This window comes from Streptomyces atratus (assembly GCF_014648655.1).
GTDB lineage: Bacteria > Actinomycetota > Actinomycetes > Streptomycetales > Streptomycetaceae > Streptomyces > Streptomyces atratus.
Genome location: NZ_BMRN01000033.1, coordinates 1 through 57671, shown reverse-complemented (window position 1 = coordinate 57671; position 57671 = coordinate 1). Strand labels below are relative to the sequence as shown.

52 protein-coding genes and 2 pseudogenes (1 of these 54 running past the window's edge) are annotated in these 57671 nt (G+C 68.6%); 31 read left to right on the top strand and 23 right to left on the bottom strand.

Going from position 1 to position 57671, the window contains the following annotated elements; translation table 11 throughout:
• A protein-coding gene (locus IEZ15_RS32930) for a type I polyketide synthase (protein ID WP_268250456.1) crosses the window boundary here: on the top strand, positions 1-5029 show its 3' portion. It extends 1334 nt beyond the left edge of the window; the window shows 5029 of its 6363 coding nt (coding positions 1335-6363); its start codon lies beyond the left edge, outside the window; its stop codon occupies positions 5027-5029.
• Between the two features lie 459 nt (positions 5030-5488).
• On the opposite strand, the gene IEZ15_RS32925 is transcribed toward IEZ15_RS32930, so the two are convergent.
• Genes IEZ15_RS32925 through IEZ15_RS32910 form a run of 4 tightly spaced genes read right to left on the bottom strand, consistent with a single transcriptional unit; the run spans position 5489 to position 7761 of the window.
• Entirely contained in the window at positions 5489-5839 is a 351-nt protein-coding gene (locus IEZ15_RS32925; protein WP_189280630.1) for a VOC family protein, read from the bottom strand.
• A gap of 43 nt (positions 5840-5882) precedes the next feature.
• A complete protein-coding gene (locus tag IEZ15_RS32920) occupies positions 5883-6152 on the bottom strand; it encodes a hypothetical protein (RefSeq protein ID WP_189280629.1) in 270 nt (89 codons plus the stop codon).
• Between the two features lie 29 nt (positions 6153-6181).
• Complete coding sequence (locus IEZ15_RS32915; protein ID WP_189280628.1) at positions 6182-7393, bottom strand: RNA polymerase sigma factor; 1212 nt, start codon at positions 7391-7393, stop codon at positions 6182-6184.
• Entirely contained in the window at positions 7390-7761 is a 372-nt protein-coding gene (locus IEZ15_RS32910) for a YciI family protein (RefSeq protein WP_189280627.1), read from the bottom strand. Before IEZ15_RS32910 ends, IEZ15_RS32915 begins: the two co-directional genes overlap by 4 nt.
• Positions 7762-8016: 255 nt before the next feature.
• Between IEZ15_RS32910 and IEZ15_RS32905 the strand changes: the two genes are divergently transcribed.
• From IEZ15_RS32905 to IEZ15_RS32900, 3 genes and pseudogenes are all read left to right on the top strand, one after another.
• Positions 8017-9510, top strand: a complete 1494-nt coding sequence (locus IEZ15_RS32905; protein ID WP_189280626.1) for an MFS transporter — start codon at positions 8017-8019, stop codon at positions 9508-9510.
• Positions 9511-9835: 325 nt separating this feature from the next.
• Positions 9836-9958, top strand: a pseudogene (locus tag IEZ15_RS45360) (IS5/IS1182 family transposase); the annotation flags it as partial.
• Positions 9959-10044: 86 nt separating this feature from the next.
• On the top strand, positions 10045-10563 hold the full coding sequence (locus tag IEZ15_RS32900) for a DUF1203 domain-containing protein (protein WP_114248674.1): 519 nt from the start codon (positions 10045-10047) through the stop codon (positions 10561-10563).
• Positions 10564-10663: 100 nt separating this feature from the next.
• Here IEZ15_RS32900 and IEZ15_RS46520 read toward each other — a convergent pair whose 3' ends face one another.
• A complete protein-coding gene (locus IEZ15_RS46520; protein WP_268250458.1) occupies positions 10664-10798 on the bottom strand; it encodes a hypothetical protein in 135 nt (44 codons plus the stop codon).
• A 571-nt stretch (positions 10799-11369) separates the two neighbouring features.
• On the opposite strand from IEZ15_RS46520, the gene IEZ15_RS32895 reads away from it, so the two are divergent.
• Positions 11370-11522: a hypothetical protein gene (locus IEZ15_RS32895; RefSeq protein ID WP_229846253.1), complete on the top strand. Its 153-nt coding sequence runs from the start codon at positions 11370-11372 to the stop codon at positions 11520-11522.
• Between the two features lie 200 nt (positions 11523-11722).
• Here the strand turns inward: IEZ15_RS32895 and IEZ15_RS32890 are convergent, their stop codons facing one another.
• Positions 11723-12274 (bottom strand): GNAT family N-acetyltransferase, encoded by a 552-nt coding sequence (locus tag IEZ15_RS32890; RefSeq protein WP_189280625.1) that lies wholly within the window; start codon positions 12272-12274, stop codon positions 11723-11725.
• 75 nt (positions 12275-12349) lie between these two features.
• Here IEZ15_RS32890 and IEZ15_RS32885 point away from each other — a divergent pair, with 75 nt between their 5' ends.
• Positions 12350-12976 carry a TetR/AcrR family transcriptional regulator gene (locus IEZ15_RS32885; protein WP_189280624.1) on the top strand — a complete coding sequence of 209 codons (627 nt, stop codon included), beginning with the start codon at positions 12350-12352 and terminating at the stop codon, positions 12974-12976.
• Between the two features lie 194 nt (positions 12977-13170).
• On the opposite strand, the gene IEZ15_RS32880 is transcribed toward IEZ15_RS32885, so the two are convergent.
• Together IEZ15_RS32880 and IEZ15_RS32875 are read right to left on the bottom strand one after the other, a co-directional pair.
• Positions 13171-13974: a class I SAM-dependent methyltransferase gene (locus IEZ15_RS32880; RefSeq protein WP_189280623.1), complete on the bottom strand. Its 804-nt coding sequence runs from the start codon at positions 13972-13974 to the stop codon at positions 13171-13173.
• A gap of 390 nt (positions 13975-14364) precedes the next feature.
• Positions 14365-15066: a GNAT family N-acetyltransferase gene (locus IEZ15_RS32875; RefSeq protein WP_308427466.1), complete on the bottom strand. Its 702-nt coding sequence runs from the start codon at positions 15064-15066 to the stop codon at positions 14365-14367.
• Positions 15067-15410: 344 nt separating this feature from the next.
• Between IEZ15_RS32875 and IEZ15_RS32870 the strand changes: the two genes are divergently transcribed.
• Positions 15411-15743, top strand: coding sequence for a metalloregulator ArsR/SmtB family transcription factor (locus tag IEZ15_RS32870; protein ID WP_189280621.1), 333 nt, complete (start codon positions 15411-15413; stop codon positions 15741-15743).
• Positions 15740-16486, top strand: a complete 747-nt coding sequence (locus tag IEZ15_RS32865; protein WP_189280620.1) for a DUF2071 domain-containing protein — start codon at positions 15740-15742, stop codon at positions 16484-16486. Before IEZ15_RS32870 ends, IEZ15_RS32865 begins: the two co-directional genes overlap by 4 nt.
• Here IEZ15_RS32865 and IEZ15_RS47300 read toward each other — a convergent pair.
• Complete coding sequence (locus tag IEZ15_RS47300; protein WP_373302669.1) at positions 16428-16685, bottom strand: DUF6225 family protein; 258 nt, start codon at positions 16683-16685, stop codon at positions 16428-16430. The genes IEZ15_RS32865 and IEZ15_RS47300 overlap by 59 nt on opposite strands.
• Before the next feature lie 227 nt (positions 16686-16912).
• Positions 16913-17062: a hypothetical protein gene (locus IEZ15_RS32860; RefSeq protein WP_373302668.1), complete on the bottom strand. Its 150-nt coding sequence runs from the start codon at positions 17060-17062 to the stop codon at positions 16913-16915.
• A gap of 230 nt (positions 17063-17292) precedes the next feature.
• Here IEZ15_RS32860 and IEZ15_RS46815 point away from each other — a divergent pair.
• The 16 genes and pseudogenes from IEZ15_RS46815 to IEZ15_RS32785 all read left to right on the top strand — a co-directional run.
• Positions 17293-17595 (top strand): annotated as a pseudogene (locus IEZ15_RS46815) (transposase); the annotation flags it as partial.
• Between the two features lie 455 nt (positions 17596-18050).
• Positions 18051-18497, top strand: coding sequence for an SRPBCC family protein (locus tag IEZ15_RS32855; RefSeq protein WP_189280649.1), 447 nt, complete (start codon positions 18051-18053; stop codon positions 18495-18497).
• A gap of 592 nt (positions 18498-19089) precedes the next feature.
• The gene (locus IEZ15_RS32850; RefSeq protein WP_189280619.1) at positions 19090-19881 is read left to right on the top strand and encodes a hypothetical protein; all 792 of its coding nucleotides are present in this window, start codon (positions 19090-19092) and stop codon (positions 19879-19881) included.
• Positions 19882-20647: 766 nt separating this feature from the next.
• Entirely contained in the window at positions 20648-21217 is a 570-nt protein-coding gene (locus IEZ15_RS32845) for a TIGR03086 family metal-binding protein (protein ID WP_189280618.1), read from the top strand.
• Between the two features lie 723 nt (positions 21218-21940).
• Complete coding sequence (locus IEZ15_RS32840; protein ID WP_229846252.1) at positions 21941-22984, top strand: magnesium transporter CorA family protein; 1044 nt, start codon at positions 21941-21943, stop codon at positions 22982-22984.
• Between the two features lie 726 nt (positions 22985-23710).
• Positions 23711-23905 (top strand): hypothetical protein, encoded by a 195-nt coding sequence (locus IEZ15_RS32835; RefSeq protein ID WP_189280617.1) that lies wholly within the window; start codon positions 23711-23713, stop codon positions 23903-23905.
• 212 nt (positions 23906-24117) lie between these two features.
• Positions 24118-24882: a CoA transferase subunit A gene (locus tag IEZ15_RS32830; protein ID WP_189280616.1), complete on the top strand. Its 765-nt coding sequence runs from the start codon at positions 24118-24120 to the stop codon at positions 24880-24882.
• Positions 24882-25535 carry a CoA transferase subunit B gene (locus IEZ15_RS32825; protein WP_114248659.1) on the top strand — a complete coding sequence of 218 codons (654 nt, stop codon included), beginning with the start codon at positions 24882-24884 and terminating at the stop codon, positions 25533-25535. The genes IEZ15_RS32830 and IEZ15_RS32825 overlap by 1 nt, the downstream gene beginning before the upstream one ends.
• Entirely contained in the window at positions 25535-26725 is a 1191-nt protein-coding gene (locus tag IEZ15_RS32820) for a thiolase family protein (protein ID WP_189280615.1), read from the top strand. The genes IEZ15_RS32825 and IEZ15_RS32820 overlap by 1 nt, the downstream gene beginning before the upstream one ends.
• An 11-nt stretch (positions 26726-26736) precedes the next feature.
• Positions 26737-27507 carry a protocatechuate 3,4-dioxygenase subunit beta gene (gene pcaH / locus IEZ15_RS32815; protein WP_189280614.1) on the top strand — a complete coding sequence of 257 codons (771 nt, stop codon included), beginning with the start codon at positions 26737-26739 and terminating at the stop codon, positions 27505-27507.
• A complete protein-coding gene (pcaG, locus tag IEZ15_RS32810) occupies positions 27507-28073 on the top strand; it encodes a protocatechuate 3,4-dioxygenase subunit alpha (protein WP_189280613.1) in 567 nt (188 codons plus the stop codon). Before pcaH ends, pcaG begins: the two co-directional genes overlap by 1 nt.
• A complete protein-coding gene (pcaB, locus tag IEZ15_RS32805) occupies positions 28060-29544 on the top strand; it encodes a 3-carboxy-cis,cis-muconate cycloisomerase (protein WP_189280612.1) in 1485 nt (494 codons plus the stop codon). The genes pcaG and pcaB overlap by 14 nt, the downstream gene beginning before the upstream one ends.
• Before the next feature lie 58 nt (positions 29545-29602).
• Positions 29603-30775 (top strand): bifunctional 3-oxoadipate enol-lactonase/4-carboxymuconolactone decarboxylase PcaDC, encoded by a 1173-nt coding sequence (gene pcaDC, locus IEZ15_RS32800; RefSeq protein WP_189280611.1) that lies wholly within the window; start codon positions 29603-29605, stop codon positions 30773-30775.
• A 5-nt stretch (positions 30776-30780) separates the two neighbouring features.
• A complete protein-coding gene (locus IEZ15_RS32795; RefSeq protein WP_189280610.1) occupies positions 30781-31959 on the top strand; it encodes a 4-hydroxybenzoate 3-monooxygenase in 1179 nt (392 codons plus the stop codon).
• 190 nt (positions 31960-32149) lie between these two features.
• Positions 32150-33844 carry an IclR family transcriptional regulator domain-containing protein gene (locus IEZ15_RS32790; RefSeq protein WP_189280609.1) on the top strand — a complete coding sequence of 565 codons (1695 nt, stop codon included), beginning with the start codon at positions 32150-32152 and terminating at the stop codon, positions 33842-33844.
• A 116-nt stretch (positions 33845-33960) separates the two neighbouring features.
• Positions 33961-34266 carry a transposase gene (locus IEZ15_RS32785; RefSeq protein WP_189280608.1) on the top strand — a complete coding sequence of 102 codons (306 nt, stop codon included), beginning with the start codon at positions 33961-33963 and terminating at the stop codon, positions 34264-34266.
• A gap of 34 nt (positions 34267-34300) precedes the next feature.
• Here the strand turns inward: IEZ15_RS32785 and IEZ15_RS32780 are convergent, their stop codons facing one another.
• A complete protein-coding gene (locus IEZ15_RS32780; RefSeq protein WP_189280607.1) occupies positions 34301-34522 on the bottom strand; it encodes an IS3 family transposase in 222 nt (73 codons plus the stop codon).
• A gap of 182 nt (positions 34523-34704) precedes the next feature.
• On the opposite strand from IEZ15_RS32780, the gene IEZ15_RS32775 reads away from it, so the two are divergent.
• Positions 34705-35433: a DUF6333 family protein gene (locus tag IEZ15_RS32775; RefSeq protein WP_114248651.1), complete on the top strand. Its 729-nt coding sequence runs from the start codon at positions 34705-34707 to the stop codon at positions 35431-35433.
• A 156-nt stretch (positions 35434-35589) separates the two neighbouring features.
• Positions 35590-37938 (top strand): hypothetical protein, encoded by a 2349-nt coding sequence (locus IEZ15_RS32770; protein ID WP_189280606.1) that lies wholly within the window; start codon positions 35590-35592, stop codon positions 37936-37938.
• 909 nt (positions 37939-38847) lie between these two features.
• Here the strand turns inward: IEZ15_RS32770 and IEZ15_RS32765 are convergent.
• The 4 genes from IEZ15_RS32765 to IEZ15_RS45345 form a co-directional block, all read right to left on the bottom strand.
• Positions 38848-39579, bottom strand: a complete 732-nt coding sequence (locus IEZ15_RS32765; RefSeq protein ID WP_189280605.1) for an SDR family oxidoreductase — start codon at positions 39577-39579, stop codon at positions 38848-38850.
• A gap of 92 nt (positions 39580-39671) precedes the next feature.
• Positions 39672-40550, bottom strand: coding sequence for an ABC transporter substrate-binding protein (locus tag IEZ15_RS32760; protein WP_189280604.1), 879 nt, complete (start codon positions 40548-40550; stop codon positions 39672-39674).
• A gap of 157 nt (positions 40551-40707) precedes the next feature.
• Positions 40708-41463, bottom strand: coding sequence for an SDR family NAD(P)-dependent oxidoreductase (locus IEZ15_RS32755; RefSeq protein WP_189280603.1), 756 nt, complete (start codon positions 41461-41463; stop codon positions 40708-40710).
• Positions 41460-41867 (bottom strand): recombinase family protein, encoded by a 408-nt coding sequence (locus IEZ15_RS45345; protein WP_229846251.1) that lies wholly within the window; start codon positions 41865-41867, stop codon positions 41460-41462. Before IEZ15_RS45345 ends, IEZ15_RS32755 begins: the two co-directional genes overlap by 4 nt.
• Before the next feature lie 417 nt (positions 41868-42284).
• Between IEZ15_RS45345 and IEZ15_RS32745 the strand changes: the two genes are divergently transcribed.
• From IEZ15_RS32745 to IEZ15_RS32735, 3 genes are all read left to right on the top strand, one after another.
• Positions 42285-42614, top strand: a complete 330-nt coding sequence (locus IEZ15_RS32745) for a hypothetical protein (RefSeq protein WP_189280602.1) — start codon at positions 42285-42287, stop codon at positions 42612-42614.
• 72 nt (positions 42615-42686) lie between these two features.
• A complete protein-coding gene (locus IEZ15_RS32740; RefSeq protein ID WP_114248645.1) occupies positions 42687-43292 on the top strand; it encodes an acyl-CoA-like ligand-binding transcription factor in 606 nt (201 codons plus the stop codon).
• 119 nt (positions 43293-43411) lie between these two features.
• Positions 43412-44956, top strand: a complete 1545-nt coding sequence (locus IEZ15_RS32735) for an MDR family MFS transporter (protein WP_476726698.1) — start codon at positions 43412-43414, stop codon at positions 44954-44956.
• 320 nt (positions 44957-45276) lie between these two features.
• On the opposite strand, the gene IEZ15_RS32730 is transcribed toward IEZ15_RS32735, so the two are convergent.
• Positions 45277-45789 carry an NUDIX domain-containing protein gene (locus IEZ15_RS32730; protein ID WP_189280601.1) on the bottom strand — a complete coding sequence of 171 codons (513 nt, stop codon included), beginning with the start codon at positions 45787-45789 and terminating at the stop codon, positions 45277-45279.
• A gap of 289 nt (positions 45790-46078) precedes the next feature.
• Here IEZ15_RS32730 and IEZ15_RS32725 point away from each other — a divergent pair, with 289 nt between their 5' ends.
• On the top strand, positions 46079-46645 hold the full coding sequence (locus tag IEZ15_RS32725) for a hypothetical protein (protein ID WP_189280600.1): 567 nt from the start codon (positions 46079-46081) through the stop codon (positions 46643-46645).
• 342 nt (positions 46646-46987) lie between these two features.
• Here IEZ15_RS32725 and IEZ15_RS32720 read toward each other — a convergent pair whose 3' ends face one another.
• A complete protein-coding gene (locus IEZ15_RS32720) occupies positions 46988-47590 on the bottom strand; it encodes a sigma-70 family RNA polymerase sigma factor (RefSeq protein ID WP_189280599.1) in 603 nt (200 codons plus the stop codon).
• 78 nt (positions 47591-47668) lie between these two features.
• On the opposite strand from IEZ15_RS32720, the gene IEZ15_RS32715 reads away from it, so the two are divergent.
• Complete coding sequence (locus tag IEZ15_RS32715; RefSeq protein WP_189280598.1) at positions 47669-48496, top strand: alpha/beta fold hydrolase; 828 nt, start codon at positions 47669-47671, stop codon at positions 48494-48496.
• 601 nt (positions 48497-49097) lie between these two features.
• Here IEZ15_RS32715 and IEZ15_RS32710 read toward each other — a convergent pair.
• From IEZ15_RS32710 to IEZ15_RS32685, 6 genes are all read right to left on the bottom strand, one after another.
• Positions 49098-49322: a hypothetical protein gene (locus IEZ15_RS32710; protein ID WP_189280597.1), complete on the bottom strand. Its 225-nt coding sequence runs from the start codon at positions 49320-49322 to the stop codon at positions 49098-49100.
• 661 nt (positions 49323-49983) lie between these two features.
• Positions 49984-50757 carry an RNA ligase family protein gene (locus tag IEZ15_RS32705; protein WP_189280596.1) on the bottom strand — a complete coding sequence of 258 codons (774 nt, stop codon included), beginning with the start codon at positions 50755-50757 and terminating at the stop codon, positions 49984-49986.
• A gap of 1327 nt (positions 50758-52084) precedes the next feature.
• Positions 52085-52726 (bottom strand): HAD family hydrolase, encoded by a 642-nt coding sequence (locus tag IEZ15_RS32700; RefSeq protein WP_189280595.1) that lies wholly within the window; start codon positions 52724-52726, stop codon positions 52085-52087.
• A 369-nt stretch (positions 52727-53095) separates the two neighbouring features.
• Positions 53096-54031 (bottom strand): hydroxymethylbilane synthase, encoded by a 936-nt coding sequence (gene hemC / locus IEZ15_RS32695; RefSeq protein ID WP_189280647.1) that lies wholly within the window; start codon positions 54029-54031, stop codon positions 53096-53098.
• Positions 54032-54853: 822 nt separating this feature from the next.
• A complete protein-coding gene (locus IEZ15_RS32690) occupies positions 54854-55411 on the bottom strand; it encodes a DUF4232 domain-containing protein (protein ID WP_189280594.1) in 558 nt (185 codons plus the stop codon).
• A 1270-nt stretch (positions 55412-56681) separates the two neighbouring features.
• Positions 56682-57182 (bottom strand): hypothetical protein, encoded by a 501-nt coding sequence (locus IEZ15_RS32685; RefSeq protein WP_189280593.1) that lies wholly within the window; start codon positions 57180-57182, stop codon positions 56682-56684.
• Positions 57183-57671 lie beyond the last annotated feature (489 nt).

The window sequence follows — 57671 nt, the reverse complement described above, 5'->3', positions numbered from 1 at the left end:
ACGGCAGACGTCTCAAGCCGCACCCGAAGTGGTCCTGGTTCCGGCCGGGTCACCCGCCGTACTGCCGACTGCGGCACTGCGGCTGGCCGACTGGCTGGAGGGCGACGGCGCGAAGGTACCGTTGCGCGACGTCGCACACACCTTGGCCCTGCGACGCAGCGCAGGGCGGGGACGTCTCGGAGTCGTGGCCCGTTCGACGCGCGACGCGGTCGGCGCACTGAGGTCTTTCGCGGCGGGCCGGGTCCACCCGGCCGTGGTGTCGGGGCCGACGAGTGTCACCGTCTCCCGGCAGCCGGTATGGGTATTCTCCGGGCAGGGCTCGCAGTGGCCGGGCATGGGACGCGGACTGCTGCAGCAGGAACCGGCCTTCGCAGCGGCCCTGGCCGAAGTCGACGCTCACATCTCCGCCGAGGCCGCGTTCTCCGTACTGGACGTGGTACGCGCGGGTGAACCGGTGACGGAATGTTCCAGAGTGCAGCCCGTGCTGTTCGCCCTGCAGATCGCGCTGGCCGCCACCTGGCGCGCCCACGGAGTCGAGCCGGCCGGTGTCATCGGCCACTCCATGGGAGAAGTCGCGGCCGCTGTCGTAGCCGGGGCACTGTCGCTGAAGGACGGCGCCAGGGTGATCTGCCGACGCTCCGCGCTGCTCACCCGGATCGCGGGAGCCGGTGCCATGGCAACCGTAGGACTGGACCGCGCCGCGGTGGAGGCCGAGCTCGCCGCCCACGGCGCCGAGTCCGTCTCCGTAGCGGTCCTTGCCGCGCCGAACTCCACCGTCGTGGCGGGCGACACCACTCAGGTGGCAAGGATCGTCGCCGACTGGAAGGACCGTGGTATCCCGGCAATGACCGTTGCGGTGGATGTCGCCTCCCACAGCCCGCAAGTGGACCCGCTGCTCGCCGAACTTCTCACCACCCTCTGTGACCTGACTCCTCAGCGCCCCAAGATCCCCTTCTACTCCACCGTGCTGAAGGACCCGCACGAGGTGCCGGCCTTCGACGCCGACTACTGGTGCGCCAACCTGCGCAACCCGGTCCGCTTCTCCCCGGCGGTGGCCGCGGCCGCCGCGGACCGCAACCTGGTGTACGTCGAGGTCTCCCCGCACCCAGTGGTCACACACGCCGTCGCGGAGAGCCTGGAAGACCTGGCCGGCGAACCGGTCGTGCTGCCCACGCTGCGCCGCGGAGAGGACGAGCCCACTACGTTCCGCACCCAGCTCGCAGCTTTGCACTGCGCGGGTGTGAACGTCGACTGGTTGCCGATGTACGCGCAGGCCGACCTCGCGGACGTCCCCACCATCGCCTTCGACCGCAAGCGCCACTGGGTGGATGCCGCCCGGCCGGCCGGCCCTGCGGAGCGGAGCGCCGCGCGCTCGGCCGTCGCCCTGCCGGGCAGTCACACCGAGGTACCCGGCGAACGGGTACGCCACTGCTGGCAGGGGGACGCCGGAACCACGGCGCTGCCCTGGCTGACCGACCACCGAGTGCACGGCACCCCCGTAATGCCCGGCGCCGCCCACTATGCCATCGCACTGACCACTGCCTGCGAGGTGTTCGGCTCCGCCCCCGCAGACGTAGAAGTCACCGACGTCTCATTCCGGGAGATGCTGCGCCTGGCCGAGCACACCGATCTCAGTACGACCGTCACGATGACCGCCCCGGATCACGCCACGTGCGAGATCTTCGGACGCGGTGATGACGGCCGGTGGGTGACGTACGCCTCCGCCGTGCTGCGCCGTCTCTCCCTGCCCTCGCGCACCCGCACCGTGTCCGTCGCCACCTTGGCCCGGAGGCACTCGGTAACCAGCGATCCCGCGGCTCTCTACGCAGGACTTCGTTCCCGGGGACTGGAACACGGTCCGGCGTTCGCCGGAATCACGGATCTGCACGCCTCCCGCAGCCGAGAGAGCTTCTGGGCCCGGGTGGAGGTCCCGGAGCCCGCACGGACTGGAGAGCACTCCTTGCGGGTTCACCCTGTCCTTGTTGACCTCTGCCTGCAACTCCTGGTCGCAGGGCCCGTCGAGGACACCGGCCAGGGGCTGATTCTCCCCGTCCACATGCAGGCGGTACGGATTCTGGGGGATCCCGCGACCGCTGTGTACTGCCACGCGCGGATCGTCGAGACCACGGCCGACAGCGCCATGGGGCATGCCCGTCTGCTGAACGAAGCAGGCAAACCGGTTATGGCCGTCGACGGAGTGAAGTTTGCACGTCGAAGCCCGCGGAAGGCCGACCATGCCGACCAGTGGTTTCTGGAGGCCGGTTGGCATCCGGTCCCACGTCCACAGGTCACGTCGCAGCTCCCGCCCGGAAACTGGCTCGTCATCGGGGAGGGCCAGGGAGACGCCGAGGCTCTGGCCGCCATCCTGCGCGAGGCCGGGGCTCAGGCAGAGGTGTGGGACACCCCGCTGGGAGATGAGCGGCTCGGACCGTTCGGTGAATCCGTCAGCACACACCTGGAGGCCATCCCGACCCCCGCGCGCGCCGTGGTGATGCTGTGCGGCACATCGCCCGCCACCACGGACGATCCCACCGTGGGCGCCCAGCGTCGTGCCCGACGAATCCTCGGCACTGCCCAGGCAGTCGCCCGCAATTCCACCCCTCCTCGCCTGTACGCGGTCACCCGGGCCGCCCGTGCGGTAGCGGCCGACGAGAGCGTGGATCTCGAGCAAAGCGCCCTGCGCGGCGTGATCCGCGTCCTGGCGTTCGAGCACCCGCACATGCGCGCCACCCTGGTGGACACGGACCATGGCGGCCCAGGTCTTCGGAGCCTGGCCGAGGAACTGCTCGCCGACAGCCACGAGGACGAGATCGCCCTACGAGGTGCCACCCGGTACATCGCCCGGCTCGACCGCGCCCCACTTGCCGCCTCCGAACAGGTCACGGCCGCCACCCGCACCATGCGCTACGGGGTGGACGGATTCCGGCTCCGGGCGGGGCGGCTCGGGGACCTCGGCAGTCTGGAACTCGCCGCGACCGGGCGGCGGACCCCAGGACCGGGCGAGGTGGAGCTGTGCGTCCGGGCAGCCGGCCTCAACTTCCGCGACGTACTCACAGCCATGGGGCTCCTGCCCGGCGAGCAGGACATCCGATACCGGATCGGCTTCGAGTGCGCAGGTGTGGTGACCGAAGTCGGGCCCGGCGTCGAGCACCTGAGTGTCGGCGACCCGGTGCTCGCCGTTCACCTCGAAGGCGGCGCCTTCGCCTCGTTCGTCACTGTGCCGGCGACCGTGGTCGCACCGATTCCGGCCGGGCTCGATCCTGTCTCCGCGGCGGGAGTTCCCACGGCCTTCCTCACCGCCTGGTACGCCTTGCGCCACGTCGGCCGGCTGCGGGCGGGGGAACGCGTCCTGATCCATTCGGCCAGTGGCGGCACCGGCTTGGCGGCGGTCGCCGTCGCCAAGCTGCTCGGCGCCGAGGTGCTGGCCACAGCCGGCAACGAAGAGAAGCGACGATACCTGCGGGGCAGCGGGATCAGCCGGGTGATGGACTCCCGGTCCCTGGACTTCGCCGAGCAGACCCGCAACGCCACCCACGGCCTGGGTGTGGATGTCGTCCTCAACTCGCTCTCCGGAGCGGCAGTCCGCGCAGGGCTGGAGACGCTTCGGCCCTTCGGCCGCTTCGTCGAACTGGGAGTGCGTGACATCCTGGCGGACGCCCCTGTTGGGCTGGCCCCGTTCCGGCACAACATCACCTTGAGCACCGTTGATCTCATCGAACTCCAGCGGAGCCGTCCGGACATGTTCACGACGGTGCTGCGTGAGGTACTCACCGAGTTCGCCGAAGGTCGTCTGAAGCCGCTGCTCTGCACCACGTATCCGCTCGCCGAAGCCACCGACGCCTTCCGTCTGATGGCCGGCGCCGGCCACATCGGCAAGCTGGTCCTGACCATCCCGAACCGAGGGGAGACCACTGCGGTGCTTCCCGAGGGGCCGCCTGTCGTTCACGCCGACGGCGCTTACATCGTCACCGGCGGCCTGCGCGGCCTCGGCCTGGCAACCGCGCACTGGCTGGCCGAGCAGGGCGCGAGTCACATCGTTCTCAACGGCCGCACACCTCCCTCCCTCGCCGCCGCGCGCACGATCAGGGAGTTGTCCGCCGACGGCACCCGGATCACTGTCGTACTGAGCGACATCGCCAAACCGGGAACCGCAGAACGCCTGGTGTCCACCGCCACCGAAGACGGGACACCCCTGCGCGGCGTCATGCACTGCGCCATGGTCCTCGAGGACGCCGCGATCACCAATATCCGAGACCCCCAGCTGAAGCACGTATGGAACCCCAAGGTCACCGGCGCGTGGCAACTGCACAACGCGACATCAGCCCACACACTGGACTGGTTCGTCGTCTTCTCCTCCATGGCCTCGTTGCTGGGCAACCCCGGGCAGGGTGTGTACGCCGCCGCCAACTCCTGGCTCGACGCCTTCGCCGCCTGGCGCTCGCGCACAGGCATGCCCACGCTCGCCGTCAACTGGGGACCGTGGGGCGAGACCGGTGTCGCAACCGACTTCAGCAGCCGGGGCTACGAGACGATCCCGACCGACAAGGGATTGCTGGCGCTCCACTCGCTCCTGGCACACGGACGCGTCCAGACCGGGGTGATCCCCGGGGAGCCGAGCACCTGGATCCCCTTCGCCGGACGGCAGTCCTCGTTCTTCAGCCTTCTCGCGCCGGGCAACGAACACCTGGCAGACAAGCCGGAGGACTCCCGCGACATCCGGGGCCGTCTTGAGGGCCTTGCGCCAGGCATCGCCCGGCGCGAGGCCCTCGAGACCTACTTGGCCGATCACATTCGCGGAGTTCTCCGGCTGGGCAGCACCACCCTTGACCCGCAGGTCCCTCTGAAGGCGCTGGGGTTCGATTCACTGCTGTCCATGGAATTACGGGTCCGTCTGGAATCCGGCCTCGGGGTAGAGCTCGCCAGCAACTTTGTCTGGCAGCATCCGACGCTGTCGGCACTGGCCGCAGGCCTTGCCGAGTGCATGGGTCTGAAACTGCAGAGCACCGATCAGCAGACCTCGAGCAGGTGATGGCGCAACCGGATCTCAAGAGGCGTGGGGCCACCCGGGAACATGGCCCCCGTGTCTTGTCTGGTGCCCGGCACCGGCTCCGGCGGTGAGGCTTTCCTCCAGGCGGCCCACGGCCGTCGGCGGGTGACATCAATGACGCATCTTCCGGCACCACGAGCGTGTCCGGGCCCGCATCCGACCAGATCGGCAACCGCAAACGCGTTGGCAGTGAGGGAGGCCGCCCGCCCTCGACCGGGAGGGCCACAAGGCTCGGCACGCGGCCGAGTGCGGCGTCGACCCAGCGGCGATCAGGAGAGAGGCGACCTTGCCCGACATCACGCAGCCCGCTGCCCCGTGTCACGTTCCGGCCGATGTTGATCGAATTCCCGGTGCAGGACACTAGCTGCTCAGATGGTTGGCCCGGGAACTGATCCGCCGTCGGTGACCCGGCCACCCGGGAACCCCCGGAGCCGGGATGCCTCACAGGTCGATAGCCCGCTCATGGCGGGGCTCGTACAAGCCCACCTCGCCGCCACCCGGCAGACGGAACCTGGTGAGCCGTCCCCAGCGCGCATCGGTCACTGGCTGCGTGAACTCGACCCCCTTGGCATTCAGGTTCTTCACCGTTGCTTCGACGTCGTCACACATCAGATAGAAGTCCTGCATCTCCGGGCCGTCCGTGGGATGCACGGCGACCTCGGTCGGCGGAAGCTTGAAAACCAGCCAGCCGCCCCCCACGTCGACGTGTGGGTACTCGAGCACATCCCTGAAGAAGGCCCGGTCCGCTTCCGCATCACGGCTGTAGATGATGACGTGCCCACCGTTGATCACGCGGCCAGGACAGGTCCTGACAGGACAACGCGGTGCTGCGACGTCATACGGGGTGTTGCGGATCAATCACCGGTCGGCCATTCGCGCAGAACCGCCGGCCGACGGCGAATGGACTGACAGTCAAGTCCTTGCGCTCTCCTGGCGGCTGCTTGCTCAGGAGCTGTTCAGATGCCTCAATCACTTCTTCCTTCAGCGCCTCAACGGCGACACCCCAGTTCTCGTCCCAGTCGTCCAGGTTGAGCACGCGAGGAGAACTGATCGTGATCTGCCCTCCATGGCGTGGATCGCGAACCTCGCAGCGTTGAAGCTGCATGTGACCCAGTGGAGGGATTGGGGCAGATTCTATGTTCTCACTCGACCGGCCCGGGCCTCCAGATAGCGCTGCTCGGCGATGCTGGCGGTGGATTTCGCGGCGCGCCGGTAGTGCTCGTACGCCCCGGCCGTGTCGCCGGTCTTCTCCAGCAGATGCGCCCGTACGGACAGCAGCCGGTGATGCCCGGCCACTCGCTCGTCACTGTCCAATGCGGACAACAGGGCCAGCCCAGCCTCCGGGCCCTCGGTTTCGGCGAGCGCGATCGCCCGGTTGAGGGTGATCATCGGGTTGGGCGCGATCCGTTCCAGGATCAGGTAAAGGGCGTGTACCTGCGGCCAGTTGGTCTCCTCGGCCGTGGCCGCGTCGGCGTGCGTGGCGGCGATGGCGGCCTGCAGCTGGTAAGGCCCCAGCGCCGGGCCGGCCAGCGACGCCTTGACCAGCTCGATGCCCTCGTCGATCAGCCCGCGGTCCCACTTCGTACGGTCCTGCTCGTCCAGCGGCACCAGGTCGCCGATCGCCGTCGTACGTTCCTCCCGGCGGGCGTGGGTCAGCAGCATCAGCGCGAGCAGCCCGGTCACCTCGCCGTCCTCGGGCAGCTGCGCATGCACCATCCTGGCCAGCCGGATCGCCTCGTGCGCGAGGTCGGCGCGGTACAACTCGCTGCCCGAGGAGGCGGTGTAGCCCTCGTTGAAGATCAGGTAGAGCACGTGCAGGACGACCCGTAGCCGCTCCTCGCGCTCCGCGCCGTCCGGCAGGCTGAACGAGCTGCCGGCAGCCTTGATGCGCTGCTTGGCCCGGCTGATCCTGGCCGCCATCGTGGCCTCCGGCACCAGGAACGCGCGGGCGATCTCGGCGGTGGTCAGGCCGCCGACCGCCCGAAGCGTCAGGGCTGTCTGGGAGGCCGCGGTCAGCGTCGGATGGCAGCACAGGAACAGCAGGACGAGCGTGTCGTCGGTGTCCGGTACGTCCTCGGGCGCCACCTCGGTGGCCGTCGCCGACTCCCGCTCACGGCGCGCGTGGTCACTGCGCATCTGGTCGATGAGCCGCCGGGACGCGACAGTCACCAGCCAGCCGCGCGGGTTGTTCGGCACTCCCTCGGCCGGCCACTGCACGGTGGCGGCGAGGACGGCCTCCTGTACGGCGTCCTCACACCCTTCGAACTGGCCGTGCCGACGTACCAGCGCGCCGAGGACCTGCGGCGTGAACTCACGCAGCAGGTCCTCGGTGGCTGATGCTGTCATGCCTCCAATTGTCCCTCAGCGAACATCACCTGTCGCACCTCGACCCCCAGACCCTCGATCGCGGTGTCCGGGATCTGCAATGCCAGTTCGATCGCCCGCTCCTTGTTCTCGCAGTCGATCAGGTAGAAGCCGCCCAGATACTCCTTGGACTCCAGGAAAGGTCCGTCGGTCACCACCGGCTGGCCGTTGCGCACAGACACCACAGCTGCCTGTGACGGGTCGACCAGCGCCTGCGTGATGATCAGCTCGCCGGACTTCTTCAGCGCCTCGATGAACGTGCCGTGGCCGGCGCCGATCGCCGCCTTCTCCTCGTCGCTCAGCGTGTCCATCGCGGCCGGGTTGATATGCAGGCTGATCAGGAACTTCATCTCGTACTCCTTGTGGTTCGCGAAGCCCCGGCGGGGCCCTTCGACCGATTGGTCGGAGCCGTCGCCGTCGTCTTGACATCCCCCGCCAGAACGTTCGCATGAGTTTCGCCGTCACATGGCCCGACCGCGAAGTCGTCGTTTCTGGTGACGCCCCCGTGGCAGAGGCGGAGATCTTTTCGTCCGTACCGATGTCAAGAAGCTCCCGACCACTCCGACCAACCTGCGAAACGTCAAGAGAAACAGGGAGTTTCGGATATGCGAGTCAACCGGGCATGGCTGGGACTGGTCGTCCTCATGCTGCCGACATTGCTCGTTGCGATGGACATGACAGCGTTGCTCCTCGCCCTTCCACGGCTCAGCGCCGACCTGGGTGCCACCAACATCCAGCAGCTGTGGATCAGTGACAGCTACGGACTCATGGTGGCCGGCCTGGTCATCACGATGGGTACGCTCGGCGACCGGCTCGGCCGTCGACGGCTGCTGATGATCGGCGGAGCGGCGTTCGCGGTGCTGTCGGTCGTGGCCGCCTTCGCGGCCGACCCGCTGACACTGATCGTCGCGCGTGCGCTGCTGGGTGTCGCCGGCGCGACCCTGGCGCCGTCCACACTTGCCTTGATCACCAATATGTTCCGCGACGAACGGCAGCGCGGGCAGGCCATCGCGATCTGGGCGACCTGCCAGTTCACCGGCGGCGCGCTCGGACCCGTACTCGCCGGATTCCTGCTCCAGCACTTCTGGTGGGGATCGGTGTTCCTGGTCGCTGTGCCGGCGATGGCGTTGTTGCTGCTCGCCGGGCCGGTCCTGCTGCCGGAGTACCGCAGCGACCGGGCCGGCCGGCTGGACCTGGCCAGCGTCGGTCTTTCGCTCGTGGCAGTACTTTTGATGGTCTACGGCATCAAGCAGTTGACCGTCGAGAGCGAGCCGGCCGGTTCGGCGGTGGCCCTCGTCGTCGGCGCAGCCGTTGGATTCCTGTTCGTACGCCGACAACTGCGGCTGGAGACGCCGCTGCTAGACCTGCGACTGCTCCGCAACCGCCCGTTCACGGCCGTACTCGTCGCACTGGTCTTCGCCGGCGTCGCCATGGCCGGTACGGGCCTGCTGGTGACCCAGTACCTGCAGAGCGTCCTGGGCTACTCGCCGTTCGCGTCTGCGGTGCTGTTCGCACCCATGGGCCTGGGCGTGGCGGTCGGCACCATGGCCGCGCCGGCGCTGGCCCGGCGGATGAAGCAGACCACCGCGATCGCCGGCGGGCTGGTGGGGTCGGCGCTGGGCGGCCTGCTGCTGGTCGGCGCCGAAGGTGCGAACACCCTGCCACTGGTGATGATCGGCATCGCCGTACTGGCCCTGGGCACCGGCCCGCTGTTCGCGCTGGGCACCGGGCTGGTCGTCGGGTCCGTACCGCCGGAGCGCGCCGGCTCGGCGGCGTCGATGTCGGAGACCGGCAACTACTTCGGCGGTTCTCTCGGCTTCGCGCTGCTCGGTGTGGTGGCCGCGGTGGTCTACCGCAGCCGGATGGACGGCACATCCGACTCGCTGGCCGGCGCGGTCGCCGCCAGCGAGCGCCTGCCCGCCGGCCAGGGCGCGGAACTGCTGCATACCGCGCGGGAGGCGTTCACCGCCGGCCTGCACGTCACGGGCGTCATCGCCGCGGTCATCTTCGCCGGGCTGGCCGTACTGATCCTGACCATGCGCCCGGCACCCCGGACCACTGCGGCCGCACTCCCCGACTACGAGGCGACTCGCTCATAGAACCCTGCCGGGGCCGACGTTGTGGTTGTCATGTCCGAACGCGGCACTCCATCGTCACCTCCACGCATGACGAGCATGGCCGGCGCCTGACTGATCCTGTGGCGAGCAGCGGCCACGAGGCGAACCTGAGCGCGGAGGGCAGACTGCGGAGGCACTGGAGCGAGCCTCCGGGCAGGTCGTCACGCGCTCGCGCGGAAGATCTTCCACGGCCGGACGGGGCAGCTCTGTCAGCGCTTCCAGGACGGCGTGGAGGACCAGGTCGGCGCCCGGCGCCCTCGGCCTGGTCCTCCACGCCCTTGTCCCGTTCATCACCCGGTACATCTGAATCGAGCGCATCATCCATAAACTCAAGGGCTTCCGTGCCGTGGCCACGAGGTCCGACAAGTGCTCCTACCTCTTCCGCGGCACCGTCACCGTCGCAGCCATCCGGCGCTGGCGCCGTTCGTGACCCGCCGAATACACCGCAGCAATGTCGCAGACCTTCGCGTCTGAATCCCGCCAGCGCGCCAAGGGCCAGCCGCCGACACTGGCCCCATGACCGCATACATTCCTCTCCCCATCCCTCCCGCCGCACTCAAGGAACTCCGCGAGATCGATGACGCCGGGCGGCCACTGCGGCCGTACACCGCGCGCGAGGACGGCGTTCCCCTCGATTGCGTGGGCAGCCCGCTGCGCTGCTGCCTGCGGGCCATCGAGCCCGGCGAGCGGGTCGCCCTCGTCTCATACGCGCCGCTGCGCCGCTGGGCGACGGCAACTGGGGCCGACCCCGGAGCCTACGACGAAGCGGGGCCGGTATTCATCCACGCCGACGAATGCGGAGAGCCACGGGGAGCCCAGGGCTACCCCTTCGCGCGACCGGGGGCACTGCGCACCATCCGCCGCTACAACACCGAGGGACACATCGTCGGGGGTTTCTTCTTCGAGATCCCGGACAACGCCGAGGCCGGGTTCGACCGGGTCCTCGGGGAAGCGTTTGCCGAGCCGGAGGTGGCACTGGTGCACGTGCGGGCCCTGGAGTACGGATGCTTCCAGTTCGAGGTAAGGCGACCGTAGGCGATGCCCAGCGGATGGCCCGCCCGCGGGGGCTCACGGCCGTCGCCAATTCCGCCAGCACCAACCCATTGCCGGGGCAGCGGCCGAAAGCGGAAACCCGTCAGGTCAGCGCACGTGCGGCTACATGCTTGTTGAAGGGGTCCACGGCGAGCAGGACCGTGCGGCCACAGTTGAACTGTTCCGTGCGGCCGCCGAGGGCGGCGACATGTATGCGGCCTTCAACCTCGCCCAACACGCCGATGACGCACCTGGACCCAGGCATGGCCGACGGCAACCCAGTCCCTGAGGTTCCCCCGGCGTGCGGGAGGTGCTGATCAGCTGGCCAGGACGGGTTGACGGGGTTTCAGGTTCGTTCGTTCGTTCGACCGTTGCCTGGTCGGCGTAGTGCTTCTCCTCGAACTCGATCGGACTGAGGTAGCCGAGCCGTTTCTGGAAGCGGACACCCGCATTCAGCAGGAAGGAGAGCATTCGCCAAGCCGCGTTGTCCCGGGGCGGGGGCGCGGCGACAGCCGATCCCCCGTGGATCAGCGACTCCGTGCAGCGCGGGCAGATCTGCTTCTTCCTGTCGTGGGGCACCTTGTACGGGGCCCCACAGGGCAGGCAGACGTACGAGGTCTTCCGCATTGGCCATGCAGCCAGGTTAGGCATCCCCGCGACGAACTCGACGAGATTTCGGAGCTGGAAGGAGCGTTTTCACAGTTCAGCGTATGTGACCAACCGTCATGTTCAACTGGCCGACTGAGCTGCTCAGTCACAATCGACGGTTCGGGCCTCACTGCCGTCCGGGGACCTACGGGTCGAAATCGATGTGCTCCACGTCGCCGATCGCCAAGGGCGCCGTCCGCCCGGAGCTGGACCATTGCCCGGAAGTCCTGGTCCGCATGCCCGGCACCTTCCCGGGCTCCACCGCTGTCGAGGCTCGCTCCGCAGGCAGGTTCACCGCGGTCCATGACGCCTGAAGGGACCAGGCCCGCAAGGTCCACGGCGAGCGGAACAACACCCGGGCCCTGATCGAGGTGCTTCAACCGGCTGCCGCGTGCTCCCCCGCAAGACGCCGAGCTCGACGTGAACCGCCAGGGTCCGGGCCCCACGGGCGGCGCGGGGCGACGTGACTACCGCGGGTGAGGGTCACCGGGCATCCGAGCGGCCCGGGAAGCACTCATGCCCGGTCGGCGGGGTCTCTCTGGTTGCCCGCCGGGGTGGTGGGCAGATCGAGGACCCAGTTCTGGCCGACGAGGTCGTGGCCGAAACTGTGGTGGGGTTCCTCGTCGGCGAGGGTGAAGCCGAGACCCTGGTAGATCTTGCGCGCGGACACCAGTACATCGTTCGTCCACAGTGTCATCTGCCGGTAGCCGGCCTCGCACGCAAAAACCAGGCATTCCTCGACAAGGCGGGTGCCGAGGCCGAGGCCCCTGGCCTTCGGGGTGACGAGCAGGATGCGCAGCTTGGCCACCCCTGGTTCGTCGCCGGCGACGAGGAAGATGCAGCCCGCGCGCTCGCCGTCGACCTCGGCGATCCAGGCGGCCTCCTTGGCCGGGTCGTGGTCGGCAGCGTAGTTGGCGACGATCTTGGCGACCAAGGCTTCGAAGTCGGTGTTCCAGCCGAACTGCCGGTCGTAGATCTCACCGTGGGCCATCACCACCCAGCCCAGGTCACCGGGACGGTTGGCGCGGCGCACGAGGACGTGCGGCTGGTGTTGCTGCTGCGGCATGGGCTGCTCTCCTGGCCCCTCGACTGCATTCGATTGCGACTGACACGACTGTTTCAGTAGCGCTAGGCTAGTCCCATGTCCAAGGAAGCGACAATCCCGTCCGCCAGGCAGGTCGAGCTGCTGGAGGCCGCCTATCAATACGCGCTCGCGCACGGCCTGGCAGACCTGTCCCTGCGCCCGCTGGCGTCGGCCATCGGCTCCAGCCCGCGCGTTCTGATGTTCCTGTTCGGAAACAAGGACGGCCTGGTCAAGGCGCTGCTGGCGCGCGCTCGCACCGACGAGCTGACGGTCCTGGACCACCTTGCGCAAGCCGGCCAGCCCATCGGCCTGGCCCCCGCGGTTGAGCAAATCTGGGCCTGGCTCGCCACCGAAGAGCATCGCCCGCTGCTACGGCTGTGGGCCGAGGCGTACACCCGATCCCTCGTCGAGCCCGACGGCGCCTGGGCCGGCTTCGCCCGCGCCACCGTGAACGACTGGCTCGACGTCCTGGCCACCTGCCAGCCACAGCCCGAGAGAGACAGCGAGGACGGCGCGACCCGCCGCACCCTGGCCCTGGCCGTGCTCCGGGGCGCCCTGCTCGACCTTCTCGCCACCGACGACGAGCGCCGGGCCAGCGCTGCTGTCCACCACCAACTCGCCCTGCTGCGCGTTGTTCTCACCGATAGTCGGCGCAATGCCGACCGGCCGGCACGGCAGCCGTAGTTTGTGATCGATAGCATGTCGGTGCTGGTCAGCGGTCGGGCGGGCTGACTTCAGACATGGGGGCGGCGGCACGGACGCAGTCGTGAACACTGATCACCGGGCCACGGCGTGGTAGCGCCGAGGCGCGGTACGACTGGGTACGCCGGGGGGGGTGCCGACCGCCCGATGCCTTCTGATGGGCAGTCGGGGAGGGGTTACGGGCGGCGTCCCCACGCGGAGATCATCGGGGCGGTGGCCAGGTCGAGCCGCCCGGTGGCGACGTTTGCCAAGTGCCGGTCGATCTCCTCGTCGGTGGCGAGCCCTTCCCCCACCAGACGGTGGCGGATCTGCCGCACCGTCGCGTCCTCGAGCACGGCACACGCCGGCGAGGTGATCGGGAAGTACGCATCGGCCTGCACATCGCCCAGACCGGCTTCGCGTAGCGCTCTGGGCAGGGTCCGCCCGTACGCGAGGTCCGCGCCGCGCGCCGCCATCAGGGTGCGGAAGCCGGATCGCAGCCGGTTGGCGAGCCTCTGTTCGGGACCGGACTCGTCCGGACACAGCAGCGGCTGCAACCCTGGGTCGGCATCCTCCAGGAGCAGCCAGCCGCCGGGCCTCAGCGCCTGGACCATCCGGCGCAGGGCCTCATCGCGGTCGGTGACATGCACCAGGACCAGCCGGGCGTGTACAAGATCGAAGCCACCGGGCGGTGGCGGGTCCGCCGCCACGTCGTGGGACAGCACCTCGATCACACCGCCTGCGATGTCCCGGGTCCAGGACACGTCGATGTCGGTGGCGATCACCGTACCGTTCGGGACGACTCGCTCGGCCAGCCCCAGGGGTACGGAGGGTCCGCCGGCGCCGACCTCCCAGCACCGCATGCCGGCACCGACCCCGAGCCGGTCGACGTGCCGGAACGTCACCGGGTCAAACAGCTCGGCGAGGGCGCCGAAGCGGATACCCGCCTCCGACTGTCTGTTGTCCAGCAGGTAGCCGCGGTCGGTTTCGTGCTCAGTCACGCGTCGATTCTGGCAGACGGGCGCAGGGCGGCCTCGCCCCAGCCACCGTCCCGGTGATCTCCGCGTGGGCACGCCACCCCAGCCGTACCGTGCCCCGGCACTCCCACACCATGGCCCGGTGATCAGCGTTCACGACAGCGCCCTTGCCGCCGTCACAGCCACCACCACGGCGGACCGCTCACACACGGCACCCAGCACCGACACGCTACCGATCAGGAACTACAACTGCCGTGGCTGAGCAACATGTGTCCTGTCGCTGCGTAATCGGCAGGTGCCAGGATGCCGACCTGCGCTGTTGCCATGTCGTTTGAGAACCTCGGGCTCGCTGATCCCAGACGACATGGCTTTCACGGAAGAGGCGGAAGTGGTGGAAGAGTGGAAGCTTCGTCCTCAGCAGCCCCGGTCGACAGGGGCGTCGCCGAGACGAACGCTGAGCTGGACACCCAGTTCCTGGAAACCCAGAGCTACAGCCACACGTCGTGATGGGTAGGCACGTGCTCTCCACTGCGGCAGCAAGCCGGCATCGAAGGCATGGGCCACTGCTGCGGACGCCACTACCCGCGCCAGGTGGTTGCCCCGAAAATGCGGGGTAACCAGCACGCTCAGATGGGCCACCGACCGCGGCCAGGACCGGTACCCGGCTGCGGCCACCACCTCGTCGCCCCGGCGAAGACAGAATGCGGGAGAGGAGATGTCCTCCAGACCGCTCTCGCCCACCTCCTCCTCCCCGGCCAGGGCCAGCAGCGTAGCCAGGCCGCCGTCACCGATCCGCAGCTGCTCGACCGCGGTACCTTCATGCGCAGGACGAAAACCGTCCCGGTCGATATAGAAGAGCGAAGCCGGCCCGAGGACATCGAGGACAGGCAGCACCGCGCGCAGACGGGCGGCGTCGACGAGCTCTTCGTGGGCCATCTTCCGCACTGCGGTGTCCACGATCCCGGCGGCCCGCACACTCGGCGCAGTGATGATGGCGTCATCACCGATCCGCACGACCCCCACCCACGTTGGTGGACACATCCGCGAACCGGGCGCGACCACGACGTTCGTCCCTCCCAACGGACAGAACTCAACCGGTGCGTCCGCCAGCTCCACCCACAACTCCCGGGCGCGAAGGAGCAGGAGATCGTTAGCCATAGCCGCATCCTGTCAACTCTGTCGCCGGAGCGCGACTGGGTTCTTCCCAGACGGACAGCCAGTACCGCATAGCTCGGCCCAGCCTTGATCCATTGAGAATCCGCCACATCACGTGAGATGCCGTGAGAATCCGCCGGCTTGCATGGGACGGGACACCCGTCGGCGAGCAGGGACGTCACGCTCGGCAGTCTTGGTGAAGGAGTTGGCGGGCTGAGCGAGCGACTGGCGAGCAGTCGCCGACTTCGCCGACACAGGTCGCGGATCCCTTGTTAGATATTTAGCCAATGTGCTAAATATCTAACGTGACAGAAGCTCAGGACGAGACAGGAGTCTTCAAGGCCCTCGCCGACCCGACGAGGCGTCAGATCCTTGAGGACCTCAGAGGCGGCGAGCTCGCTGCTGGCGAGATCGCGGGTAAGTTCCCGATCAGCGCGCCCTCCATCTCACGGCATCTCGGCGTGCTCAAGGGAGCCGGCCTGGTCACCGAGCGCCGGGACGGCAACCGGATCCTTTACACACTGGCCGAGGATCGCCTGGCGACCTGCATCGGTCGGTTCCTCAGCGCCGTCTGCCCCGAGCAGATCGTGCTGCGCCACACGAAATGGCGCCCCGGGGCGCAGAGGGAGGGATCATGAGGCAGCCGCGACTGTCCAGCACCGTTGAACGACGGCTTCTGGTGAACTACCGGGTCGCTCCGGACGCCGCGGCACGCCTGCTCCCCGAGCCGCTGCGCCCGCAAGTGGTGCACGGTTACGCGGTCGCGGGCATCTGCCTCCTGCGCCTGGGAAATGTTCGGCCAGCCTGGGCACCCAAGGCATTCGGACTGCGGAGCGAGAACGCGGCGCATCGGATCGCCGTCGAATGGGACGGACCGAACGGGGTCGAGACCGGCGTTTACATCCCACGCCGCGACACCTCTTCGCGGCTCAACGCCTGGGCCGGAGGCCGTGTCTTCCCCGGTGAACACGGACGCGCCGATTTCGAGGTGCACGAGGCCCCCCGCCAGGTGCGTGTCGCATTGGCGACCTGGAATGGAGACACTCGAGTGGATGTCACCGTTGAGCTGTCCGACGAGCTGCGAGGCAGCAAGCTCTTCGTGGATCTTGCAGAGGCTTCTCGTTTCTTCCGAGACGGGGCACAGGGCTTCTCGGCCACCAGGTCGGGCCATCACCTGGACGGCATGGAACTTCAAACCAACGCCTGGCACGTGGAAGCCGGCCGGGTTCGCTCTGCCGCGTCGTCCTTCTTCGACGACCCGGACCGCTTCCCGCCGGGAAGCGCGACCCTGGACTGCGCTCTGGTCATGCGGAATGTCCCCGTCAGATGGAGGCCACTCCCGACCATGGCCACGAACGGAGACGCTCAACTCGCCAACTGAGTGGTTGTGGCCGCTCTTTCGTGATGACTGCGGCTGGAGGAGGATGTGGGCTCTGAGCAGGGTGATCGAGGATCGGCCGTGCATCTGGCGCTTGATCGGTACCCGTCGGAACAACCGGGGTCTTCGGCGACACGATGTGGATGGGTGTGTCATCGGGCAGATCTTTGATCGCTTCGCGGAGCTGTGCGGCGTTCCACACCTACGGGGCATGGTCAAAGGTGTCGGCCAAGGGCACAGGGACGCTGGACCGGCCGGGCAGTCCAGGCGAGGACACGGCTGTACCCCGGGCCAGAGCTGCGGTGCGTACCGGCCGCGGCCACCGACCAGTGGCACTTCCATCCTGGCCACTTCCCCGACGGCCCCGGCGCGGCCGACGGCACTGTTGTCCGGAGCAAGCTTCGCCGAGTGCCGGTGCTCGTACAGGTCTCAACCGGCGCCTGGCCCGTGTACGACGGTGTATTCGTCCAGTAGTACGCGGGCCAGGTCGTAGGACAGCTGGGCGTGCCCGGTGTCGGGGCAGACGTCACGGGCGCTGAGGACCTTGCCCGGCCCCGGCCGGCGGTGGGTGACGAACACCGGTTCGCGCGTCGAGCACGTAGTCCTCGCGGACCCGACTTCGGCGGCGGGCCTTGGTCGCCGCGCTGCTCCCCCGTCGGGGCCTTCGGCGAGGTCCGTAGGCCTGGTCGGCCCGGGGCTCGCCGCGGCACGGCCCGCCCCGACCTCGCTTTTGTCCCCCGGCATCCGCGGACCGGTGAACCGTGGCGGCCGTCCGGCGCCGGGGCGACGGTGCCGCTGGCCACGGAAGTCTGGGCGCGATCCTGTACGTAGACCGGACCGGGATTCCCTGGCGCTGCTTCCCCCCACGACTTCGCCCCGTGGGAAGCCGTTGCACCGTCTACGAATACTTTGCGGCCTGGCAGAAGGACGGCATTCGTCCAGCTCAACGGCCTGCTCCGGCGGTTGGTACGGGAGACCGAAGGCCGGGCCCCGAGCCGAGCGCATGCGGGATGGACGCCCAGAGCGCCAAAGCCTCCGCCGACGTGCCCACGGCCGGCCAGGGGATCCACGCGGTCAAGCAGATCGCAGCCCCGTATGGACCTGTCGGATTGTGCAGGGGTTGCGGTCGGCATGAGGCTGGAGGCCAAGCCCGTGGGCGGCCGGACCAGGAATCCGGTGCGGCCGCGCCAGCCGTCGAGCCGAGGATGACCGCGGCTGACCGACGTGAGAAGCCAGGGGCCATCGTTGTCGGAGTCGACGGCTCGGACTCATCGAAGCAGCCATTCGCTGGGCCGTGCGAAGGGCGGAGTGCATCCATGGTGTGGCGAAAGCGGTAACCGTTGAGGATTTCCCGCCGTTTCCCGGCGCGCTCGACTGGTTGCCCCACACGAGCGGCGATGAAGCGGCCCGCCAGGCGATGCGTGCTCACCGGCGGACCAATCGCCAGGTTCTCGCGTCGGGCTTCACGGCTACCCAGCGCCTGCTGTGCCGGACCGCCTCGTCCCGGAGGAGCCATGACCGGCAGCATCTCCCATGTCCCTCATCCTCCAGAAGGAACGTGATCAGTGTGGCCCGGAATTGCCGTCTGATCCTGAGCTCGCCGTCCGAGGTCTGGGGCCTGCTGTCCGACGGCCACCGCTACGGGGAGTGGGTCACAGGAACCCAGCAGGTCCTCGCCGCGGACCCGCACTGGCCAGAAGTAGGCTCCCGCCTGAAAGTCCGAGTCGGTGCCGGCCCCCTGACCCTCGACGACACTTGTGTCGTCCGCATCTGCGAACCGCAACACCGCCTCGAACTGGAAGCAAAGGCAGATCCTTTCGGCGCAGCCCGCATTGCCATGAACTTGATCCCGTGGGGCGAGAACACCCTCTTCGTTCTCGACTGGCACCCCCTCCGGGGCCCCGGCACCCGGATGCACGGACTCCCCGTGGATTACATCGTCGCGGTCCGCAACGGCATGATGCTGACGAAGCTGGCCCGGATCGCGACGCGCGAGCACGGCGGAAGCGCTTGAGGCACGTTGCTGAACACCTGAGGCGGATCAGCTCTCGTCCACGCTCATTTCAGGCGTCCTACCTGCGTTGTTCCCTGTCTCGCCGACCGTTGGCTGATCTCAATGCACTCCGACCGCTCCCGCCACTGATCACTGCAGTGCCTTGTGGTCGGCCTCTGTGACCCAGCGGCCCAGCTATCCGGCTCCCTGTCTGAGGGCACTGAACAGATCAGATTCGAACGACACATGGCCTCGTCGCTCCGGAGCGATCGTAGGGGCCCGAGGCGACCAGGTTGAAGGCGAGGATCTCTACGGTCGCCCGGACACCGACTCGGTGATGGCTTTCACGGCCGAGCGCGGCAAGGTAGTCGGCGGCCGCACCCGCGATGCCGTTCTCCGCCTCGGTCCGGTCAGGGCCTGACGTACGGCGCTGCACCCACAGGTGCGGCGCCACTTTCACCTGCACTCCAGGTCGCGTGCGCGAACACGAGCAGCAGGCGTCTTGCACCCCAAGCAGGCCATTTGGCGAGCACGTGGCAGGCCCGAGCACCGAGGCCTTGCCACACTGTCCGGAGGATTGTCGTACGCACCGCGCGGATGCCACGATTCGCCTATGGTGGACGAGGTAGACGGGCCGGTGCGTGAGAACAAGGACCGCTTACTGTCAGAACGGTGGATGGAGCCGGTACCGGAGGCAGTTCTGCGGGACCGGCCGATCGAGTGGCTGCAAAGCATCAGGTTCTGGGGCAGCATCATGATCGGTGCGGTCGTCAAAGCGCCGCTCGTTCTCAACGACCGGGTGCGGTTATCGCTGTGGGCCGTGGACGGTGTGCTCCGGCTTCTGCTGGCCCCCGTTGCACTCGCGGTCACGGCCTCGGTCATCGTGGCGGTGTACCTGACGGCGGTCCGCCGCCAGCTCGGCGGTCGGCTGGCAGTGCGGTTGCGTGGCCCGCTCACCGCACTCGGTGCCTTCCTCGGGCACATCCTGCTGATCGCCGCCATCTGGGGTGCGGCGGCCTGGTTCTACTTCGGGCCCATCGGCCGCAGCCCGGCGTCGTCAGTCGCCGCCGGCGTAGCCATGCTGGCCCTCGCGCTGGGACTCGTCTACGCAACGGCGCGCGGTGTCGGATTCCTCCTCCATGCGATACCGGCGATCTCTCGGTACATGTTCCGCACGATGGAGATCCATCAGGCACTCCCGGCATTGATCACCATCGCCTTCGCGTGGGAGCTGGCTCTGCAGGACATTTTCTTCTCACTGGCCCAGTGGCCGCAGATCCCGCCCATACTGCCGCTCGGCGGCGCGACGGCGACTTCGCTCATCGCTCTTCTCGAAATTCACCGGCTGCGCACCCGCCACGGCATCCGCCTCCGCGTCCTCCCGCGCCTGACGCTCGCCACGTAACACGCAGCGTCACAGCGGCGCGGCCGGTGCAACGGGATGGACGGCCTCCACCGCAAGTTGCCCGACCGGTTACGGTCGCGCCCGCCGAACGTCTGCCGGACCGCCCTGCAGGTGAGACGTTGTTCACCATCGTCGATCTGTCCGCCCGGGTGAAGCATCTGCGGGCCCGGGCCGGGGTCGGCCGGTTCGGGGCGGTGGGCCACTCCCAGGGGCGGCGGAGGTCCAGTACAGCAGCTCGTCACTGAGCGCCTGGACATGCTCGTTGGGTTCGGGGGCACCCGTGGCATCGATCGTTCCAGGAAATTCGGCCTGCCGAGGACCGTCCCAGTCCGGGTCACGAACGACCGTGACCCGGCTACCCGGTGCCAATGCACCCGTCGGCCATGTCTGACTCGAAGGACGACCGAGGATGTTCTCTATCGCCTGGCGGTCACCTACGTCCGCAGGAACAGAGCCGGAACTGTCTGTCATGCCGCACATCCTGCCCGCATCACTTCAGAAGCGCCAGAAGAAACAAACTGAGTGCGTGCTCGTGATGAGGCCACATCAGCAACGGATTTGATCACCATTGACGTGGCCTCATGTCTGGCTTCAGGAGATGACGGTGATGCCATGGGTGGCACCACGTGGACGAACTTGCCGGCCTTCGGGCTCACGGACCGGGACGGACAGCAGGCAGGGAGGGCCTCGATGAACGCACACGGTTGTCTCCGGACCGCCGCAAAACCATCGGGTCACCTGACGGGGGCCGACGTAGCCTTGCCTGATGACGACCGCTTCTGTTGAAGATCTCACACGCGCGTGCGAAGCCGTCGGCGACTTGATCGCCGAGATCCGCCCGGAGCAGTGGAAGGCGTCGACGCCGTGCACGGAATGGAACGTGCGCGATGTGGTCAACCACCTGGTAGGCATGGACCTGGTGTTCGCAGCCTTGATCGAGGGTGGCCCGATGCCCGAGCGCGGAGCAGACCACCTCGGTGACGAGCCGGTCGAAGCCTGCCGGGCCTCCGGCGCTTCGCTGCAGGCGGCTTTCTCCCGTCCGGGGGTTCTCGAGCGGAGCTATCGCGGCCCCTTGGGGAGTGCCACGGGCGCCGAGCGCTTGCAGATCCGCCTGTACGATCTGCTTGCTCACGGATGGGACCTCGCCCGAGCCACCGGCATCCCTGCCCGGCTGCCCGAAGACCTTGCCGAGCAGGCCCTGGCGTTCGTTCAGGTCCAACTCTCCCCCCAGCCCCGCACGGGACGATTCGCCGAACCGCAACCCGTCGAGGAGACCGCTCCGGCCATCGATCGGCTTGCCGCGTTTCTCGGACGGCCGGTCCCACCGCAGCTGTGAGACCGATCGCGGGCAACTATCCGCCCCGGAACCAAGCCCGCTGGTGATCTACGGACGGAGGTGAAAAACAGGCCCGGTGTTCACATTGGATGCCCTCGACACTGGTGCGGATCCCGGTGAGGTTCCAGCCGGTGCCCCCGATCCACGCGGCGACAGTTGTCACGATGTCGAGTTGCTCTCCCCCGCGCGAGGTCGGCGAGCAGATCGACATGTCCGTCCCCGGATCGACCGGATCGCCAAGGTGAAGCAACGCAGCGACAGGTGGGGCAGCCGGGCCGACGGCGGGCTCTGGTGCTGACGAGTGGGAGAAGATGTCGGCCCGGGGCTGCGCCTGGCGGGCAGGCTTGCGGGTGAGCCGACGAGTCATCAAGGTGGTCGCGGTTTTCGGCCTCGGTCACCGCCACCGCCACCAGGGTTGACACCCCGGCCGTTCCCTTGGACCGACGTGTCGAAGCCCCGGGATGGCCGCGGACCGGTCAGCCCAGGTCCGGTGGCGTCCAGTCGGCATGCCGCAGGATGTTGGGCGGCGAACTGCATGGCACACACTGCCTGCGAGCGATCTCCGGATCGCCGGCGAGCCGGTCGATGGCGGCCGCCACCGGCACAGTGCGACTCGCACTCGTTCGAGGCCCCCGGCGGGGCGAATGAGTCCATCCGTGTGCGTGGGCTACAGGGTCTGCGCACGCTGGAGGTGACTCAGCCCCTGCCCCACAGGGAGGAACGATGATCGTATTGGTGGTGTCGATGCCGGAAGGGGGCGTCGCCGAGACACACGTGTCGGAGGCTCGTGAGCGTCTCACAGCATCGGATTTCCTGCTCGTGGACATCGAACTGCCCCAGGAAGTGTCGCCCGACGAAATGCCGGTCGCCGACCAGCTCGGTCTGGCCGAGGGCTTGACGTGGCTTGGCCGGAAGGGCGAATCCGTGCGGGCCGAATACCTCGGTGACAGGGCCGGGTTCGTCGTGCCCGTGGTCGAGGCGGACCAGGTCACTCATCTCCATGCGTTCGTGACCGAGCGGTACCTGGTCACGGTTCACCGTGGACCGCTCGCGCTGATCAAGACCCTCACCGCCCGACTTCCTCACGAGAGACCCTCCGACATCGTGGCCACGCTGTTCCTGCTGCTGCAGGAGGCCCTGGAGTCCTTTCGCCGGTCCGCCGTGGAAGCTCTCCTGGCGGCGGAGGACCTCGAGGACGAGATGTTCGAGCGACGGCACCCCGAGCAGGTCTATCAATTGGCGCGTCTGCGACGGCACGCCGCCCTCCTGCACCACTCGCTCCTGCCCTACCTCCAGGTGATGGACGAAACCTTGACGCGGAGGATGATGAACCCCAACTTTCCCGAGGAACGGCAGAGGCTTGTTCGCTCCTACCAACAGCACGCCAGGCTGGTGCTCACGAACATCGAATCTCTCCAGGAAGCCACCAGGCGCGTCTTCGGCAGCTACTCCTCCCTCGTGTCCGGAGAACAGAACGGAGTGATCAATCGGTTGACCATCGTGTCGACGATCTTCCTGCCGCTCTCGTTCCTGACTGGGTTCTTCGGCATGAACTTCACGTACATGACCAACGAGCTGGAGAGCAAGGTCGTCTTCTGGCTGCTAGCCGTGGGGTTGCAGGCGATCGTCCTGTTCATCGCTCTCTACATGCTGCACCGCACCCGCCTCTGGCGGAAGCTGCGCGAAGCAGACGACGCCGATGACCGGGGAGCCCGCGCGCGGCCGACATCCCGCATCGGCAGGCGCAGCTCCAACCCTGGCTGGTGATGCGTCGGCGTGAGCAGCACTCCGGGCACGGACACCGGGCTTCGCGGGACGTCGGCCTCCGGGGTTCTCCCCTGTTCCCGAATATGCGGGCAGGCTTCCTCGCGGTAGCGGAGGCGGCACGGCCCCCGGTGCAGGTGCGGGGTATCTCGGCGTGCCCGGCACACCCGGCGACGCTAAAGGCGCGGACGCTTCGATGGGCGTCGAACCGAGATCGGCGACAACCGGGGACATGGACGTTGAGCGCGCAAGTCATGACGTGGGCGTGGACTGGCGGCCGTGGCCAGGCTGCTGGTCGACGGGACCCGGTCCGCCTCCTGCCTGGCGCTGCTCGACGGCCGGGCGTGGACGGCGACGAGCTCGCGCGCCACGCCGGGGTCACGCCCTCGACCGCGACGTCGCATCTGAACCTGCTCGTGAGCGGCGGGCTCCTCGTCGAGGAGCGGCACGGACGCCACCGTTACCTGCGGGTGGCCGACCGCAGAGTGGTCGAGCTGATCGAGAGCCTCGCCTCACTGGCCCCACAGCAAGCCGCCCGACCCCGTTCGCTGTCGGCCTCCGGCCGTCAGCAGGCACTCGCCCGTGCGCGGCTGTGTTACGACCACCTGGCAGGAGCCGTCGCGCCGGCGATCAACGACGCGATGGTCGGGCGCGGCCTTCTGGAGTGGGGACCCGAGCCGGGTCTGGCCGATGGCGGTGCGGGCTGGCTGGCCAAGGTCGGCATCACCCGTGCCGAGCGGCTCGCGCAGGCAGCGGCTCGGCGGCGCCGTCATCGAGGGCGGCAACGCCGGCCTCGGATTCACCACCTTCGCCACCGCCGCCGTGCTGGGCGCGGCCGCGATCTGCCTGGTGCCACTGGCTCTCCGCGCCCGGCGCGGGGCGGCCACGCAGCAGACCTCGGCACTGGCCGGTGCGACCGACTGACGCCCCGCCCCGCCTCACGAGTGACGTGATCGGACGCGCCCGCGGAACCCCGGCCGACGCCAGGCGTTCCGCAGGCGCGTCCGTTCGATGCGGCGGGTGCGCCTGGAAACCCCGACGTCCAAAACCGTTGACGAACCGGGCGCCACGGGATCAGAATGAAGCAACAATATGAACTTAAGTTCATCTGGCGAACATCAGAAAAAGGCGGGCGGATGGACAAGGTGGTCGCCTCGGCCGCAGAGGCCGTGGCAGATGTCCACGACGAAGCGTCGTTCGCGGTCGGTGGCTTCGGGCTCAGCGGCGTACCGAACACGCTGATCCAGGCGGTGTTCGACACCGGAGTCGGCGGACTGGGCGTGGTCTCCAACAACTGCGGCGCGATGGACTCCGGCCTTGCGGTCCTGCTCTCGGCGGGCCGGATCGCCCGGGTCACGGGCAGCTACATCGGCGCGAACAAGGAATTCGCCCGGCAGTACCTCGCAGGTGAGCTGGAGGTCGAGCTCATCCCTCAGGGCACCCTGGCCGAGCGGCTGCGCGCCGGCGGTTGCGGCATCCCCGCCTTCTACACGCCGGCCGGCGTCGGCACACAGGTCGCCGACGGCGGACTGCCCTGGCGCTATGACGGCGCGGGCGGGGTCTCGGTGTCATCACCGCGCAAGGAGACCCGCGCGTTCGACGGTGTCGAGTACGTGCTGGAGCGGGGCATCACCACCGACTTCGCACTGGTCCGGGCAGCCAGGGGGGACCGGCACGGCAACCTGGTCTTCAATAAGTCGTCCCGCAACTTCAACCCGCCGGCAGCCATGGCGGGCCGAATCACGATCGCCGAGGTCGAGGAGCTGGTCGAGCCGGGCGAGATCGACCCGGACCAGGTCCATCTGCCGGGCATCTTCGTCCAGCGAGTGGTGGCGCTCACCCCCGAACAGGCCGTGGACAAGAAGATCGAGAAGCGCACGACCCGGGAGGTGTCGGCCTGATGGCCTGGACGCGAGACGAGATGGCCGCCCGCGCGGCCCGCGAGCTGGGCGACGGCGAGTACGTCAACCTCGGCATCGGGCTGCCCACGCTGATCCCCAACCATCTCCCCGCCGGTGTCCAGGTCGTCCTGGAGTCGGAGAACGGCATCCTCGGCACCGGCCCGTTCCCCTCCGAGGACGAGGTCGACCCGGACCTGATCAACGCCGGCAAGGAGACCGTCACCGTCCTGCCCGGCGCCTCCTTCTTCGACTCGGCGCTCTCCTTCGGGATGATCCGCGGCGGCCACATCGACACCGCCGTGCTGGGCGCCATGCAGGTGTCCGCCCGCGGCGACCTCGCCAACTGGGCCGTTCCCGGGAAATTGGTCACCGGCATCGGCGGGGCCATGGACCTCGTACACGGGGCCCGGCGGGTCATCGTGACGATGACCCACACCGCCAAGGACGGCAGCCCGAAGATCGTCGAGGAGTGCACGCTGCCGCTCACCGGCCGGACCTGCGTCGACCGCGTCATCACCGACCTCGGTGTCCTGGACGTCACCGACGACGGCCTCGTTCTGATGGAGAGCGCCCCGGGCGTCACCGCCAAGGAGATCCAGCGCCTCACCGCCGCCCCGGTCCGGATCGCCGCGGCCACCGAAGGGAGCGGGTGATGACCCGTCAGCTGCGCGACGTCTACATCGTCGACGCCGTACGCACCCCGGTCGGCAAGTACGGGGGCGCCCTGTCAGGCGTGCGCCCCGACGACCTCGCCGCAGGAGTGCTGCGGTCCCTGCTGGCGCGTACGCCGGACCTGGACCCGGCCCGGATCGACGACGTCTTCTTCGGCAATGCCAACGGCGCCGGCGAGGAGAACCGCAATGTCGCCCGGATGGCCGTGCTGCTCGCCGGGGTGCCCGTCACCGTCCCGGGCAGCACCGTCAACCGGCTGTGCGCATCCGGCCTCGAAGCCGTGATCCAGGCCGCCCGCGCCATCGCGGTCGGCGACGCCTCGGTCGCCGTCGCGGGCGGCGTGGAGTCGATGAGCCGCGCCCCCTGGGTGCTGCCCAAGCCCTCGCGCGCCTTCCCGGCCGGCAACCAGGAGCTGTTCTCCACCACGATCGGCTGGCGCATGGTCAACAAGCGCATGGAACCGCAGTGGACCGTCCCGCTCGGCGAGGGCGCCGAACTGATCGCCGACCGGTACGGCATCACCCGCGAGCAGCAGGACGCCTTCGCCGTGGCGAGCCACGAGAAGGCCGCCCGCGCCTGGAAGAACGGCCTGTACGACGGCGAGGTCGTGCCCGTCGAGGGCGTCGGCCTCACCCGCGACGAGACCATTCGGGACAACACGTCGCCGCAGTCGCTGTCCGGGCTGAAGCCCGTCTTCCGCCCGGACGGCACGGTCACCGCCGGCAACGCCTCGCCGCTCAACGACGGCGCCGCCGCGCTGCTGCTCGTGGACGAGGAAGGTCTGAGGGCCACCGGCCGTGAGCCGCTGGCCCGCGTCCGGGCCTCGGCCGTCACCGCCGTCGAGCCGCAGCACTTCGGCCTCGGCCCCGTCGAGGCCGTCGGGAAGGCCCTGACCAGGGCCGGACGCGGCTTCGACGACCTGACCACGTTCGAACTCAACGAAGCCTTCGCCGCCCAGTCCCTGGGCTGCCTCGCCGAATGGCCCGGCCTCGACCCCGCAGTCGTCAACCCGCGCGGCGGAGCCATCGCCATCGGTCACCCGCTCGGCGCCTCCGGTGCCCGTATCGCCGGAGCCGTCGCCCACCAGCTCGCCGCCGCAGGCTCCGGAACCGGCCTCGCCGCCCTGTGCATCGGCGTCGGACAGGGCCTCGCCCTGGTCCTGGAAAGGTAGGAAACCCCCGTATGACCACCCCTCTGACCCAAGGTCGCATCTCCGAGGAAATAGCCGAGCGGCGCGAGGCCTACACCAAGGCCGTGACCGTCGGCGCGCCCGAACGCAGCCACCCCGACCGCGGCTACGCCCCGTACCGCAGCAGCGTCCTGCGCCACCCCGGCAAGCCGCTGGTAGCCCTGCACGACCCCGAGGCCGTGGAACTCTCCGGCCCGGTCTTCGGCGTCACCGACGTCACCGCCCTCGACCACGACCTCACCCGGCAGCACCAGGGCGAGCCACTGGGCGAGCGGATCAAGGTCACCGGCCGGGTCCTGGACCGCGACGGCCGCCCGGTGCGCGGCCAGTTGGTCGAGGTCTGGCAGGCCAACGCCTCGGGCCGTTACGCCCATCAGCGCGACGACCACCCCGCCCCGCTCGACCCCAACTTCACCGGCGTGGGCCGCTGCCTGACCGACGACCAGGGGGCGTACGAGTTCGTCACCGTCAAGCCGGGTGCCTACCCCTGGCGCAACCACGTCAACGCCTGGCGTCCTGCCCACATCCACTTCTCGCTCTTCGGCAACGCCTTCACGCAGCGGCTGATCACCCAGATGTACTTTCCGGGGGACCCGCTCCTCGCCTACGACCCCATCCTCCAGTCCGTCACCGACGACTCCGCGCGCGAGCGGCTCGTCGCGGCGTACGACCACGACCTGTCCACCCCCGAATGGTCGCTCGGCTACCGCTGGGACATCGTCCTCGACGGTCCGGCCGCCACCTGGATCGAGGAGGGCCGCTGATGTCCACCACCCCGTCGCAGACCGTGGGACCGTTCTACGGCTACGCGCTGCCCTTCGCCAAGGGCGGCGAGATCGCCCCCGCCGGACACCCCGACGCCCTCGCCGTCCACGGCTACGTCTACGACGGCGCGGGGGCTCCCGTCCCCGACGCCCTCATCGAGATCTGGCAGCCCGCACCCGACGGCTCACGCCGCGGCGCGCCCGGGTCGCTGCGCCGCGACCCCGTCACCGGAGCGGTCATCGGCAGGAGCGACGTCGGCTTCACCGGCTTCGGCCGGGTCGGGACCGACGCGGACGGCCACTACGAGCTGCGTACGATGCCGCCCGGCGGCGTCCCCTATCTCTCCGTGATCGTCTTCGCCCGTGGTCTGCTGCACCATCTGCACACCCGGATCTACCTGCCCGGCCTGACCGACACCGTGACCGACCCGCTGCTGGCCGGCCTGGAGCCCGAGCGCCGCGCCACACTCCTCGCCGTCGCCCACGGGGAGCGACTGCACCGCTTCGACATCCGGCTGCAGGGTGACGCCGAGCACGAGGAGACGGTCTTCCTTGCCTTCGACTGACTCCTTCGAGGACCTCGGCCTGCTCTCCCCAGGGCCGGCCGGGTCACCGGTCGAGGCCGCCACCGGCGACGCCGCCTACGTCCGCGCGATGCTTGATGCCGAAGCCGCGCTGACCCGCGCCCAGGCCGCACTGGGCCTCGCCCCCGCCACGGCGGCCGAGGCCGTCACAGCGGCGGCCGCCGAGACCGGCCGCTACGACGTCCGGGATCTCGCGTTGCGCGCCCGCTCCGGCGGCAACCCCGTCATCCCGCTCGTCGCCGACCTGACCGCGGCCGTCGCCGAGCGCGACCGGCAGGCCGTCGCCCATGTGCACCGCGGCGCCACCAGCCAGGACATCCTGGACACGGCCACCATGCTGGTAGCCGCCCGCACCCTGGAACCCGTCCTCGCCGACCTCGGACGCACGGCCGACGCCCTGGCGCGGCTCGCCGCCGAGCACCGCGACACACCGATCGCCGGACGCACGCTCACCCAGCACGCCGTGCCCACCACCTTCGGCCTCAAGGCCGTCGGCTGGCGCTCGCTGGTGCTCGACTCCCACGAACGGCTCGCGGCTGTCCGGGCAGCACTGCCCGCACAACTCGGCGGAGCGGCCGGCACCCTGGCGGCTTTCCACGCGTTCGCCGAGGCCGACGGCACGACCGCCGACCCGGATCCCGACCCGGATCCCGGCCCGGACCTGGGCCTGCGGCTGCTCGCCGGGTACGCCGCCGAGACCGGCCTGTCCGAGCCCACACTGCCCTGGCACACCCTGCGCACCCCCGTCGCCGACCTGGGCGGTGCCCTCGCCTTCACCGCCGGGGCACTCGGCAAGCTCGCCGCCGATGTCCTGCTGCTGTCCCGTACGGAGATCGGCGAACTCGGCGAGGGCAGCGGCGGCGGATCCTCCGCCATGCCGCACAAGGCCAACCCGGTCCGCGCCACGCTGATCGCCGCCGCGGCCCGGCAGGTCCCCGCCCTTGCCTCCGTGCTCTATGCCGGGCTCGCCGCCGAGGACGAGCGCCCGGCCGGCGCCTGGCACGCCGAATGGCAGCCCCTGCGACAGGCCCTGCGCCTGGTCGGCGGAGCCGCCCGCGACGCCGCCGAACTGGCCGAAGGCCTGCGCGTCCACCCGCACCGGATGCGGGACAACCTCGACGCCACCGACGGCCTGATCACCAGCGAGCGGCTCGCCGCGGTGCTGGCGGCCCTGATCGGCCGCGGCGAGGCCAGGAAGGCGCTGTCCCGGGCCTCCCGCCACGCCGTCGAGCAAGGCATGGAACTCGACGAGGCCCTCCGGGAGGAGCCCGGCATCGCCGGCGCGCTCCCACAGGACCGGCTGCGCGAACTGACCGACCCGACGCAGTACGCGGGCTCCGCGGGCGCCCTCATGGACCGCGCCCTGCGCCGCACCGGCGCCGCCCGGAACCGATCTGATGAAGCATCAGATGCCGACGGCGCCGGGCAGCCCCGCACCGGCCGGTGGCCGTGAGCCGTCCGCGAACCACCGCCCATCGGGCGGCCCCGCACACTCAGCACGAGGAGACCGCATGAGTATTTCTGCCCCCGCGCAGCGTCTGCTGCAGCACCGCGTGGACGGCCGGGACTCCGCCCCGCCGCTGATCCTGGGCCCCTCGCTCGGTACCTCGCTGGCCGTGTGGGACCCGCAGGCCCCGTCGTTGGCCCGGACCCACCGAGTGGTGCGCTGGGACCTGCCCGGCCACGGCGGCTCCCCGGCCGACCTGCTGCCCGACGGCGGCACCGTCGCCGACCTCGGGCGGCTGGTCCTCGGCCTCGCCGACGCGCTCGGCATCGAGGAGTTCGGCTATGCCGGCATCTCGCTCGGCGGCGCCGTCGGCACCTGGCTCGCCGTGCACCACCCCGAACGGGTCACCTCGCTCGCGATCCTCTGCTCCTCGGCCCGCTTCGGTCTGCCGGAGGGCTGGTCCGACCGTGCGGCACTGGTACGCGCCGAGGGCACCGGCCCGGTCGTGGAGACCGCCCCCGCCCGCTGGTTCACCGCGTCCTTCGCGGCCTCCCCTGCCGCCAGGGCGGTGGTCGACGACTTGGCCGCGGCCGACCCCGAGGCCTACGCCGGGCTCTGCGACGCACTCGCAGGCTTCGACCTGCGAGCCGAGCTGCCTCGTATCACCGCGCCCACCCTGGTCGTTGCGGGCCGAGAGGACCCCGCGACGCCCGTCGCACACGCCCGGGAGCTGGCCGACGGCATCCCCGGCGCTGCCCTGACCGAGGTGGCGCACGCCGCGCACCTCGCCAACGTCGAGCGTCCGGTGCCCGTCCTGGCCGCCCTGCTGGGGCACTTCGCGGCCGATGCCGCCCCGCCCGCGGACGACGCCTCCCGGCACGGCGCCGGCATGTCCGTGCGCCGCGCCGTGCTCGGCGACGAGCACGTCGACCGGGCGATCAGCCGCACCACCGACTTCACCGCCGGTTTCCAGGACTTCATCACCCGCTACGCATGGGGCGAGATCTGGACCCGGCCCGGGCTGAGCCGCCGAACCCGCAGCTGCATCACCCTCACCGCGCTTGTGGCCCACGGCCACCACGAGGAGCTGGCCATGCATGTGCGGGCCGCGCGGCGCAACGGTCTCACCCCCGCGGAGATCGAGGAAGTCCTGCTCCAGTCGGCCGTCTACTGCGGCGTGCCCGCAGCGAACGCCGCTTTCGCCGTCGCCAACCGCATTCTCGAAGAGGAGAACTGACCGCCATGGACCACACCACCGTCGGCATCATCGGCGGCGGCCCCGCGGGCCTGCTGCTCGCCCGGCTCCTGCACAACTCCGGCATCGACTGTGTCGTTCTGGAGAGCCGTGACCGCACCTACGTCGAGCAGCGCCAGCGCGCCGGCATCCTCGAGCAGAGCACGGTCGACGTGCTGCGGGAGTCGGGTGCGGGCGAGCGGCTGGACCGCGAGGGGCTGGTCCACGACGGCATCGAGCTGCGCTGGAACCGCCGGTCACAGCGCATCGACTTCCCGTCACTCACCGGCGGCCGCAAGGTGTGGGTGTACGCCCAGACCGAGGTCGTCAAGGACCTGATCACCCTTCAGGTGGCCGACGGCGCCCCGCTGTTGTTCCAGGCCCAGGTGACGGCGGTGGCCGGAGCCGACACGGACCGGCCCGTCATCCACTACACCCACCAGGGCCAGGAAAGGACGCTCAGCTGCGACTACGTCGTGGGCTGCGACGGATTCCACGGCGTGACCCGCAGGGCGGTTCCGGACAGCGCCATGAGCACCTTCGAGCGGGTCTACCCCTACTCGTGGTTCGGCATCCTGGCCGATGTCCCGCCGTCCTGCGACGAGCTGATCTACGCCCATTCTCCGCGCGGCTTCGCCCTGCACAGCATGCGCTCCCCCACGGTCAGCCGGCTGTATCTGCAGGTCCCGAACGGCACCGACACGGCCGACTGGCCGGACGACCGCATATGGGACGAGCTCGACGCCCGTTTCGCGATCGACGGCGACTGGCGGCTCGCCCGCGGCCCGATCACGTCCAAGGCCGTGCTGCCGATGCGCAGCTTCGTCACCGAACCCATGCGCTGGGGCCGGGTCTTCCTGGCCGGCGACGCCGCGCACATCGTGCCGCCCACCGGTGCCAAGGGGCTCAACCTCGCTGTCTCCGACGTCGTCGTGCTCGCCCGGGCCTTCACCCATCTGAAGGACAGCGGCTCCGCCGAACTGCTCGACGCGTACTCGGACACCTGTCTGCGCAGGGTGTGGCGCGCGGAGCACTTCTCGTACTTCATGACGACGACCTTGCACACCGACCCGGGTCAGAGCGCATTCGAGAGCCGGCTCCAGGTCTCGCAGCTGGACCGCGTCTCGTCGTCCCGGCACGCGGCCGCGGAGCTGGCCGAGAACTACGCGGGCCTGCGCATCCGTTGAACTCCTGCTGACGCAGCGGCGGTGCGGGGCCCGAAGAGGGCCACGCACCACAGGCGTTGCCCAGGGCCGGGCTCCGGTCATCCCGTCGGCGCAGGCGAAGCGGGAGCGCAGGACCAGACCGCCCCGCGCGGCCGAAGGGTCCGCCGGGTACGGTTTGCGCACACCCCGGAGGCTCGATGAGGAGGACCGCATGCCGCATGCCGCGACCGCATCCAAGGCGGACGCCGCGGAACCCGGCGGCGACCCGGTCGGACCGCTGGAGCGCGGGCTGGCCGTGCTGCGCGCCCTGGCCGCCCACCCCGGACCGCGGATGCGCCCCGGCGATCTGGTCCGCGCCACCGGCCTGGCCCGCTCCACCGTCGACCGCATCGTCACCACGCTCACCCACTTGGGATATCTGCGCATCGAGGACGACCGCGACGTGCTGCTCGCGCCGCGCCTGATGGAGCTGGGCAATGCCTATCTCGCCTGCTCCGGTCTCCCCGATGCCCTGGAACCGCTCGCCGTCGCGTTGGCCGACGAGCTGGACGAGTCGGTCTCGCTTGCGGTGCCGGACGGCGCCGGGGTGCGGTTCATCAGCCAGTCCACCCGGAGGCGCACCATGGCGCTGGCCTTCCGGATCGGCGACCTGCTGCCCGCCGAGCGCTGCGCCCCGGGCGCCCTCTTCGCCTCCGACTGGAGCCCAGAGCAGCAAGCGGCCTGGCGCACCCGGCTGCGCGAGGACCCTCGCGACGCCGGCTTCCCCGCCGTTCCTCCCCGCCCGGCGCCACCGGCCCCCGACCAGGTGGAGTCGGCCTTCCGGCAGCGGGTGGTGGACGCCCGGGACGCCGGCTGGGCCGTCGACGACCAGCTGATCGAGCCCGGTCTGGTCGCCGTCGCAGTCCCCGTCCACGCGCCCGACGGCAGCTCCGTGTGTGCGCTCAGCGTGGTCAGTCACACCAGCAGGCACAGTGCCCGGTCGCTGGCCGAGCACGCCCTGCCCCGGCTGCGGGAGTACGCGGCGCGGATGGAGGCGGCCCTGGCCTCCCCCTCGCCGGCGGCCACGCCGCACGCACCCGGCGGCCCTGACACCTCACGCGCGGTCAAGGCCGAGCTGGGTCCGGAATTCCTGCAGTCGCTGACCCGGGGGCTGGCCGTACTCACCGCCCTGGGGTCGGCACCCGGTGGGCTCACCCTGTCCGGCGCTGCGGAGGCCACCGGCCTGGCCCGCGCCACCGCCCGCCGGGCACTGCTCTCCCTCCAGCAGCTGGGGTACGCGGCACCGGCCGGTGAGGGGCGCCGCTTCACGCTGCTGCCCACGGTGCTGGAACTGGGCTACGCCCGGCTCTCCCGGCTGACCTTCGCGGAGATCGCGCAGCCCCATCTGGCGCGGTTGGTGGAGCAGGTGCACGACTCGGCGTCCGTCGCGGTGCTGGCCGACGACGACATCATCTACGTCGCCCGGGTGCACACGGTACGCATCATGAGCGTCAACATCACGGTCGGCACCCGCTTCCCCGCGTACGCCACTTCCATGGGCCGGGTGCTGCTGGCCGGTCTGTCCGAGCAGGAGGCGGCCGAGCGGCTGGCCCACGCCTCGGTGCGGTCGCTGACCCCGTTCACCCGGGTCGATGCCGCCGATCTCGCCGAGGCCGTGGCGCAGGCTCGACGGGACGGTCACGCCCTGGTGGACCAGGAGCTGGAGGAAGGCCTGCGGTCGATCGCGGTCCCGGTGCACGACCGTACCGGCCGGGTGGCCGCCGCCATGAACGTCTCCACCCACGCCAGCCGGGGCACCCTGGACGATGTGCGGCGAGCGGTGCTGCCCGCGCTCACGGCGGCAGCTGCCGCGGTCGAGGAGGACCTGGCGGTCGTGACGGAACGGGTCCGGCTCACGATCCCCTGACAGGTTCCGCTCACGATCCCCTTGGCGGGCCGGGCTCATATCCCGTGACGGGCCGGGGCGCCCGCCCTCGGGCGAGACCGTGACCGTGCTCTCCAGCACGGCGGGGCCCGGGCCCCGTGGATGCCCCCGAGACGCTGTGCCGCCCGGGTCGTTGCCACGTACGGGTCGTCCGGGCCGCGCGCAGGCCGGGCCAGGATCTCCGTCGGATCGGCGATCAGACCGCACGCTGCGACCTGAGGCCGATCCGCTCCTTCGTCGGCTTCCTCCGCCAGGACATCGATGCCGTCACCGCCGGACTCACCCTGCCCTACAGCTGCGGCGTGGTCGCGGGCCACGTCTGCGGAATCAAGCTCCTCAAACGGAGGATGCGCGGCCGCGCATCCTCCGTACTCCTCCGAGCTCGGATTCTCGCCCCACCGTGATGCTGAGGTTCCCCCGTTGTGCGGGAGGTGTTGATCAGCTGGTCGGAGTGGGGTGACGGGGATTCAGGTTCGCTTGTTCGGCCGTCGCTTGGCCTACGCAGTACTTTCCCTCGAACTCGATGGGGTCGGGCCGGCCGAGCCGTTCCTGGATACGCCGACGGTTGTAGAAGCCGTCGATGTACGCGAACAGCGCCAGGTTCGCCACGGCCCGGGTGGCGAAGACGCGCCCGCGCACGCACTCGGTCTCGATCAGCATCCACAAGTTCTCGGCAGGGGCGTTGTCGTAACTGTCCCGACGGACCCCATGCCCACACTCCCCGCCGCGACGTCTGTCAAGGGCCCTCGCTATCGTGGCGCCCTTGACGCTCTCCTCCCTCAGGGGAGGGGATTCTCACGGCTCGCGCCGTGATCCTTGCAGATAACCACGGAGGTGATCCGATGACTGACAACGATTTCTGGGAATGCCCGCCGGAGCAGGGCGTCGCGCAGCACGGGGAGTTCAGGCTAACCCTCATCGAGCGGCCCTTCCTCACCGGCGGAGGGGTTCTGCCCGCTCATGACCCGGCACGGGCGCGGGAGTTCGCCGCCGCTCTCGGCACCGTCGACACGGTGGTGGAGGAAGTCGACCGCATCGAGGCGACCCAGCAGCTTCCCTTGGCCACCCGCGCAGACCTCGACCTGGTCGGCGTCGGATGCTGGGGAACCGTGATCGAGATCAACGATCCCGCCCTGGTGTCCACAGGGGGGACCTTCCCCCTCGCGGAGCAGGCGGACGAGCTGGCCGAGCGCTTCCCCGGAGCGGTCATCATCGGCTCGGCGAGGATCGACCACAACGTGTCCTACGGCACCCACGTGATCTACCACCCGGACGGGGCACGCCTGTTCGCCGCAGGATGGAGCGGAGAAGAGGACTGGGACCGCGAAGGCACCCCGCAAGACGTCATCGGCGCCTTCGGCATCGGCCCCGATGCGTTGGAACGGCGAGGCATCGACCTCGACGCCGACCCCGGGTCCTTCTCCTGGGAAGGTCTTACGCGGCTCGCCCTCCAGCGCGTCACCCCGCTGCCCCGCAAGGGCCGCGCACTGTCCGTGTTCCGCGTCCGGCACACCGAAGGGACCACCGGCGACCTGGAGGACACCTGGATCGGCGAGTTCGACGAGTTCTGACCGTAACGATCCGGAAAAGACCGCGAGTTGGCGGGGACATGCCGTCTTAACTCCGGAACCCCCCGAACGACTCCCCCCTAGTGTGGACAACAGGCGGCGCAATCAGACCAGTTGACCTCGCGAGCCACGGCGCCGCGTTCCCAGGGGGAGAAACCAGTGAGCATTCAGATAGATCAACCTGCGCGCCGTCGGCGCGTGTGGGGGCGCCTCGCGCTCGCCCTCACCGCCGCCGCAGCGGTGACCCTGACCGGCCTGCCCGGCCTGGACCAGGCGGAGGCCGCGAAGGCGCCCAACGTCAAGCCGATGCGGTGCGACGAGAAGTTCCTCAAGAACAAGTTCCCCTCCACCCCGGCCAATTCCGGGCCGCCGGACAGCCTTCCGTACGACGCGTGGCCGAACGACGAGAACTACACCTACGACAACCCCGCCAAGGCGTATGACGGGGTGCTGCCGCCGACCGACGCCCAGCGCGCGGCCGCGGGGAAGAATTACCGCAAGTGGCAGCGCAAGTACAACAGAACGAAGAACCCGGCGGACAAGGTCATGGAGATCTACGCCCGCTACAACAACCAGTACAACAACCCCAAGGGCTACCAGGACTTCAAGCGCTACCTCGACGTGCGCTACATCGGCAACCACGGCAACCCGCCCCGGGGTGAAGCGTTCGAGGCCCGCATGGTCAAGAAGTACAACATGATCGGTCCCGACTGGTGGTGCCAGGACCCGATCGAGTACACCGACCCTGAGACCGGCGAGAAGCGAACCCGCGTCGTGGACGCACACAACCGGCGCACCGAGCGCAAGGTTGAGATGAAGTCCAACGGCAAGATCGAGAACGACCAGCTCACAGCCGACCGGCAGATCGCCAAGGAGAGGCCGAAGTCGACGTTCCGGTACCTGACCGGCGCCAAGACCGAGGATTCGACGAAGAACAAGATCAAGCAGTTCGACGATGACCTCAAGCGGGACCGGGGCACCAACCGCACCCAGGCCGGGGTCAACGAACGCCGGTCGAACGCCATCGAGCGAACCCAGAAGCCGAATGTCTACACCAATTACGACAAGCGGTTCAACCCCGATCCACTCAAGGGTGGCCGGGGACCGATCATCGACCAGGCCCTGCGGTCGGGGAAGACGGTCGAGGAAGCGCGCCGGCTTCAGGCGATGTACAACCAGAACAACCGCGGCGGCTACTTCGGCCGCGGGCCGGGCGGCATCGACTTCTCCACCTTGGAGATCAACTACGTCGGTACCCCCGTCAAGGGCGAGGGCCTCGACTATTCGATGAGGGCCGACTACGTCAAGGACCCGGACGAGAACCCCGGCTACGGCGGTGACGCCAAGCTCCAGCTCACCTCGGACGCCTTCTTCACCTGGCTCGCTCTGACCCCGGACAAGTTCTGGGTCAACCTCAACCCGATCCGCCCCGACGTGATCATGGACAAGGAGTTTGCCAAGACCGATGCCGGGCGCGTCCTGCTGGAGGCCGACCTGACCCTCAAGCACGACTACGCGGATGCGATGAACCCCGACAAGTACGAGCGCGGGGAACGCTTCTGGCGGGCAGCCCCCCGCACCCCGGAAGGCATGCCGTGCCTGCCCATCATCCGCCAGTGGATCACCCCGAAGCCTGCGAAGATCCGGGAGCAGGACGGCGGCATCTACATCCTGGACGCCCCGCTCAAGGTCAACATGGAGGTCCCGACCGGACCCGATGTGCCGCCCAACGCCTGCAAGCTCACCGAGGCGCAGACCAAACAGGCCGAGAACCTGATCCTCTCGACGATCCAGCCGGAGCTCGAGCGCCGCGTCAACGACGACAAGTCCTACGCCGACCTGCGCCGCGTCTACTCTTCGAGGGTGGCTGCCGAGTACATCCGCCGCCAGGACGCGGTCAGCCCCACCGACTTCCGCAAGATCATCAACAGCAACGACGTCAAGCGGTGGCCGCTCAGGGCCGAGAACAAGGACTGGGACAAGAAGACCGTCTACGACAAGTACGTCGACTCGTTCAAGAACGGCGACTACAAGTTCGAGCGCGTCTACGACGGCAAGGTGTGGATCCTGTCCATGGGCGGGGTCGACTTCTCCAAGGCGCCGAAGAAGAACATCACCCGCACCCAGTTCAACACGCAGCACCGCGGCTTGGACAAGACCACCAAGACATCCGTCCGGGCCGAGGTGACCTACCAGGACAGTGAGACCGCCTACCTCGGCGGGTCCACCTCCGACCAGCCCACCAGCCCGGAGGACCCGAAGCCGACGCCGAACCCGACCGGTTCGAACGGCCCGAAGCCGACCGACACCCCGTCGACCCCCGCGCCCGACCCGTCCACGCCGGGCGGTGACAAAGCGACTCCGCCGGCGAAGGATCCGGACGGTGACCTCGCCCACACCGGCAACAACACCCCCGTCGGGATGATCGCCGCTGTGGCTGCGGCGCTCGCAGTCGCAGGCGGCGCGCTGACGTGGTGGACGCGACGGCGCAGGGCCGCAGGCAGCTAGCCCGTCCGACGGCGTCTTTTCACACACGCTGCCCCCGCACCCGCGCCCAGGGTGCAGGGGCAGCCATTTCCGTGCTCCGGCAGCACCTTCATCGCTCCCGCCACATGGACCAGATCCTCGTTCCGGCCCAGATTCCATTTCCGCAGCGTGCCGTCGAAGCGCCACGAAAGGAAAATGCGATCAGACGTTGCGCCCAACGAGCGAGGGCACGGCAGGCAATGAGCGGAGTGACGGCAGATGTACGGCAGGGCAGGCTTCGGCCGCCTCCTTCACCGCATGCTTTTGGCATAACCTCCCGCACCGTCACCACCGAAAGTGCGACAGGGCCGTTCGTTTTACGGTCCCCGCCGGGACGTGGTCCTGTTCCTGCTGCGGCGCGAACGTCCCGGCACTGAGGTCTGCGAGGAATTGCAAGGCTGGCGACCCGGCACCCCGCCCCCGGCACCGATCGGCCCCGACAACCCGGGCGCGGACATCCGCATCGGCTACGCCCGCTGCTCGTCCGTCAAGCACTACACCCGCAACTTGCAGCACCCGCTGGTGGGTTCCATGCCCCAAGCAGATCGAGGACTTCGCCTTCGCGCCGACCCTGCCGTTGCGCGTGGCACGGGAGATCACCCGGCTGACCGCTGAGGGAGCGCGTGGAGCAGGAGGCAGGCCCAGCCGCCGCGGGCGTCTCTGCGTGGGCGGTGCTTGAGGTCTGCGTGCGATTCGGACGCCACTGATCGGTGATCTGACAGCGCACAATCCCATAGCGAGCTGCGAGGCCGGGAAGGCCGGTGCCATGTTCCGACAGCACCTTGTCCATGAAGCAGCCGGAGCACCCGAAAGTGTCCCGGCTGTGTCTGTCATAGCGAGCGATCCGTCCTGTCCACCCCTCACTCGGTGGCTCCGCTGGAGGGAGCTGGTTCAGGAGAGCCAGTCGGTGTAGTGGGTGGGGGCAATGCGGGCATCGTTTCGGGCGGTGAGGACGTCACCGCGGACGGCGGCGAACATGCCGGCGGTGTCATCGGTGACGACAGAGCGCCCGTCGCTCTTGGCGGTCAGGGTGAGCCGGCCGAGTTCGTCGAGGGGGTAGACGTCGGGACCTGCGGTGTTGACGACGCCGTTCAGAGGGCTGCCTGCGGCGACTTCGGCCACGATGGTGGAGACATCCGCGGCGGCGATCGGCTGGATGGGCGTGCGTGGCAGGCGGACGGTGTCGCCGTAGGTGGTCATGGACAGGGTCGCGTCCATGAACTCCATGAACTGCGTGGCGCGGACGATGGAGTATGGGATCGGCCCGGCCTTGAGGATGTCTTCCTGAAGCACCTTCGCCCGGTAGTAGTCCATATCGGGCACTTGGTCCACGCCGACGATCGAGAGGATGACGAAGTGCCCGACCCCGGCCTTCTCGCTCGCGGCAAGAAGGTTGTCCATCGAAGTCTGGAAGAAGGCGAGCGAGGCGTCGTCGAAGGTCGGGGAATTCGTCAGGTTGATGACGACGTCGGCGCCCGCCACGGCCGCCTCCAGTCCCTTGCCAGTGATGATGTCTACGCCTGTGGACAGGGAGTGTGGTACGGCTTGGTGCCCGGCCGCGTTCAGGTTCTCCACGACCCGTGACCCGATCAGCCCGGTTCCGCCGATGACTGCGAACTTCATGGCATGTGCCTTCTTTCGATGATTGACGCCCCATATACACCTTATGAGGCTCTGATTGCCTGGACAGCGGTGGCGCCGACGTCGCCGGGCTCCTAGGGCGTGGCGGTTGCGGTGCGGTAGAACTCGGCTGCGGTGACGGTGGCGGGGACGCCGAGTTCGGCGGCGACCGCGGTGATGGCGGCGGCGCCGACGACGAGGTCGGCTTGGCCGTCGGTGGTGAAATATGGTGCGATGAACTTCTCGTAGTGCGCTCGGACTTCGTCTGCGGTGTGTCGGCCGAGGAACGTCTGGAAGTACCGGGCCGTGGTGTCGGGTTCGTTGTGGATCACCCGCAGGGCGCGACGGTGGGCTCGTACGACGGCCTGGACCGCGGGGTCGTCCGGGTGGATGTAGGTGGGGTCGACGGCCATGCCTACGGTGGGGATCTGGAAGTGGTCGCCGACCCAGGCCAGGACCTGCCAGCCGTGCTCGGCGGCTATCGCCTCCGGTGCCATGGTGCTGCCGACCAGGGCGGCGTCGATCCTGCCGTCGTGCAGCCAGCGCAGGTCCATGCCGTAGTCGCCGGGTGGGCGGACGGTGGTGTGGATGTCGCGGTCCGGGTCGAGGCCGGCCTGGCGCAGTACGATGCGGGCGAAGCACCCGGGTGCGGTGTGGGGGGCGTGTACCGCCAGCCGTCGGCCGGCCAGGTCGGCCAGGGAGGTCAGGCCGGGGCGGGCGAGGAACCAGAACAGCGGGCGGTGGGTGTTGACATTGAGTGCGACCCAGGGAATGCCATTGGTCAGTCGGGACAGCAGCGCCCGGCCGAGCCCGATGGTGGCGCCATGGCGCAGCCGCTCCTCGTCCCAGGAGCAGCCGTCGCGCAGCGCGACGTGGACGCCCTCATCGACGTAGTAGCCCTGCTGGTCGGCGATGTAGGCGACCAGTTCCTCGTGCAGGCCCCGCCCGACGTAGGCGAGATCGATCGTGTACATGAACGGTTTTCCTTGATCGTGTCACCGCCATGCGCCCGCGCGTGCCGCGGGCCCGGCTGCTGAGGCCCATGGTGCTGAGGTGACGGTGTGCCGGATGGGGTCCGGCCGTCGGCCGGACCGGGACGGTATGGCCCCGTGTGCGGAGGACAGCGGGGCGTCAGTACATGGACATCCCACCGTTGACCGCGGCCGTGGTGCCGGTCATGAAGGCGTTGTCCTCGCTGGCGTAGAAGGCGACCGCTTGGGCGACGTCGCCCGGGTGTGCCAGGCGACCCAAGGGGGTAGCGGCCACCTGCCGCTGCTTGTGCTCCTCGTCAAACACATGCGCCATGCGGGTGTCCTCCACCGGCCCGGGCTCGACGACGTTGACCGTGATGCCCCGCGGGCCCAGTTCCTGGGCGAGGTACCGGGCGAACTGCGCCAGTGCGGCCTTGGCCGTGCCCAGTGCGATCATGCCCTCCCGGGGCCGGCGGCTGAGGCCGGTACCGAGATAGATGATGCGTCCCCAGCCCTGTTCGGTCATGGCGGGCAGGACGGCTTTGGTGACCGCGAACGCCGCACGCATTTCGTCGTCGAGCTTGCCGCCCAGTTCTTCCCACGTCATGTCCTGGAACGGCTTGATCACATACGGGGTGAGTGCGTTGTGCACGAGCACGTCGATGCCGCCCCATGCCGCATGGACCTGCTCAATCATGCTCTCGACCGCCGCTACCCCGCGCACGTCGGCCTGCACGGCCATGGCCTGGCCACCTGCGGCCTCGATGCCGGCCACGACCTCATCGGCTGCCGTTCCGCTGCGGAGGTAGTTGACCACCACGCGCATCCCTCGCGCGGCCAGAAGGCCCGCGGTGGCCGCACCGATTCCCCTGCTGGCCCCTGTCACCAATGCCACCCTGCCTGTTACCCCAGTCACGCGCCCGCCTCCTGCCCATCATCGCGAGCTGTTGGCATGACCGCCCGGAGTTGTTCACCGTCGATGCCGGGGTGTACTGAATGGATCGCCCCGCAGAACACGGTGTCAACGGGTGCCCGCAGCAGATCGGCCGCGGTCCATTCGAGTTCGCGCGGCAACTGCGAGGTGAGCAGTCGCTCCAACGCGCCGCGAGTGATCTCACTCAGCAGCTCGGGCGACGCCGGCACCAGTCCCCGCCGGCGCCCGTCCCGGGCCCGGCCCTCGGGCTTCGGGCGTGACGCCTTAGCGCCGCTCGCGGTGTCGACGTGGATGTTGTCGCGGTCGACGCCGGCCCGCAGCAGGGCGTCGATCTGATGATCAGGGCTCTGGTCTGCCGTCGAGATGCGGCAGTAGCCGGTAAGCACTGTCGGAAACTACCCCAAGCACCATTCTCCGACGTTGATTTCCGACGCGGGTTGCCGACACCGCCCACCTGCGGGTTCATGATCACGGGGGCGAGTGTCGGCAGACGTCCGTTTGCCGACACTCGAGAGCCGGCCCGAAATCCAGGGGGAGATGCCGGATGGGGGCATCGCGGATCACGACGTGCAGTGTCCCGCCCATGACGGAGCCGGGGGTCGATGAGGTAGCTGGGCATGCGGCGGCCGGAGCCGCGGACGCCAATGCCCGGTCCGAGGGCTGTCTGTCCGCCGGAGACGCCGGCAATGGTGCAGCCCTCCTCCTTCCAGACTTTCCGGGCGTTGGTGCAGCCCTCGCTTCAGCGGTCGTCGAGGTAGGCCTTGTACTCGTCGAGGACGGAGGGCCGGTTCCACCACTGGCCGGTGAAGATCTCTCGCGGCGTCGGCGAGCTGCTTGACGGTGCAGCTGGTCATGCCGAGCCGCCGCTGGATCGAGCGCCGACTGTGCCCGGCTTCCAGCAAGGCGTGTACGGTGGCGTGCCGGACCCGGGTGTGGTCCGCGAACCGGTGACTTCGCGGCCAGGGCGAGCCGGATGGGTCAGCTGCTGGCGCGGCCTCGGGCTCAGGCACCATGAGGACGAGAACGCCCAGACAACGGCGATGCTGGGCGACGGTCCGCTCGGCTGCTTCGCTGAGGTTGTGCCAGAGGTGCAACCGGTCCGCAACCTGGATGGCCTGCGGGTCCCCGACTGAGGCGCCTCGGCGAAGAAGAGTGCCCAGTCCATAATTTTGCGCACCGCGCAAAATTGCATACCATGCACCTTCATGAGTGCCGATGACATGCCTCTCGGGCTGCGCGAACGTAAGAAGCGTGCGACGCGTGACGCCCTCGCGGACGTGGCGCTGCGCATGGCCGCGGACCGCGGATTCGAGAACATGACCGTGGAAGCGGTCACCGATGTGGTCGGCGTCTCTGTGCGCACCTTCTTCAACTACTTCCCGTGCCTGGAAGACGCGATCACCCGTCCCGACCAGGACAGCGCAGAGCGGGCCCGTCGGGCAGTGCTCAACGCACCGAAGGAACTCACGGCACTCAATGCTCTGCGTGAGGCGATCGGCCAGGAACTCGCCCATATCGAGGAGGGTCACGAACGCTGGGAGCTCCAGATGGCCGTGCTCAGGACGAGTCCTTCGCTGCTGCCCGGATTCCTGGCAGCCCAGGGCGCGGACGAACGCGCACTGGTCGCTGTCGTGGCTGAGCGCCTTGGCCAGGATCCCGAGTCCGATCTCTACCCTCGGCTTCTCGCGCATGTGACGATCGCTGCCGTGCGCGCCGCCGTCGAGCTCTGGGTGGCCTCCGGCCGTACCCGCACGTTCCAAAGCATCTATCGCGAGGCGTTCGCCTCGCTGGCCGCCGGTCTGAGCGGCTGAAGCACATCCGAAGCCCCCACCGGGGCCTTTCACCAGAGAATGAGGAACGTCAGCCGATGACCGCTGCCGTCACACCCGAAACCGGAACCGCCGGTGCGCCCGAGGGGGCCGCACCAGCTATGACGCGTCGTCATATACTCCAGGCCATGTCGGGCCTGATGGCCGGCATGTTCGTGGCCATCCTGGCCTCCACCGTGGTCTCCAACGCCCTTCCCAGGATCATTGCCGATCTGCACGGCAGCCAGTCCTCATACACCTGGGTGGTCACCGCCGAGCTTCTGGCGATGACGGCGACCGTCCCGATCTGGGGCAAACTGTCCGACCTCTACGACAAGAAGCTCCTCATCCAGCTCTCTCTTTCGATGTTCATCGTCGGCTCGCTCGTCGCCGGCTTCTCGCACAGTGTCGGCCTGCTCATCGTGAGCCGTGTCGTGCAGGGCATCGGCGCGGGCGGTCTCACCGCGCTCGCCCAGGTCGTGATGGCTGCGATCATCCCCCCGCGTGAACTCGGCCGCTACTCCGGCATCTTCGGCGCCGTCTTCGCCGTCGGCACCGTCGCAGGACCGCTCATCGGCGGCGTGCTCGTGGACACCTCCTGGCTGGGGTGGCGCTGGTGCTTCTTCATCGGTGTGCCGTTCGCCCTGCTCGCGATCGTGCTGCTCCAGCTGACCCTGAAGCTGCCCACGGTCCGCAGAGAGGTGAAGATCGACTATCTCGGTGCCGTCCTCATCATGAGCGGGGTCAGCGCCCTGCTGCTGTGGGTGACCCTCGCAGGCAACCGGTTCGACTGGGCTTCGTGGCAGACCGTCGCCCTGGTCACCGCCGGTGTGATCCTGCTGGTCACCGCAGTCCTGGTCGAATCCAGGGTCCAGGAACCGATCATCCCGCTGGACATCTTCCGCAACCGCACCGTGACGCTGACGACGGTGGCGAGCCTGCTGGTCGGCGTGGCCATGTTCGGCGGCACGGTATTTCTCTCCCAGTACTTCCAGATCTCGCTCGGCAAGTCGCCGACCGTCGCGGGCCTGATGAGCCTGCCGATGATCCTCGGTCTGATGCTTTCCACAACCATCGCCGGGCAGATCATCTCCGCCCGGGGCAAGTGGAAGGGCTTCCTGATCGCGGGCGGCATCATCATGACCGCGGGCATGGGCCTGCTGGCCACGATCAGCGCGGATTCCTCGTTCGGGCTGCTCAGCATCTACATGGCGGTACTCGGCGTCGGCGTCGGCATGCTGATGCAGAACCTGGTGCTGGCAGCTCAGAACGACGTGCCCGCTTCGGAGTTGGGCGCCGCGACCTCGGTGCTGTCGTTCTTCCGCAGCCTCGGTGGGGCGATCGGCACGAGCGCGCTGGGCGCCGTGCTCAGCCACCGGGTGGCGAGCGAGATGGAGAAGGGCTTCGGCGGGGCGGCGGACAACGGGGGCGCCGGACACGGCGTCCCCGACCTCACCACTATTCCCGAACCGGCCCGGCAGGTGGTCGAGCACGCGTACGGGGTCGCGACCGCGGATGTCTTTCTGATCGGAGCCCCCTTCGCCTTTCTCGCCCTGATCGCGGTGCTGTTCATCAAGGAGAAGCCGCTCAAGACGCAGAGCGGCATGGAGCGGCTCGCGGAGGAGAACGCCGCCGCGGCAAAGGCGCAGGCTGCCCCGACGCACTGAGCCCACCGAGTCCCAGGAGCCAAGAGCGGGCTGCTGCGCCACGCTGCCCGGCACCGGCTGCGGCCCGACCTCGCCCCGGACGACATCGCGTGACTCGGGCACGCCGCCCCCTACTGCGACCCCAGCCCCTGCTCGGGGCTGCAGATCTGACACAGTGTCGGATCCGCTGCGGCACCCTTGGGGCCCTGGACGAGGTAATCGAATTCAAGGACGTGGACAGCGGCGGCGGCGTCGGTCACGTCCGGACGCGACGCGGCAACGGGGCGGTGGGGTGTTCACGTTGCTGTCGCCTGTACGCCGACCGGAAGGGTGGCAGGACGTCAGGTCTGGTGGCAGGTAGGGTCGAATCCGTGGTGCAGGTAGACAGCGGTGCCCTGAGCCAGCGCACCTGAGCAGGCGTGCAACCGCCGGACCATGTGCGGGGCAAGGAGGGTGCCCCACTGGTCGGAGGAGGCCAGTTGCCAAGCGGTGAGCTCGTCGTGGTCGAGCTGGATCCGTTTCCGCGCCTCGCGTTCCGTGATCAGGCCGCCGTCGAAGAGGTAGTTGGCCAGCGGCGGGCGCCCGTCGGCCTGCTCCGGTACCCAGTCGACGGCCAGCAGCCGACCCGGCGTGAGATCGATGCCGAGCTCCTCCTTCACCTCGCGCCGGACCGCCTGCCGCGGGTCCTCGCCGCTGTCCAGTCCGCCGCCGGGGATCTCCCAGGTGCCGTCGCCGTAGGACAGCTGAACCAGAAGAATGCGACCAACTGCGTCGTGGAAAATTGCTCCGGCACCGGCGATCTGCTCGGGCAGGGAGGCATAGTACTCAGCGGGTGGGAGATGCGCAGTGCTCATGGAGCGGGACGCTAACCGCACCACCCGCGGCATCCACGACGCATCCTCAGCCTGGCACAGAAGAGTGACAAACCGGTGTGATTCTCATGCCAGAGCCAGAGCCTGATGCTCGGTCAGTTCACTGCGGTAGCACCGGTTGGTTTTGTACACAGGCACCGACGGCAGATGCTCATGCTGATGAGCAGCGGCTAACCGGTGCGCCCCGCCCCGGGCTTGACCGGGCCGCCTCCTGCTGGGCTTTCCTGCTCGTCAGCTCTCCCGGGCAGGCTGTTGCCCCGAGGGGACGGACATGCTGCAGGTGCCGTGGTCCTCCGTCGGGGAGATCGAAGGGTGCTCCAATGCCGTGCAGCTGCGGTGGCGGCTGTTCTCCAACGTGCGGGAGGCCCTGGTGGAGCCGCCCGAGCCCGCCTACGTCGACCAGGGCGAGCATGTGCCGGCGCCGTGTGTGTTGCACCCGGAACAGATTCGCGAATACCCGCCGGACCACATCCTCGACAAGGAGCAGGCGAAGTGCCTCGATGCCTGGGCGGAGGAGCGGTCGGTGGACTACCGGGCGGATCTGTCCGTCGTCCCCGGCTGGAAGCTGAGCGGCTGGCCGGCTCACTTCACCTTCCGTGACCCGACGGACTCCGACGAGCCGCACTGCGGGGAGTGCGAAGGGTCCGTGGAAGCGCTGCTCACCGTCAACAGCAGCGAGTGGGAGCGGCGTCCGGCCGAGGACGGCGAGGAGGCGGCCGGGCATCCGTACCGGAACGCGCACACGCCCACTCTGGTGACCGTCGGACGCGGCTACACCCTCCAGTTCTACAGCTGCGTCAGCACGCCGCCCCACCTACCACAAACGATCACGCAGTAGCGCAGACACCGGGGGCGGGAAGCCGGGCGGCCCCGCTCCTCCCCGGTGCCTTACGGCTACAGCGAGCGGCGACCACACGCGGCCCGCGAGAAAGGCCACGGGTTGCTGTCCTCACTCGCGAACATTCAGGTCGGCCAAGCCCCGCCGGTGTCAGTGGTGTGACCTCCGTCAGAACGAAAGCGACACGGTGACCTCGATGAAAGAGACACCGGTCATGCACTTGCCCGAGCGCGCACTTCCCCGTCACCGGCTGTGTCAGCTTCCGAGGGAGTCGTGATGACTCTGCAGTCCTGATCAACCACTGTGAGCTTTGATGCCGCCCGCTCATTCGGCCGCAGAGGCTCAGGCGTCGCTCCTGAGCTGGTCGCGTTGAATCCGGTGAGCGAGGGTGCGACGCATGGAGGCTGATGCCGTGACGGTGGTGGACTTCGCGGGAATGTCGAGACCACGGCTGATCTCGTCGTACGCGTCCCGGTAGCTGCCGGGCATTTCAGCCTGGTGCAGCATCAGGTCCTCTTCGAGGAGGCGCCGCAGCTCGTCGACGTTCTGAGGAGTGAATCGCTTCTTCCCCCGGGCGATGGCGTTGACGTAGCGGGTGCAGCGGGCGGTGTCGAAGGTCTCGGAGATTTCCTCGGCGAGACCCCAAAGGCGCCCTTCGAGCCATGGGATGTCGTACTGGTCGAGGGAGAGTCCCATCGGAGACGATGGGGCACCCACCTTGCGCTTCGCGACCTGCTTGGACACGGCGGGCTGACTCATGTTGGTGAGCTGGGCAATTCTGTCCTGGGTCCAGCCGAAGCCGGCGAAGAGTTTGATCATTTCGGCGCGCAGCTTCCGCATCTCCTCGCCCGCGCGGATGAGCTCGTTCATATCGGCAAGCATGCGCTCGGCCTGTTCCTCCGTCAGTGCCTCGGGGTTCTGGTGCGTGTCCTCTTCGGCTGCCATAGCTCGGTTATATACCCGAGCACCCTGTCAGTCATAACCAGGTTGTACAACCTGGTTATGACTGACAGGATCCAGGTCATGCCATCCTTCTCTGCACCTGACGGAACCCAACTCGCCTACCGCGTGATCGGAGACGGCGAACCGGTTGTCTGCCTCCCGGGCGGTCCCACGGACTCTCTCTACCTCGGCGACCTCGGCGGCCTGTCCACGCACCGTCAGCTGATCGTTTTGGATCTTCGCGGCACCGGCCGGTCCGCGATCCCCGAAGACACCTCTTCCTACCGCTGCGATCGCCTGGTCGACGACGTCGAGGCGCTGCGTGAACACCTCGGTCTCCCCCGGATGGACCTGCTCGGCCACTCCGCCGGCACGAATGTTGCAACGCAATACGTGGCCCGGCACCCGGAGAACGTCAGTCGGCTCGCCTTGATCGGTCACAGTCCCCGAGCTGTTGGTATAGCGATCACTGGAGAGATGCGACGCGAGCACGCGCAGCTTCGGAAGAAAGAGCCGTGGTTCCCGGCGGCGTTCGCCGCCCTGGAAGCGATTGCCGAGGGCACGGGCGGCGACTGGGAGGCCATCGCGCCCTTCTTCTGGGGTCGTTGGGACGCCGAGGCACAGAAGCACCATGCGGCCAGCCGGCCGAGCAACAAGGAAGCTGTCGCTCTCTTCGCAGCCGAGGGTGCCTTCGCCCCGGAGACCACTCGTGCCGCGCTCGCCGACTGCGAGGCACCAGTCCTGCTTCTCGCGGGAGAGTTCGACTTGAACAGCCCCCCTCAGTCAGCGGCCGAGTTCGCGACGCTGTTCCCCGATGCCACACTCGTGGTGCAGCCGGGAGCGGGCCACTACCCCTGGCTCGACGACGCCGACCAGTTCGTGGCGACCACTGCGGCATTCCTGCGGTAGAGACCTCTGCTCCCGCCCACCGGACCGGAGTCGGATACAAGACCGTATCCATCTGTCCCCCAGCGGCAGAAGCACCCTCGCATGGCCACATCGCCATAGCCACGACGGGACACGCGTCCCTTGAGGACAGGTTCGCCGGAGTCGAGTCTCGTTACGGAGTTTCGTCGCCGGTCAGCGGGTCCGGCACGAGTCCGAAGAAAAGAACCCGCGCCTCGAGCCACGGGCGATATTCCGCTGGGCAGGAATGATTACAGACGGCCAGGACACGTGCTCACCTCCACGGCAAAGTTGACTGAGCAATCCGCTCCAGGTTGCCAGACCTGCGTCGTTGATAGGCCTGACTGACCTCACTACCATCAAAGATGGCACGCTCCAGCCCGCGATCGATGAACCTCGATGCGGAACTGCTGACGCTGGCCGCTCAAGATGTTCTTCCAACCGACCTGATACGGCGTCTGTTCCAGCACGCGGAGACCCGCCGCTCAGTAGCGTTGCTGCGCCGAGACCCGAGGAGGAGCTGACCGCGCAGATCATTGCGCTCTGCTCCATCCACACACTGGCCGCCAACTGCTCGGCGCCCGCAGAAGTCAGGGCCGCCTGGTCAAGCATCCGCAGTCGTCGGTCCGGGCGGCGAACGCAGCCGACACTCCGCCAGAAGGAGGATCTCGAAAACCCGGCACCAGCGGCGGTGCCGGTGGAAGTCCACCCTCCGGTCCTCGTACGGGTGGCGCAGCGTCATGTCCAGGTGGCCACCGCCGCGTCCCTTGAAACCCGGCAGGCCGCCGAGCAGGCCCAGCAGCGTGAAGTTGCCTCCCTGGCCGGGCACCCGCGCCCCACCGTCGCTCTCACCCCCAGCATGTTCCTGGACCAGGGGATCAACTCGCCCTCCGAGAAGCGCGTGCGCCGATACAGCCACTCCCACGAAAACTCCACCCAGAAGCCGCCCGGCCGCCGGGAATCTCCCACCACCCAGCAGCCGTCGATCAGCTCCGGCGGCCCCAGAGCCACGTTCATGCAAGTCACCGGCCGATTGGATCGCATGTTCCAACCGGTCTGAAGGAGCTCCGAGCAGGTACCGTACCCCGTCAGCCGGAAGCCCCCACGCTCTTCTTCCGTCAGCCGGGTGGTACGCCAAGGACAGTTCGGAGACGGGGACGGGTAGCCGCACGGACTCCGCGATCACCTGAGTAAGCCTCGCCCTCGACCACCATCGAACTGGGCAGGGTTTCGCGGCGGGCCACATTCTCGTTCCACGCCTCTTCGCAGCACGTGGTGTTCAGCGGGCCGCGCAGCCGGGCCCCGCCCAGGAGAGTGGGCGAGGACGGCGTCCGCCGCCTGGGGCATGGCGGCGAGTTCGTCCAGGATGCCGGCCGCGACCGCGGGGCGGCGCTTGCCGCCAATGGTGCATGCAGCCCCCGCCGCGCCTCGACGGAGCGGGTCACGGCCTCGCGGGCGGGCCGCCGCCACTGCGGCCGGCCGCGAAAAGGTCAGCGATTACGTGTGTTCTGGGGGCGGCGCTTGAGGGTGCGCCGGTAGTCCTGGAACCGGGCCTTGGCAATCACCGAGCGGTCGCCGCTGCGGAGAACGATGCCCTCGGGGTGGCCGCCCGCGCCCTCGTCCAGGGCAACGCAGGTCGTCGGCAGACGATCGGCGAGGAACGTCTGCATCTCAGCAACGCCAGTCGGCAGGTCGCCCGCGTCCACCATGGCCAAGCGCGGGACGAGCTCAATGTCTTCGGCCTTGGCGGCCTGGATCAGTGCGTACTCGGAGAGGAACCCTTGCCCGCCGCCCTCACGCCAGCCGGAGATCTGGGCCCGCGGCCGCTCCAGGACGTCGAGCGGGACGTCGGCCGCGTCGAACATGCGGCAGCCGACAGTGCGGTTACTGGTGTATTCGCGGCTGGCCGCGGTGACCTTACCGCCGTACACCTCCAGGTACAGGACCCGGATGCCGCTGGTGGGCGGAGTGATGCGGTCGGCGAGGGGACGCAGCGCGTCGGCGATACCGAGGGCGGGGTTCCCGATCAGGTCGCCCCGGGCGTAGAGAAGTTCCTCTCTGCTACCGAGGACGTAGTCACCGCCGGGAAAGCTGATGATTCGGCCGTTGGTGCCGTCGACCTTCTCGGTGAGGTACACATCGCCGTTGAACGCGGTCGCCTCCTCGATGAGGCCGCCGTTCTTCGGGTCGAGCACGTGGTAGGTGGGGATCGACGGATACTTTGTCGCCGTGTTGAGGGCAGCGAGGTCGATGGTACGGATCACGGTGCGCTGTCCTTCCTGATTGAGGTGAGTGTCGTGAACGCCGGGGCGGAATGCGGAACAGGGCCGTAGTCAGAACTAGCCGCATGACAGCAGGAGCCAGCATCGAACGTCCTGCAGCGAGCTCAGGCCGAGGCCGCAGGGCGGCGGTGAGCTTGGCATCCCACCCTGCGCTGACAACCCATTCGGCGAGCTCGGCCAAGTCAACAGCCCCGTACGTGGCCGCGGGCCACGGTGATGACGTGCGCAGCAAGCGTGCACCGTGGCCCGGCATTTGAGCAATACGTTTTGATCTCGACGTCCACGTGGCCCGCGCACTGGTGCAGTGGTACTTGTACATGTCGCCGCAGGGCTGCACGTGTTCGTTGCCAAGACTGACCTCGGTACACGCCGTCCGGCACGCAGTCCCCCATGGTCCGTACTTCGTCGAGTGTTCGTCGGCCGCGTCATGGCGGCCGGCCCGCCCCGCGACAACTGCAGCCCTCATGTGGAATGGCCCGCGGGCGGCGGCCTCATGGCCGACAGGGGGTGGGCAGGCATCGATTGCCTGCTCCGGTGCGCGCGGGCCTGATGCGTGGGCTCGAGCGGCGAAGAAGACCTCGGCTCGGACATAGCCGACGGCGGAGTCCAAGAGGAGATCGTCCGAGCCCGAGGGAGCCCAGCGCATCAGCTCGACGAGTCGTGCGGACAGGTCATGGGTTCCGTATTTTGTAGGCTACGGAGTCGGCACAGCGGTACACCGCGACACGGAGCATGGCAAGGTCACGTCCGTCGGTGCCGGCCGGGCCCTGTGTCGCGCGGGCGAGTTCGGCCAGAAATTCGCGGCCGGCGGCCCGGGCGATCCGCAGATACTGGGCAGACAGGCGCCAGGCTGTGGCCTGGGCCGACCGCGGACCTCAACTCAGGCAGCCAACCGGACCGGCCCGTCGTCCGGACGTCGTATGCGGTGATTGCCGCCGACAGGGCGGGCAGTACGTCACACGTCCGGGTGGACGCATACTCTCCGTCGGTTGTGAGCTCGGACGGGTCCACACCGAGGGGTGCGGCGATCGCTCGAGAGGTCGCCGGTATCGCCTCGCTCACGCCGCTCGATGTTTCGGATCCTGCCCAGGGCTACGCACGTGGCGCCGACCATCTTCTGCTGAGTCGTGCTCGGGCGGGCGAAGCTGCGGTAGTACGCGATTCATCGGTCTGCCAGGCCAGTTGAGGACGGCGGCATACGTGGTCCGTTCACGGCCTCCGCTTCGGGCCGTACCGGGATCTTCATCTCAAAGGTATGCATACGGTTCCACCCGAGGGCTTGAGTTCAGGTGAGGGCCGTCTGGCTGTGTCACTCGCTGACGATGCCGGTCAAGTCCGTGAGCGAAGTGATCGACCACTCCGCGGTGGCAACGACGTCGGGGGCGTCGGCCCACCAGTGTCCCCACGGCCCGCGGCGAATGTGGGCGGGCCGCAGTCCTGCAGCCTTGGCAGGGAATACGTCGTTCGCCGGGTGGTCGCCCACGTAGACGGTCTCGTGAGGGGCGGCTCCTGACGCAGCGAGTACACGTCGGAAGAACTCCGCATCCGGCTTGGCGACACCCCACTCCGCCGACGTGGCGACGAGGTCGGCAGGAAGGCCGAGCGCGCGGAGCATCTCGCCGGCCTTGCTGGTCTGGTTCCCGGCGACGATCACACGGATGCCGAGATTGCGAAGTCCTTCAAGAGCAAGGCGTACATCTGGGTAGAGGTCTGTCTCGTCGAGGTACTCACCCTGGCCGGCTGCTTCGCGGGCAGCATACTCGACGGCGATGTCGATGTCCGGGCGGACCATACGCAACGCCTCTGTGTTGTCGCGACCTTGGGTGACGACGGCACCGACGAGGGCACTGATCGTGTGTCGTGGGACGCCGAGCCAGTCGGCCCAGGATGCCCAGTAGCGGTCGTCTCGGGTGAGGGTTTCTCCGATGTCGAACACGACTGCGCGAATCATGGGCCGCATCCTATTGCGGGCGCCCGAATCCGAGTACTGAATGTTGCGGCAGTCATCAGAACTCACACGCCACTACGGGTCACCGTCTCCGCCGTCGCCGAGACACGTCTGCCCATTCCGGCCGACAGCTCCATGACCGCCGCCCTTCCCCACGGGGCCAGGACCAGCAGGACCGATGTCGCCCTTCGACCTGCGCAGTACAGAGACGGCATCTGTAGTGGTCAAAAGGTCGGCTTGGTTCAAGCCCTCCTACAGCGACGTCCAAGGAAGAACATGCGCCGATGCGTCCGGAGCCCGATGCTGGATCCTGTACGCGGCCTGCAACAGTGGTCTTGAGTCCGGTGAGACGTCCGGTACTTCGGCTGGGAGTCAGTGCGCGATGCCGTCGATCAGCTCGCGTGCGCCTTGGCGCAGCAGGCTGACGGCGACGGAGGTGCCGAGGGTGGCGGGGTCGAGGGGGCCGGCCCATTCGTGGGCGTTGAGCACGGTCTTGCCGTCGGGCGTGAAGACCTTGGCCCGTAGTGAAAGTTCGCCGTTTCGTTCCACCTGTGCGTATCCGGCGATGGGGCTGTTGCAGTGGCCTTGCAGTACGTGGAGAAACATCCGCTCGGCGGTGGTCTCACGGTACGTGGCGGGGTGGCCGAGTGGGCTGACGGCGTCGATCAGGGCGGTGTCGCCTTCGCGGCACTGGAGGGCCAGGATCCCGGCTCCGATCGGTGGGCACATCACCTCGGGCGACAGAATCTCGGTGATCACGTCGGTGCGGTCGATGCGTTCGAGTCCGGAGACGGCCAGGAGCAGGGCGTCGGCCTCGCCTGCGGCGAGTTTCTCCAGGCGGCGGTTGGCGTTGCCGCGCATCGGTACGCATTCCAGGTGCGGGTGGGATGCGGCCAGCTGAGCGATGCGGCGTACGGAGGAGGTACCGATCCGGGAGCCTGCCGGGAGCTGGTCGAGCTGCAGGCCGTCCGGGTGGATGAGGGCGTCGCGGATGTCGTCGCGTTCGAGGAAGGCGGCGAAGGTGGTCCCGGCGGGCAGGGGTCGGTCGGCCGGGATGTCCTTGACGCAATGCACTGCGAGATCCGCCTCCCCGGCCAGCAGTGCCTGGTCGACTTCCTTGGTGAACGCGCCTTTGCCCTCGACCTGGGCAAGGTCACCCATCCATTTGTCGCCGGTCGTCTTGACGGGGACGACTTCGGTGGCAGTGGTGGGGTGGAGCGCGGCCAGCTCAGCACGGACGCGCTCCACCTGAGCGAGGGCCATGGGCGAGTCGCGGGACACGATGCGGATCAGCTCAGGGGCAGACATGCCGCTCACGATAGCCCGACAGCTGCGAGTTCCGGTGAGCACCCCGGATGCCCATGTCGCGGTAGTGGCAAGCAAGTTGACTCGATCGGTCAGGTGTGCGAGGAACATATCGACGCGGGACTGGTGGTCGTTGGGACATGTGGGTTGCGGCAGCAGGTCGACGACGACGTGGAGACCGCCGGGTCCAGCAAGGCCGAGAAGGTCATCCAGGCGGTGGAACTTTCCGGGTCGGCATTCGGTGTACGCCAGGGCGAGCGGCGGTCCGCTGTAGGTGTCGAGCCAGGTGTCGGCATCGGCCGCCGCGAAGGCAACGCGCGAATCGGTGCCGAGGTACTCGGCTGCGACGGTCTGCCGGGCACTGTCCGTCTCGACGCCGGTCAGGCGGGCATCAGAGCTCATGCCCTGGAGCAGCCAGGCGGCCCCCCTCGCTGCCTCCGGCCCCGAGCTCGACCATGCGGCCGTGCGGCTTCGAGGCGGCGAGGGTGGGCGAGGGTGGCGAGTAGGGATCCAGAGCGGTCTTCGCACGACACGGGAAACCCGAGCTGCGCCGCGTCGACGAGGGCGCCGTCGAAAGCGGCCGGGCGGAAGCAGGGCGGTCGTCCACGCCGTTCCTCCAGGGATGTGGGCACCTGCTCGGCGGCGGAACATCAGGCTCCTGAGTAGGGTCGCAGTCGGCGCTGCCGTGCCGCCCCCGCGTGCGCCTCAGCCCTGCTCCGCCTTGAGCTGAGCGCCGAACTCCGCATGCCAGTGGAGAGGCTGACACCGTTTCAGCATGGTGTCGGCGGCATCCCACAGTGGCAGGGCTACGACGCCCTCCAACCGTCAGGAACCGGCAGCGCGGAAGGCAGTAGCACGGACAGTGCTGCCGCAGAGCGCGAAGTCGCCACCGTCATCCGGCGCCAGCTGCTGCCTCCCGCCCGCAACACCCACCACGATCGAGGGCGCGACGGAAGGTGCGGCGCCGGAGGCGCAATATCCGCCCGCCTCGCCAAGAACCGGCGTAAAGGAGAGTTGCGTAGAGGCCCGGCCGCCGACCGCCAGTTGCACTGGCCCCACCTTGCCCTGCCGGACGACATTGAGGGGTTTGTTCCTGTCCGGTGAGCCCTGACCCGCTAGAGCCACGGTGGGAAAGCCACTCAGCACGCACGGATTCGGACCCTGGTTGATGACGGTGATCCGTACCTGGCTGGGCTCCATCCGCTGCGCACTGTTCGCGACGAGTTGGGTATTCGTGCATGGGGCAACCGGGGCCCGCCCAAGGGCGGCCCTGTCTACCGATGCCCCGGAACCGGTACCTGCCATCAGGCACCCAACCAAAGCACCTGCCACGAGCAACACAGACGAGTACTTGGTCACGCTGCTTCCCGATGTGTAATTCATGGGCTGTCCTCCCACGGTTCACAAGACGCCTCAAAACCCCGGCCGCCAAATGCTCTCCGGCTGATTCGACAACCGGGCCCGACGGAGCGCTGGACCGGAATCGTCACGAGGCTGAATGACACCACCCCGCTCCGTACCGGCTTCCACCCCCTCCCAGCGTCGCACCAACCCCCGCCATCGGCCCCCGTGAGGCTCTGACCTGGTCGTGACCTCGGATGGTGCACGGCCGACCACGCAAGAAGAGAGCCGTAACCGTGCGCCACCCCGTGAGCACAGGACCGATCTGTGGTCGTACTCGCCGTCGGGCCAGGCGTACCGACTCGCTGTGGATTCCGATTACGCGCAAGGCTGAGGCAAGCCACCACTGCATTCGGTCATGCTGGTCCGGCCGTCGATGGCCGACACGTCGTCCCGGCTGACGACGACTGTCGCCGGCTTCAGGGAACTGGCTCCTTGTTCGGCACGGCGCCAGTGGCCTGCGCACTCTCGTTCCCACGCGTGTGGGGGCTGACTCCGGCAAGCCCACGGCGATCGACGACGCCGCGCGCCTCTCCCCGCGCACGTGGGGCTCCCCGCGCGCAGGAATGAAGCCAGCAGTGGTCGATGCCCTCTTTGCCCCTGGCCTCGTCACACGCGCATTTGGGCCGGTTCACGGCCAGGGAGCGCCTCTGGACGACCGCTCTCGGCACGTGTGCGGGTCCTCACCATCATGGGTGAACACCACGCTCGTCGTGATCCGCGCCGTCCTCAGCCCGACCTCCGCGCACTCGTCGGAGCCTCGGAGCCTGACTCTGCAGCGAACGCCGCGTGCACCGCCCACTCGAGGGAGAACAACAACGCCAGGGGCACCAGTAGTAACCCAACCGCCCGCCTGCACCGCCCACGCCTGTCAACCTGGAACACGGCATCCCGCACACACCAGAGGCAATCAGGGTCACATACCGGCCCCACGCTTCGGCACAGCCCCTCAATCGTGCGATCCGTCTCCGTCCACCACAGAGCTACAGGCCACGGGGCCGGCAGTGCCTTCGCCCTGGGCCTGTGATCGCCCAAAAGCACAGCGCCATCGTCCGGCGAACTGCGGGTGGCAACGGTCCGGCAGATGCGAGGCCTCACTCACAACGCTACGAGCAGGGCCCGACAGCGCAGTCCCGGGGCAGTCCCGGCCCCTGCAAGCGAGGAGCCGTACCACGCACCCGTGGGAACCGGGGCTGCGCCCGCGGTAGCACGCACTGTCGATTCCGCGCGGTTTGGCCACCGTACTTGCAGGTCAGGCCTTGGCCGCAGGACTTTCATCAGCGGAGATCCTGAGAAGTCGGGCGATGGAGTCTTCGAGATGGGAACGACGTACCAGCGTGCATTCCAGTGGCGCGCACACTTCGAAGGCGAGGCGCTGCACCCGCGTCTCGCCGGTCAGCAGTACCTGAAGGCTCTCGGGCCCACCGGTTTCTTCACGGCCCATCAGGACCTCGACAGTCAGCAAGGTGACCTGTCGCAATCCGCTCTGTCGCTCGCCATCAATCAGCATGAACTCCTTCTCGTACGGGCCTTCGGGTGGGGTTGCCAGCAGCCACTGGGCGAACGCGGCGGACCGTGGCGCACCGCCACCCAGTGGCACGCGTCCGATGAAGTAGGCATCGAACCACCAGGTTCCGTCCGGCTCTTTGAGGATGGCTATCCACAGGTCGTCCACCGGCGTTCCCGGGTAGTGAGTGCCACGCCAGCCGAGCCGAAAGACCGACCCGGTCTCATCACGATCGCCGAACAGCATCGAGCCTTCCTTCCACCTCGGGACTTCGAACACTCCCACGCCGGAGTGTACGGAGAAGCATCTCCCGAGCCGAAGCCCACAAGCCGTCCGCGTACTCGCTCAAGCGCAGAGGTAGGCACAAGGTCATGTGCAGACAGTGGGCCACAGTATTGGTACCGGGGGGGGCAGGCCGCTGCCCGCTATGGCCGGCTGGCCGCGTGAGGTCGGCCGAAACACGTGCCGGCACCGCCCTGATGGGTGCCCGTCTCCACAGCCCGTCGACCCGGCACTTCCTTTCTCTCGACCCGGTCCACGACGGAAAACTCAACGGCTACGAGTACGCCCACGGAGGTCCCGCCAACCGGCTGGATCTCGACCGCCGCTGGAGCAGGAGCAGGACACGGTATGAACCGCCCCGGGTTCGGTAGAGATCTCAGATTGTGGTTGTGACCTGGGGTTTCGTGAGTTCCTTGTAGTAGTTGGCTTCGTGCTCGGCGGGTGGGATGTGCC

Coding starts and splice junctions, on each gene's coding strand:
- IEZ15_RS32915 (WP_189280628.1), bottom strand. CDS start 7,393: ATGACAGCATCAGCCACCGAGGACCTGCTGCGTGAGTTCACGCCGCAG.
- pcaG (WP_189280613.1), top strand. CDS start 27,507: ATGTCCACCACCCCGTCGCAGACCGTGGGACCGTTCTACGGCTACGCG.
- IEZ15_RS32820 (WP_189280615.1), top strand. CDS start 25,535: ATGACCCGTCAGCTGCGCGACGTCTACATCGTCGACGCCGTACGCACC.
- IEZ15_RS32850 (WP_189280619.1), top strand. CDS start 19,090: ATGGTGGACGAGGTAGACGGGCCGGTGCGTGAGAACAAGGACCGCTTA.
- IEZ15_RS32840 (WP_229846252.1), top strand. CDS start 21,941: ATGATCGTATTGGTGGTGTCGATGCCGGAAGGGGGCGTCGCCGAGACA.
- IEZ15_RS32905 (WP_189280626.1), top strand. CDS start 8,017: ATGCGAGTCAACCGGGCATGGCTGGGACTGGTCGTCCTCATGCTGCCG.
- IEZ15_RS32715 (WP_189280598.1), top strand. CDS start 47,669: ATGCCATCCTTCTCTGCACCTGACGGAACCCAACTCGCCTACCGCGTG.
- IEZ15_RS32740 (WP_114248645.1), top strand. CDS start 42,687: ATGAGTGCCGATGACATGCCTCTCGGGCTGCGCGAACGTAAGAAGCGT.
- IEZ15_RS32685 (WP_189280593.1), bottom strand. CDS start 57,182: ATGCTGTTCGGCGATCGTGATGAGACCGGGTCGGTCTTTCGGCTCGGC.
- IEZ15_RS32830 (WP_189280616.1), top strand. CDS start 24,118: ATGGACAAGGTGGTCGCCTCGGCCGCAGAGGCCGTGGCAGATGTCCAC.
- IEZ15_RS32735 (WP_476726698.1), top strand. CDS start 43,412: ATGACGCGTCGTCATATACTCCAGGCCATGTCGGGCCTGATGGCCGGC.
- IEZ15_RS32920 (WP_189280629.1), bottom strand. CDS start 6,152: ATGCAGCTTCAACGCTGCGAGGTTCGCGATCCACGCCATGGAGGGCAG.
- pcaDC (WP_189280611.1), top strand. CDS start 29,603: ATGAGTATTTCTGCCCCCGCGCAGCGTCTGCTGCAGCACCGCGTGGAC.
- IEZ15_RS32795 (WP_189280610.1), top strand. CDS start 30,781: ATGGACCACACCACCGTCGGCATCATCGGCGGCGGCCCCGCGGGCCTG.
- IEZ15_RS32900 (WP_114248674.1), top strand. CDS start 10,045: ATGACCGCATACATTCCTCTCCCCATCCCTCCCGCCGCACTCAAGGAA.
- IEZ15_RS32730 (WP_189280601.1), bottom strand. CDS start 45,789: ATGAGCACTGCGCATCTCCCACCCGCTGAGTACTATGCCTCCCTGCCC.
- IEZ15_RS32885 (WP_189280624.1), top strand. CDS start 12,350: ATGTCCAAGGAAGCGACAATCCCGTCCGCCAGGCAGGTCGAGCTGCTG.
- IEZ15_RS32760 (WP_189280604.1), bottom strand. CDS start 40,550: ATGTACACGATCGATCTCGCCTACGTCGGGCGGGGCCTGCACGAGGAA.
- IEZ15_RS32700 (WP_189280595.1), bottom strand. CDS start 52,726: ATGATTCGCGCAGTCGTGTTCGACATCGGAGAAACCCTCACCCGAGAC.
- IEZ15_RS32910 (WP_189280627.1), bottom strand. CDS start 7,761: ATGAAGTTCCTGATCAGCCTGCATATCAACCCGGCCGCGATGGACACG.
- hemC (WP_189280647.1), bottom strand. CDS start 54,031: ATGTCTGCCCCTGAGCTGATCCGCATCGTGTCCCGCGACTCGCCCATG.
- IEZ15_RS32845 (WP_189280618.1), top strand. CDS start 20,648: ATGACGACCGCTTCTGTTGAAGATCTCACACGCGCGTGCGAAGCCGTC.
- IEZ15_RS32825 (WP_114248659.1), top strand. CDS start 24,882: ATGGCCTGGACGCGAGACGAGATGGCCGCCCGCGCGGCCCGCGAGCTG.
- IEZ15_RS32725 (WP_189280600.1), top strand. CDS start 46,079: ATGCTGCAGGTGCCGTGGTCCTCCGTCGGGGAGATCGAAGGGTGCTCC.
- IEZ15_RS32765 (WP_189280605.1), bottom strand. CDS start 39,579: ATGAAGTTCGCAGTCATCGGCGGAACCGGGCTGATCGGGTCACGGGTC.
- IEZ15_RS32890 (WP_189280625.1), bottom strand. CDS start 12,274: ATGCCGCAGCAGCAACACCAGCCGCACGTCCTCGTGCGCCGCGCCAAC.
- IEZ15_RS32790 (WP_189280609.1), top strand. CDS start 32,150: ATGCCGCATGCCGCGACCGCATCCAAGGCGGACGCCGCGGAACCCGGC.
- IEZ15_RS32775 (WP_114248651.1), top strand. CDS start 34,705: ATGACTGACAACGATTTCTGGGAATGCCCGCCGGAGCAGGGCGTCGCG.
- IEZ15_RS32895 (WP_229846253.1), top strand. CDS start 11,370: ATGTGCTCCACGTCGCCGATCGCCAAGGGCGCCGTCCGCCCGGAGCTG.
- IEZ15_RS32690 (WP_189280594.1), bottom strand. CDS start 55,411: ATGAATTACACATCGGGAAGCAGCGTGACCAAGTACTCGTCTGTGTTG.
- pcaH (WP_189280614.1), top strand. CDS start 26,737: ATGACCACCCCTCTGACCCAAGGTCGCATCTCCGAGGAAATAGCCGAG.
- IEZ15_RS32720 (WP_189280599.1), bottom strand. CDS start 47,590: ATGGCAGCCGAAGAGGACACGCACCAGAACCCCGAGGCACTGACGGAG.
- IEZ15_RS32780 (WP_189280607.1), bottom strand. CDS start 34,522: ATGCTGATCGAGACCGAGTGCGTGCGCGGGCGCGTCTTCGCCACCCGG.
- IEZ15_RS32865 (WP_189280620.1), top strand. CDS start 15,740: ATGAGGCAGCCGCGACTGTCCAGCACCGTTGAACGACGGCTTCTGGTG.